The sequence below is a fragment of the Nitrincola sp. genome (genome assembly GCF_048264025.1).
Lineage (GTDB): Bacteria > Pseudomonadota > Gammaproteobacteria > Pseudomonadales > Balneatricaceae > Nitrincola.
In genome coordinates this window covers 1-56823 of record NZ_JBLXDN010000008.1, presented here as the reverse complement: position 1 = coordinate 56823, position 56823 = coordinate 1, and the positions used below count along the sequence as shown (strand labels likewise).

The window sequence follows — 56823 nt, the reverse complement described above, 5'->3', positions numbered from 1 at the left end:
TCTTTCGGACATGATGCGGGTGATGCGTTGCTGAAGCAGGTGGCAGATCGCATTCTGGGGCAAGTTCGAGACAGTGATATTGTCAGCCGCCTGGGAGGTGACGAATTCACTTTGCTGATCTCGCCGGTGGACAATGATATTGCTCTGGCAAGCATCGCCGAAAATCTGATCGAAACCCTGAGTAAGCCTTTTCAGTTGGAGGATGTTGAAGTCAGTATTGGCTGTAGCGTAGGAGTGGTCAGTTATCCCCGTGACGGTGAGAACTTAGATCAGCTGATGCGGCATGCTGATGCCGCTATGTACCATGCCAAGGCGCTGGGACGGGGCTGCTATGCGTTCTTTGATGTCGACCTGGATCAGCGCAATCACCGGCTGATGCAAATCAAACATGGGTTGCGACATGCGCTGAGCCGTAATGAAATGAGTCTGGTATATCAGCCGGAAATACATCTGGATACACAAGATGTTTTTGGTTATGAAGTGCTGATGCGCTGGAACAGTGAAGAATTAGGCGTGGTACCCCCTGCTGAGTTTATTCCGGTAGCCGAAGAGTCAGATATTATTGCTGATCTGACCAGTTGGATGATGCTGCAAGCCTGTCGGGATCTGCTGCCGCGCTTGGATGAAAAGGTTCAAATTGGTGTAAATATCTCGCCAAGGCAGTTTGGAGGAGACCGCTGGTTGACGCTGATACGTCAGTGTATCGATCAGGAGGGCCTGAGGCCCTCTCAGCTGTGCGTTGAGATCACCGAGGGGGCATTGATCAGGGATATGGAACAGGCCGTGGTGCAGCTTTCTGAGCTGCGCAAGCTGGGTATCAGAGTGGCGATAGATGATTTCGGTACCGGCTATTCATCATTGAGTTATCTGAAACGCTTGCCGATCGACTTTTTAAAGATCGATCGGACCTTTGTTGCTGATATTGAAACTGATCAGGATGATCAGGCTATTATTTGTGCCATTATCAATATGGCCCAGAGTCTCGGTATCGGTCTGATCGCCGAAGGCGTGGAGACTCAGGAACAGCTTGAATTCCTCAAATCGCAAGGTTGCGACATAGCACAGGGGTACTTTTTCGCCCGCCCTCTACCGGTAGAGGAAATTAAGTGTTGACATAATTTGCTGAGACGGTAGAATCTGCGCCCATCCTTTGGAGGGATGGCTGAGTGGTCGAAAGCACCGGTCTTGAAAACCGACGAGTCGCGAGGCTCCCAGGGTTCGAATCCCTGTCCCTCCGCCAAAGGATGAATGAAAATGCAAGGGTTGTTCCCTGATAGCTCAGTTGGTAGAGCAGTAGACTGTTAATCTATTGGTCGCTGGTTCGAGTCCAGCTCGGGGAGCCATATAACCCAGGCACATGAGCGGGTCGTTAGCTCAGTTGGTAGAGCAGTTGGCTTTTAACCAATTGGTCACAGGTTCGAATCCTGTACGACCCACCACTCATACCTGCCGCAGTTGGGTCGTTAGCTCAGTTGGTAGAGCAGTTGGCTTTTAACCAATTGGTCACAGGTTCGAATCCTGTACGACCCACCATTTTTTATCTCCTGATTTTTTACAATTCCCATTTACTTGAGCTGATTGCTGTATTGCCGCAGCCAGAACCTATTTATTTGTTTCAGTATCCGGTTCGTAGCGGATCTCATTGATATACCAGCAACAGCTACCGGCTGGCGTTTCCACTAGGGCTTCATCGTCTACCGACTTTTTCAGCAGGGCTCGGGCCATGGGTGAGTCTATGGAGATATAGTCCTTGCGCTCGAAAATTTCATCATAGCCGACAATGCGAAATTGGCGGATTTCACCCGCATCATTCTCAATGCTGACCCAGGCACCAAAAAAAACCTTACCCTCCTGTTCCGGTGCATAGTCGACAATGCGGATGTCTTCTAGTGTTTTCAGTAAGTAGCGCACGCGGCGGTCAATTTCACGCAGGCGTTTCTTGTTGTACTGATAGTCGGCATTTTCTGAGCGATCACCCAGGCTCGCCGCCCAAGTTACTTTACGGGTAACTTCCGGGCGTTCTTCACGCCATAACTGATCCAGTTCCTGTTTTAGTTTCAGGTAGCCAGTGCGGGTGATAAGTTTACTTCTCATCTAATCTATCCGGTCAGTGGAGGGCATCAGGTGGCCAGGCAATTGCGGCCATTATGCTTGGCCCGATAAAGTTTTTTGTCAGCATCACGGATCAGTGCATCAGCATTGTGGGTGCCGGCATTGGCGCAACTTACACCGATACTGATAGTCAGGTAGGTTGATGGACTGCCCGGGTTGGCGATGTACAGCTGCTCCACGGCTTCAAGTGCGCGAAAGGCTATCTCCACCCCTTCGTCACTTGAAGCGCCTGTCAGCAGCACGGCTAGCTCCTCTCCGCCGTATCGGTAAATACGGTCTTCCTGTCGAAGTACGTCTTTGATCGCAGTGACTACGCGTTGCAGTGCTTTATCGCCTTCAGCATGGCCAAGGGTGTCATTATAGGGCTTGAAATAATCGATATCACACATCAGCATGACAAAGCTGTAATCTTCAGAAGCCATACGTTCGAAATGCAAACTCAGGTCGGCATCCAGTGCACGCCGATTCAGTGCCCCGGTTAATGGATCGTGTAACGCCTGCTTTTTCCAGCGCAGTTTATCGCGTAAGTTTTGATTAAAAGCCGTACGTTGTTGCTCGTGCAGCCACCAAAAGCCGATACCCATTAAATACAACACAGCGGCTCCACCGAGCAGCATGCGCTGGTGAAAATTGATGCGCTGGGCTACTTCCATGGCAACAGCAGATCGGGTATCCCACTGGCCTTGTTCTATTTCTGTCGCACATTGAAGCACAGGTAGCAGTTCGGTAAGTGATTCTTGTGCTGTCGGGGGCTGTGCTGCTTCAATGCGTTCAATAAACCGGTCAAGCCTTTCAAGACTGGGTTCGGTGCAGGCATAGTGCTCTTTATATACGGCAATATTGATAAAACCCCAGGCTATATCCAGATTAGACAACGCGTTGGTGAGTGAGTCATCTTTCTCAGTGATGACGCTCAGGTCTGACAGGGCCGCCTGTAAGTGGTGGCGGCTGCGGCTAGCGAGTTGTTGTCCCATCAGGGTGCCTGAGTCACCAAAATATCGCTGCATTTCTGGATAAAACCAGCGGGTTTCATAGGTGATCCAGGCCAAAATTACACTGAAACTTAACAGGCTGAGCCAGAGCCAGCGAGTCCGCAGGCGCAGTAGTTTCCCTATCACTCCAGAACCTCAATAGTTGTAATCATCCAGACCCAGTCATTAAAATTACGCAGATTCTCTGGGTTGCGATTACCGAGGCTCTTTTCAACCAGCTTAATCGGGCCGTGGTCTCGCAGTCGCAGTTCATGTCCATTCTCATGGGTGACGAGCAGCCAGTTGCCAGAGTTCCATTGCGAAATGTGTGTTTCGTAGTCATCACTGGCAATAAATTTAAGTCGGCTGGCCTGACTGTGATCCGTGGCAAAATGCTCGATGAAATCGATCAGGTCGACGCCGCGGACGGGGATGCTTACGCGCTGAAATGGGTCGTAAATTTCCAGTTCATTGCCAGCCATCGCACGCAGTTCGTTTGCGCTGATTTGCAATTCTCCGGAGGGGGTTACCAGTGTTACTGTGGCTTCATCAGCAAGCAGGCTGGAGCACCAGATAACCAGTAGCAAAAAAATGGAGTACTTTCTGAGTTGCATGAGAAAATTGCTCCGCATCGTGTTCATTTGGTGTGCCAGTGTTGTCGTTGTTAATTAGGCCCATTTCAGTGTGAACAAGAAATGAACAACAGATTATTCTAGCAGATAGTGGGTTATAAAACAGACTCCGGTTAGTCAGGCTGTTGTTCAAATCGGTGTTAAAGTATTTTGCTTTCAGGCCGATAACGGATGCAATGCCATGGAGACACGCATGCAAAATGATCGGATAACGAGTGAGGTTTTTCTTAACCGGGTAGAAGGTTATACAGCGAACCTTCCCCAGGCTGTGCGCTCACCTAATAGTGCACAGTTTGGCATGCTGTTGAGTCTGATTGCATCCAGTCATGAACGTTATTCTTCAGATGCCAGCGCAACTGCGGGAGCTGACGGTGGTTTTCAGTTGCCAAGCAAACCCGTCTATCCAGAGCCAGATAGCCTGTTTAACCGGGACCTTGTTGGGCGCTTGAATCATTCAGTGACAGCACAGGAACCCGGAGAGTTTGCTTATCTGGTCAGCCATCTGAATGTTAAAACCTTGATGCCGTTAAATAGCCCGATTAGAAATGATCGCTTTGCGCAAATATCTCTGGCTTCCTTAGGTGGGCACATGCTGGAGCAGATCAGTGCTGCCAGAGAAGGTTTTCAGGCGGTAGCCTGAGTCACAAGACTCAGTCTGTAACCCATTGCATTTTAACTTCCTTACCTTCCTCAACTTGCCACCACTCATCCGGATCATCGCCTTCCTGCCAACCTGAAGCGATACAGCGTACCTGCGCGTTAAGTACGGCCGAGGCTTCACGGGCACACTCCAGATCCACCTTCCAGGGTGTGGTGCTGGATTGGAACCAGACGCTGATCCAGGCTTTGCCCAGTGCTTTTTCATGTACGGAAATAGCAAACTTGTGGCCCTGATGGCTGGCGCTGAATTGATGCAGCATACCCTTGCTACCGGTTGCCTTAACCTTATCCAGGCGTTCGGATAGCCACTGGATTACCTCATCCAATTTGCAGTTTTTTATGTAAATTTCAATATCAGGATGGTTCGTCATCATCAGAGTCCAGAAAACGCAATATTCGTAAAACACTCAGGCTTAGATAGCCAATGGCGGCAAGGATAATGCCACCGCCGAGTAACACTAAACCAAACAATGCCACTAACTCAGCTATTAATGAGCCGGGCAACAGAAACTGGGCTGTACCTATGGTTAGCAGCCCTAACATGAATATACCAAATCCGCTTAATAGCAGCATGAAGTTTTCACGTGGCTGATCAGCGCGCTTGCGCAGATACTGGCGCAGTGAGTGTATTGATGGCTTCATAGCTTGAACGGGATCATCGTTTTTTATACAGGCTCAGGCGTATATCCGCCTGAAGGTCCAGTTGCTCGATTTTCAGCAGGGCTTCACGGCGTTCATGGCTCAGGCGTTGTCCATGAGGCGTCATCATCAGCAGATCAGATAAGTGTGCAGTATCGCTGATATGAAAACGAAAACGCAAGGTCTCCCTATCCAGCGGCTCAAATAGCGTACCTAGCTGGGCATCAGGGTTCAGGTCCGAGTCACGTACATCCGTGTAGATCAGCTCGCGTAATTCACGTAGATGATCCGGACCTGGCCAGACCACCAGAAACAAGCCATTTTTACGCAATACCTGGGCGGTGGGTTCGGGCAACAGCCGAGCAAAGATCAATGTGGCCAGATCCACTGATTCAGGTTGCAACGGGATATCAGCCCCTGTGGCGACCAGCCAGGTGATGCGTTTGTCTCGTTTACACGCCTGGCGAATGGCCGCTTTGGAAATATCCAGGCCGATCAAACTGGCGTGTCGGTCAGCCTGTGCAAAGCTATGACACAGTCTATCGGTGTAATACCCTTCGCCACAGCCTAAATCCAGTATAACCGCGTTATCTGCTGGATGAGTTGCACGCAGTACCAGCGCGGACACCGCATCGGCAATGGGCTGATAGCTGTGTTGATCCAGAAAGCGTTGGCGGGCTAGCACCATGGCTTCATTGTCACCGGGTGCTTTGGAGCGCTTGCGCTGCGGTAACAGCAGATTCCAGTAACCCTGCCGTGCCCGGTCAAAACTGTGCCCGTTAACGCAACGGAGTTGGCGGACAGGACTAGGGTTATCAGCGCCCGGTTGCAGCGGATCACTGCAGACCGGGCAGCGTAATACTGAGATCATGCGGTTAATAGCCGGATCATAATTTGTTCATAGATGGCTGACAGGGTGTTCAGATCGTCGATGCTGACGCGCTCATCGATTTGATGAATGGTGGCATTCACTGGACCTAGCTCCAGCACTTGAGCACCTGTGGGTGCAATGAATCGGCCATCTGACGTACCACCCGCGGTGGAGAGTTCGCTCTCCAACCCAGTGATCTGACGTATGGCATCGCGGCTGGCATCCACCAGACTGCCTGCCGCTGTCAGGAAGGGGTGGCCCGAAAGCGTCCAGTCGATCTGCCAATCCAGCTGGTGTCGATCCAATAGCGCTGCAATACGCGCTTTAATGGCATCGGCCGTTATTTCAGTGGAAAAGCGCAGGTTAAAAGCAACCTCCAACTCACCTGGCACCACGTTGGTAGCACCGGTACCCGCATGAATATTGGAGATCTGAAAGCTGGTGGGTGGGAAAAACTCATTGCCGTCGTCCCAGACCAGTTGCGACAGCTCGGCCAGTGCAGGAGCGGCCAGGTGTACTGGATTGCGAACCAGGTGCGGGTAGGCAACGTGGCCTTGAACCCCTTTGATCGTCAGGGTGCCACTGATGGAGCCCCGGCGTCCGTTCTTGATGACGTCTCCTACCTGTTGTGAGCTGGAGGGCTCACCGACCACGCACCAGGTGATTTTTTCCTGACGGGCTTCAAGGGTGTCGATTACCCGGGTGGTGCCATTGACGAAGGGGCCTTCCTCATCACTGGTGATCAGCAGGGCGATGGATCCCTGATGGTCAGGGTGGCTGTCTATAAAGCGTTCCAGCGCGGTAATGAAGGCGGCAATACCACCTTTCATATCCGCCGCACCCCGGCCCCAGAGATAGCCCTCTGACTCAGTGGGTTCAAAAGGCGGGAAGCGCCATTTTTCTGCAGGCCCTGAAGGAACTACATCGGTATGACCGGCAAAACAAAACAGCGGTCCATCGGTGCCACGGCGCGCCCAGAGGTTGGTAACCTCTGCAAAGGGCATGGATTCGATACTGAACCCTAAGGCCTCAAGGCGACTGATCAAATAAGCCTGGCAGCCAGCATCATCAGGTGTGACTGAAGGGCGGCTGATCAGCTCTTTGGCCAGGGTTAACGTGGCAGATCCGTGTGACATAAGGTTGGCCTGTTATCAGTTATGCTGGTGTAATTCAGCGTTGAGTTCAATGGCTGACTGGTTGGTTTTTACTTCAATCTGCCCGGTTTGTGAGTTGCGGCGGAATAGCAGATCAGGCTTACCTGCCAGTTCAGCGGCTTTGACTACAGCAACCGTTTGGTTCGTATCATCCAGCAGGGTCACTTTGGAGCTGCCGGTAACATACAGGCCCGCTTCGACCGTGCAACGATCACCCAGCGGTAGTCCCAGGCCAGCATTGGCACCGATCAGGCAGTTTTCACCTACGGAAATCACCAGATTGTTACCCCCGGATAGGGTTCCCATGGTTGAGCAGCCGCCACCCAGGTCGGAGCCGTTACCGACTACTACACCGGCTGAAATCCGACCTTCAACCATACTGACACCCAGGGTGCCCGCATTAAAATTGATGAAGCCTTCATGCATCACCGTGGTGCCTTCACCGACGTAGGCACCCAGGCGGATACGGGCGGCATCACCGATACGTATACCATCCGGTACGGTATAGTTGGCCATTTTCGGGAATTTATCGACACTGTAGACTTCCAGAATACGACCCTGAGCGCGGGCGGACAGTTGGCGTTTTGCCAGTTCATTCTGGGCAATAGCACCTTCTGATGTCCAGGCGACATTGGGTAGCAGACCGAACATGCCGGTCAGATCCAGACTGTGGGGTTTGGCCAGGCGCTGCGATAGCAGGCTGAGCTTCAGATAGACTTCGGCGGTCGTTTCCGGTTTGCTGTCAGTTTCGAGGATACACAGCACCAGTGGCTGGTGCGTGCCTTCTAATATCTCTGTCAATTCCGCTTGATCTTCAGCGTCTACAGACAGAAACGCCACTTCCAGTGCTTTGAGCTGCTCTTCATTGATCTCTATCGTCTGGTTGCCACCCTGGTAGCCAACCTTGTCGGCTATGGCTTGAACCAGAGTATCAGCCGCATTTACCAGCGGTGCGTAGTAGTAGACTTCCAACCATTGTCCAGCGGCCGACTTGGTGCCGACACCTAAACCAAATGCAAAATTACTCATGGGATACTCCGTTAATTAATGCGCTATATTCAGTTTCATTAAAGCCGACATGGCAAATATTGTCGCCTTCCAGTAAGGGGCGTTTGATCAGTGCCGGGTACTCGAGTAGTAGAGCCTTTAATCCCGGGATATCTAAACCCGCCTTGCGCTCTTCGGGGAGCTGGCGCCAGGTGGTGCCTCGCTTGTTCAGCAGTTTGTCCATGCCGATACAGTCAGTCCAGCGGCTGATCTGTTCCGCGGTCAGCCCCTCTTTTCTGAAATCGTGAAAGCGGTAATCGACCGGGTGTGCATCAAGCCACTTGCGGGCTTTACGCACGGTGTCACAGTTACTGATGCCATACAGTGTCAACATAAGTCGCTCCCTATTTAGAGTGATTCTACATAACGGCGAATACGTGTAGCCGCTTCAACACACTCATCTACCGTGGCCACTAATGCCATGCGTACATAGTTAGCTCCCGGCAATACACCATCTACTTCTCTGGATAAGTAGCGCCCAGGCAATACTGTCAGGTTCTGAGATTGCAGTAAGCCACGGGTGAAGCTTTCATCATCAATGGGGGTGGGAGCCCAGAGATAAAAGCTGGCTGGTGGCTGTGTTACATCCATTACCGGTGCCAGAATGTCGATGACGGCGGTGAATTTTTCACGGTAGAGATTACGGTTGTCGATCACATGGGCTTCATCCTGCCAGGCGGCTGTTGACGCGATCTGATGCTGAATCGGCATGGAGCAACCATGGTAGGTGCGATATTTCAGGAAGGGTCCGATCAGTGCAGCGTCACCGGCTATAAAGCCTGAACGCATACCCGGCAGATTGGAACGTTTAGACAGGCTATGGAATACCACACAGTTGCGGTAATCATCACGGCCTATTTCGGCGCAGACTTCAAGTAGACCGATGGGTGGATGCGCCTCATCCAGATAGATCTCGGAATAGCATTCATCACTGGCCAGTACGAAATCATACTGGTCGGCCAGGGCAATCAGCTTTTTCAGTGTGGCCGCGTCGTGTACAGCCCCGGTTGGATTGCCCGGTGAGCAGATAAACAATAACTGGCAGTTTTCCCAGACGGCGGCCGGTACCGCATCGTAATCAGGAATAAAACCATTTTCACGGGTGCAATTGAGGTACCAGGGTTTGGCACCGGCAAGATACGCGGCCCCTTCATAAATCTGATAAAAGGGGTTAGGGGAGACGACCAGAGCCTCCGCGCTGGGGTTTATCAGCGCCTGGGTGAAAGCGAAAATGGCTTCGCGCGTGCCATTAACCGGCAGAATGTGCTGCTCAGGATCGAGGCTTTGCGCCTTCAGACCGAAGCGTTGTGTGGCCCAGTCGGCAATGGCCTGGCGCAGACTGAGTAGCCCTTTGGTCGTCGGATAGTTGGATAAGCCGGCAAGATTATTACGCACGGCATCCATCACCAGCGCGGGTGCCGGATGCTTGGGCTCACCAATTCCCAGTGAAATAGCTTCAAGGCTGGGTTCAGGTTGAATGTCGCGAGTTAACTCAGCGAGCTTTTCAAATGGGTAGGGGTGCAGCTTATTAAGATTGCTGTTCATGTGGGTGTCCTGTGTTAACCCCTGCTATCATCAGGGTTTGGGTCTGCCGGATAGGCGCAGCAGTATACCGAATGCGGCTAGTTCATCCAAATAGCCTGGACTCAATCATGTTCAGCAAGCACAGCCGGATCCAGTAGTTTTTCGAGTTCTGCACGGCTGATATCAGTCATTTCTACTGCTACATCAATGACCTTGCGATTGCTTGCGTAAGCCGCTTTAGCAATTTCAGCCGCCAGTTCATAACCGATTACCGGATTCAATGCGGTGACCAGTATTGGATTACGTACCAGCGCTTCCTCTATATGGCGCTCGTTGACACTGAAACCGGCAATGGCTTTGTCCGCCAGTGCCAAAGCGGCGTTGGCCAGCAGTTCCTGGCTTTGTAACAGGTTATAGGCAATCAGCGGCAGCATGGTATTGAGCTGGAAGTTACCGCGCTGAGCACAGAAGGTGATACTGGCGTCATTGCCGTTGATCTGGGCCACCGCCATGATAACGGCTTCCGGAATAACCGGGTTCACCTTGCCAGGCATGATCGATGAACCTGGCTGCAGTGCCGGTAAAGCAATTTCGCCCAGTCCGGAAAAGGGCCCTGAATTCATCCAACGCAGATCTTCGGCAATTTTTAGTAAAGCGGTTGCACACGCCTTGATTTGACCAGAGAGAGCCTGCGCTGTGTCCTGGCAGGCCTGCGCGGCAAAATGACTGTCTGGTGGAGTCAAGCGGTAGGTTGTTCGATTACTCAGGTGGGTACAAAAGCGTCTGGAAAATCCCCGTGGTGCATTCAGTCCACTGCCGATAGCGGTGCCCCCCTGGGGTAATTTCATCAGATCAGAACGCATCGATTCTAAACGCTGTTCAGCCTGACGTATCTGGCTGCCCCAGGCACGGACTTCATCTTCCATGCGCATGGGGACGGCATCCATCAGATGGGTGCGGCCGGTTTTGATAATCTCGGAGACTTCCACCGCTTTGCGACTGCAACGGGTGCGCAGGTGTTCCAGAGCTGGCAGCAGGGTCTTATCCAACTGTATCAGTGCACTTAAATGAATTGCTGAGGGAATCACATCATTGGAGCTCTGACTCAGGTTGATGTGGTCATTGGGGTGCAGTGTCAGACCCGCATCCTGTTGCACCAGTGAGGCCAATACCTCATTCATATTCATGTTGGTGCTGGTACCGGAGCCTGTCTGAAACACATCTACCGGAAAGTGTTTGCGGTAATGCCCTTTCTGTATTTTTTCACAGGCCTTGATGATGGCGAGTGCCTCTTCTTTAGACAATACACCCAGTTCAGCATTGGTTTGTGCAGCTGCGGCTTTGATTTGTGCCAGTGCCGAGATAAATGCCACAGGCATTCTCAGTGGGCTAAAGGTAAAATTTTCAACCGCTCTTTGTGTTTGAGCGCCGTAAAGTGCATCTTCGGGGACTTGAACTTCACCCATACTGTCTTTTTCAGTTCGGTAGGCTTTCATGCTTGGCGTTCCTGTGAAGAGTGTCTCTGTGTTGTGTCCGGATGATTTTGATTTGCCGGATCACCTTTGCTCTCAAGTATACTAAGCATAGCCGGAACCACCAGTAAAATCAGTACGCTGCCATAGGCCAGGCCAAATACGATCGAGGTTGCCATGGGAATCAAAAACTGCGCTTGCACTGAGGTTTCGAATAATATTGGCGCCAATCCGGCAATGGTTGTCAGGGTGGTCAGCAATACCGCACGAAGGCGTTGGCAAGCCGCTTCTTCAATAGCCTGGTAAACGGCAATACCCTGTTCACGCAGTTTTTTGTAAAAGCTGACGAGTACGATGGTGTCATTGATAACGATGCCTGACAAGCCAAACAGGCCAAAAAGCGACAGCACTGTCAGGCTTTGAGCGGTGATGAAATGCCCAAGTATCGCGCCGGTCAAGCCCAGCGGGATGGTTAACATGACGATCACCGGCCAGCTATAAGAGGCAAAGACCCAAGCCAGAATAATATAGATTAAAGCCAAACCCAACATGAGCCCTGTACGCATATCAGCCAGTGTTTCCTGCTGGTCACGGCTTTTACCTTCAAAACTGGCTTCGACACCATGCTGCATCAGCAGATCCGGTAAAATGCGTGTATTCAGGTCGGCGAGTATGTCGTTGGCATTGGCACGTTGCTCGTCCAGGTCAGCAGATACATTCAAGGCGAGTTGACCATTGATCCGCTGCACCGAATCCAGACCCTGACGCGCTGTCAGATCCACCAGATTACCTAGCAGGCTGGTTGATCCATCTGGCAGAATGATTGGCAATTGCTCGATGGCTGCCAACTGATTTCGACTTGCATCGGCTAGTGATACCCGGACTTCGATTTCATCCTGCCCTTCGTAGAAAGACTGGATCCTGAGGCCATCAAAAGCCACCCTTAGCTGGCGTCCGAGCGTTTCCAGCTGCAGCCCTGCTGCATGTCCCTGAGCATTGAGCGAGTAGATCAACTGTGAGGTACCAAAGGGCAGATCATCATCAATGTTGGATAAGCCCGGATAGGCTCGCAAGGCATCTTGAACCGCCAGTGAGGCCTGTTTGAGTCGATCGGTATTTGTTCCAGTGAGTTTGATCTCGATGGGCTTGCCAGGTGGTCCCCCTTGACTGATGTTGATGCTGAATTTTTCAATACCCGCTGGTAGCTGTATCGCTTGACGCCATTGCTGAATAAACGCTTGATTACTGATGTTGCGGTCATCTGCTGTGGTTAACTCAACATGCAGCGAGGCATATTCATCCCCGAGAAAATTCCCGCGACCCGTGCGTGGGAAATAGGCTATACCCTGTTGTTGCAAGCTGAGTTTCAGCACTTTCTCATCCAGATCGCTATCGGTTTGTCGCAGTGTTGTGTCCAACTGTTGTAAAAAAGTATTAATACGTGCGGTGTCTGTCCCTGCAGCGAACTGTACATTGGCGGTGAGAATGTCCTGTTCAACACTGGGAAAGAAATTAAACTTTAATTGTCCGCCTGCCAGTAAACCGGCACTGAGAATTAACAAGCCAGCGGCGCTGGCCAGTACGACCCAAGGGTAGCGTACGGCAAACCTGACACGCTGACGAAATACCTGGTTTTTGAACTGATCAAAGGCTTTGTCGAGTCGGATACGCAAGGCGGAGGGCTTGAGGTCTGCAGCACGGTGCAGGCTGTGATGCAGGTGTCCTGGCAGAATGAGAAAACACTCAATCAAAGACGCAATAATGACGCAGATGACCACCAGCGGAATATCGATGAGGATATTACCGATTATGCCACCGACCATGAGCAGGGGTAAAAAGGCGGCGATAGTGGTCAAGGAAGACGCAATGACCGGTGCCTGCATGCGGTGTGCTCCGCCAATAGCCGCCTGAAGCCCCGGCTCGCCTTGTTGCAAATGTGTCAAGGTATCCTCACCTACAACGATGGCGTCATCTACAATAATGCCCAAGGCCATGATCAATGCAAATAGTGACATCATGTTGATGGAACCACCAATTCCGTAGAGGATACCCAGGGTGGCCAGGAAAGACACAGGAATACCAACCATCACCCAAAACGCGACCCGGGCATTCAGAAACAGAAACAAGATCATTACCAGCAGCAGTAAGCCGGTCAAACCATTTTTAATCAATAAACCTATGCGATCACTGATCAACTGCCAGCGTTCATTAAAGACCACCAACTCAACGCCGTCCGGCAGACGCCCTCGTGTGGTTTCCAGCCAGTTGTTTAATATGCGCGCCGCCTGCAGACTATCTTCAGACTCGGTGCGCTTCAGGCTGAATCGAATCGCCGGTTGGCCTTCATAGCTGAGCAGTACCTGGCCATCGCGGATGCGTCGCTTAACCTGGGCAATATCATCAATACGAATCAGCTGTCCTGGCGGGGTGTTGTTAAGCGGTAGCTGACGAAAGCCTTCTACATCTCGTTGTTGACTCAGACTGCGCAGCTGTCTGGCACCCTCATCGCGTGCCGCTGTGCCAGCGGGCAAATCGATGCTGCTCAGACGTATATCAGCCGCCAGCTCAGTCAAAGTCATACCCAGTTTATGCAGCTCAGCGGGTTGCACCAGTATGGCAATTTCTTCTTCTGCCAGCCCGGTGAAATCGATCTTGCGAATGCCCAGATCAAGCAGTTCCTGTTCAAGCTGGCGAGTCAGGGTGCGCAGCTCATCTAGGCTGGCTTGTGAACTGGTCAGGATAACATCGGCAATCTCTTCATAACGTAGTGTTTTTTGCACCAGTGGCTCTTCTATATCAGTTGGCAGTCGGCTGCGAACACTGTCCAGCCGCTGTTTCACCTCACTGAGGGCATAGTCCACATCACTGCCATCATCCAGTTCGATACGGATAGAGGCCGATCCTAACCGCGCTGTGGCAAAAATCTGGTGAATATTATCAACACTGCGCAACTCATCTTCTATGGGAACCAGAACAGAGGTGGCAATATCCTCAGCGCTGGCACCGCTCCAGATGACTTGCAGGGTGATAGTATCGAGAGAAAAACTGGGAAAAAACTGGGTGTTGAGTTTATTGAGTCCATAAATACCTGACAGGATCATCAGTGCCATCAGCAGGTTGGCTGCTACTCTGTGACCGGCAAACACGCGGATCAGTTGCTTTAATGGACCTTCGTGAATACTCATGGAGTGTTGCTTCCAGCGTTTGTAACCTGCCTGACAGGCAGGCCGCTGATGGCATTGGGTAGCTGGGTGGTCAGTACCCAGTCGCCTGGTTGTAGTGCTTCGCTGTGTATCAGTATTTCGCTGTCTTGCTGGGTACCCGGACGTGATCCCAATCGGACTATATGGACAGCTTCAAGCTGGTCATTAACCAGGCGGTAGACACGATCATTGCCATACAGTGCCTGAGGTGGCAGGGCCACCACCTGGCTCACCGAAGGGAGTTGCAGTGTGAGCGTCACCTGACGGCCAGGCTCCGGCAGCCACGGGGCGTCTTGAAAACGAAAATAGGCTTCAATGCCGATGCGGCTGTTGTGGCTGTCGGCTGCTAAGCGATCGAGATACAGGGTGAATTCCTGGCCGTCTACCTGAGTGCGTGCCAGGATAGTTTGCTCTTGGGTTTCCAGTTGCTGCCGAAAACGGGTCAGGCTAGAGGATGGCAGCAAGGCTTTTACTTCCAGGTTGCTCAGGTCATACAGGCTCAGTATCGGCTCCCCGGGCCGCAGGCGTTCACCTACACTGGCCAGTCTCTCTGCCACACGCCCAGTGAAGGGGGCGCGGATCTCCGTGCGGCTCAGGTCCTGCTCAGCCTGGTCCTTCAGTGCTTCACTGCGCGCTAGCTCGGCTTCAGTCTGGCGTAAACGATTCGGGTGGTCAGCCAGTGCCATGCGTCGGGAGTTGACTGCGAGTGCTTGTTGCTGAAGAGCCGTTCGAGCTGTGTCTAACTGTTCTTGACTGCTCAGATTGCGTTGACTCAGGTCTTCTAACCTACGCAGTTTGCGTTGTTGGATCTGCAGCAGCTCCTCATCCAGTTCGAGAGCCTGACGATCGGCATCATTACGGACATGTTCGGCGTCAATGCGGGCTTGAGCGGCCTCGTAATCAGCTTGACGCTGACGAAGTTGTAATAACAGATCCGTCTTGTCGAGGCTGGCGAGTAAGGTATTTTCACTGACACGCTGACCTTCATTAACAGTTAATTCGACCAGCTCTGCAGTCACTGCACTGGTTAGTGTCGCAAGCCCGTGACTGGTTATTTGTCCAAATATTTCTGTTTCAGCCTGAGCTGTAATCCATTCCACCTGTTGTGCCTGAACATTCCAGCGCTGTATCTCTGGTGTGATAAACGGGGTTTCTGCTCTATTCATCTTAAGCCCATAAAAACCGACCATAGCGAGAGCAATAATAGATAGTGGCAATATCCAGATAAAACGATGTGTTGCACGAGGTGGCTGAGAAGACGAAGCCATGGCCGTGTAAATCCTTTGTATAAGTGATAGCTGATATGGTGACAGGCTGTGGTCATGTGGGCAAGTGCTATAAAAAAATGCAGTTGATTTGGTTTTTACATCCAGCTTGCTGGATAATGAAGCCTAATTACTTTTAAGGCGAATGGATCATGAGTGTATTGATTGACTGGCCATCGAGTCATTTATGTCTGACAGAGCTGGAAAGACAAGCGGCAAGTAGTGCCGTTGAGTCGGCATTTGCATCGGCGCTTGAAAACCTTCGAGTGGATATTGGCTTTCGCGATATGGTCGAACAGTTGTACGTGCCTATGGGAGCCTGGGTTGCCCAGCAGCAGAGTGACAAGAATAAACCACTGGTGGTTGGTATCAACGGCGCACAGGGCGCGGGTAAATCAACCCTGTTTAATCTGCTGGAGGTCACTCTGAGCGAGGGCTTTGGCTTGCGGGTGGTGGGATTTTCCATCGATGATTTGTATAAAACCCGTGCTAAGCGCTCGGAACTGGCTGAGCAGGTACACCCACTGTTACAAACTCGCGGCGTGCCGGGTACGCATGATGTTGAGCTAGGCATCGAAATTCTCGAGTCGCTGCTACACGCGAATGATACCACTGTGACACGTATCCCCGTATTTGATAAATCCATTGATGATCGCTGTCCTGACTATGTCTGGCAGGAATGGATTGGCCGTGCCGATATCATTGTGCTTGAGGGGTGGTGTGTAGGGGCTAAACCACAACCGGATGAGGCCTTGTCTGAACCAGTTAATCAGTTAGAGCGTGACGAAGATGCTCAGGGAGTCTGGCGACGCTATGCTAATGAGCAGCTTAAGTCCCGCTATGCTGAGCTTTTTTCGCGGCTTGATCTGTTGATTATGTTGCAGGTACCCAGTATGCAAGCCGTGTTTGAGTGGCGTTCGTTACAGGAGAAAAAACTGGCGGAGCGGGTGCAATACGTTCACGATCAGCAGCAGCCGACAGATCATCTGCGCATTATGAATGAGCGGCAGATAGTGCGCTTTATCCAGCATTACGAACGTCTGACGCGTGCCATGCTGGAACAGATGCCGTTAGTGGCTGATCTGGTGTTGAAACTCAATCAAAATCATAAAATTGAACAGATTGTGATTAATCGCACCAATGTTGATTAAATCGGAAAAAGTGCTGATGTGGCAATACTGAACACGGCCTTGTTAATGCCGCGGTTAGTCTTGTCCGAAATAACGCGGGCCATCATATCCTGATGGGCGATCAGTTTGCCAAATAAGCGCTCAAAACTGAGGTTGTATATTCCATCCTCACTTAGCCCATTGGTGAGGATAAATGGCTCGCCCCTGGCATTCAGGCGATTGCTCAGTCGCCAGACAATAATTTCCACGTTACGTGCGCTGTCATAGAGACGTTGTTGATCGAGGTCATCAAGCAGGAAAAACTCGTCTTTAAAATTGTAAGCGCCGTGGAACATGCCTGTCAGTCCGACCATCAGCGCAAAGACTCGATCCCCTTCGAAGTCGGGATCAAATACCAGCGGTATAGCATCAATACCGTAGCGATTGTAAAGTTCAGGATGGCTATATATCCGTGGTGAATCAAAAAGCTGTTTTTCGCGCATTGCCAGTGAGGTGCCTGCAGGCCCCTTAAGAAGTTCGCGAGGGTTGCGTTGGTAGAGTTTTACCGTCAATTCGCGCAACAAGCTGGTTATTTCTTCTACATGTGCATCAGCGACTAGATCAATATCAGATTTGACCAGATTTTTCAGTTGAAATGGCCGATCATTTGGCTGGTGGCCAGCACAGCTTGCCAAAAGTGTCAGTATCAACATCAGAATCACAACGTGCAGTATTCGCAAACCTTGTTCCTTTCACTGGTGAAAATCTAATCATCTAAACAAACCCTGAGGTCGATCATATATCCCCAGTGTCGTTTTTAGCTATAGTATCCCCAGTATAACAACCGGAGAAACCCAATGAGTCAAGATACATCAGACCTCAGGTCACTGAGGCGTGAATATGAGGTCGGGGACCTGAATCGGGATGACTTGAATACCGATCCAGTGCAGCAATTTGCCATTTGGTTTGAGCAGGCGTTGGCAGAGTATGCTGATGAAGCCACCGCGATGACCTTGGCTACGGCTGATGCAGAGGGTATGCCATCTGCCCGTATTGTTTTATTAAAACAGTATGATAGCAAAGGTTTTACCTGGTTTACGGATTACCGTAGCGAAAAAGGTCAGCAGTTAGCGATTAATCCTCAGGCTGAGCTTTTGTTTTACTGGCCCGCGCAGTCTCGCCAGATCAGAGTGCGTGGACAAGTTCAGAAATTGTCGGCTATCGAGGGTCAGGCCTATTTCAGTCAACGACCAGCCGGCAGCCGGCTCAGTGCCGCCGTATCTTGTCAAAGTCAGCCGATAGCATCTCGTGAGCTATTGGAGGCGGCTATTGAGGAGCTTAAACAGCAGCATCCTGATGGCAATGTTGCCTGCCCGCCAACCTGGGGTGGTTATCTACTCAAGCCGCAACGTTTTGAGTTCTGGCAAGGACGCCCCAGTCGCCTGCATGACCGTTTCAGTTATCGGCTTCAAGATGATGGCAGCTGGGTAATAGAGCGCCTGCAGCCCTGATTTTTCTCTTTATGCTGTAACCAAGGTTTCCTGTAGTTCTATCTAGAGTTCTATCTAGCAGCTCAGGAAACCTTTTCCCGCCATTGCAACTCCCCTATCTGCACATTTAGCCAATCGAACCCTATGCGCTTTGCTACGGCCGCTGCGCCGTCCAGGCTTTTGAACTCGCGTTCTGTATTTGATCGTTGCAGGTTCAGCGTGATGATTTCCTGATCACGAGTCACGAACTTTAGCGTCCAGCCGCGAGACATGGAAATCGGTATCGCCTGGCAGGATTCAAATACTCCAGCTTTGAAAAGCAATCTTATTTCCTTCTCTTGCATGATCATATCCTCTTTAAGATCTATCGTTAAGCTGTTAATGAATAGTATATATCCATTAATGATATATCGCAAATTATTTTAGAATAAATTACAGATGTAAGTAATTGAAAAACAACAATAAAAATTGTTTTTATGGGTTTTTTTATTAATGAGGTTTCGTTTCGCTTAAGTAATTGAAATATAAGTATTAATTTGCGCTAATCTGGAGTGGTTTTTTAGTCTTTTTGGCTATATAAATTCGTTTTAGAGTAATCAAAAATATATTTTGATTATTTAAAAATATTTAATTGATTTTTCGGAAATCCATAAGGAGTAATTGGTTGGCGTGAGGGGGCAGTGAGTTGGGGCGGTGCTGATTGAGCCACAAAGGGGATAGTTCGAGCGGTAAGAAAGGGAAGGTTGGGCAATAAAGTCGGGTAGGGTAAGCCAGGGCTATTTGTTGGGAAATGCCCTGGCGAGTCTATTTATCAATCGGCTTGTTTAGCGTTCAGGCGCATTTTAAGTGCCTGTTCGATAGCATCGAGTTTTTTCTGGGTTGCGACAACGCCTGCATCGGAATCATCAAGTTCTGGTGAGAATTTGATCATATCCAACACTTCAACCATGAAGGCTTCCTCATTCATTTTGATAACTTCGTCAGCAGTCCAGCGGTTAAAGCGATTAGCCATGTGAATCTCCTTTTTAATTTAACGGCGATCTACTTAGAGTTTAGTGGGAAGGTGGTCAGGATTACCAGCACAGAAACGCAAATACTACCTCGCTGAGATAGATGCCCTTGCGACCGGAAGAAAAGTTGAGCTGGGTCAATATTCCATAATAAATAAGCGGGTAATCTAGTCGCAGTTAACCGTTAAGAGGTGATGACATGTTCGGAATAGATATCCACAGTATGGAAGTGCTGATCCCTAGTATGATCGGTATCATAGGTATTACGGCTGTAATGGTTTGGGCCGGCATAAAAATGCGCGCCCTGATGAACGAAGACCAAAAGAAGTAAAGCTGCCGACAAGAGTCGAGTAAACAGCTGTCGAGTGAGTTGCTTGTTTATCAGAACCAGTGCCCGGTAAAAAACCTGCTGACTTAAAGCCAGCAGGTTTTTTTATGTACAGGATGTACGGGCAGAAAATTGCTCCTGCATTTTCTGCATACGCGCCATCCTTGGCGCTATATGCCGCGGACTCTAAGGGTTTATACGGGCAAGCTGTTCCTGTCTTTTCTGTATACTCGCCGTCCCTGGCGCGATATGCATTGGTCCGGATTAGATTGCAGCAATGGTGCTGTGCTGTTCTTCCAGACGGGCGTAGGCTGATTGCATTTCTGCCAGCTTGGCGCGCTCTTTCTCGACTACGTCAGCCGGTGCCTTGCTGACAAAACCCTGGTTGGACAGCTTGCCATCCAGTCGGCTGATTTCCTTGTTGAGTTTTTCCAGCTCTTTACTCAGACGGCTCAGCTCGGCCTCTTTGTCAATGATGCCGGCCATGGGCACCAGTATTTCCATCTGGCCGACCAGGGCTGTGGCTGACATAGGTGCTTCCTGCTGGCTATCCAGTAGTTCAATCTGCTCCAATTTAGCCAGTTTGGTCAGTAGCGGCCGCGTTGCTTCGAGGCGACGTTGATCTTCAGTTGAGGCATTACCCAGCCATACTGGAATCGCTTTGCCGGGAGACAGGTTCATTTCACCGCGAATGTTACGAATAGCCAGCATCACTGCTTTCAGCCATTCGATGTCGGCACTGGCCTGGGCGTCAATTTTGTGGTCTTCGGCAAGCGGGTAGGCTTGCAGCATAATCGTGTCGCCCTGTTTTCCGGCAAGCGGTGCAACGCGTTGCCAGATCTCTTCGGTAATATAGGGCATCAGCGGGTGAGCTAAACGCAAAATAGCTTCCAGTACTCTGACCAGGGTGCGGCGCGTACCGCGTAAGCGTTCAGCAGGGGCGGCTTCATCCCAAAGCACTGGCTTGGACAGTTCCAGATACCAGTCGCAGTATTCATTCCAGACAAATTCATACAGGGTGCTGGCGACCAGGTCGAAGCGGTATTCGGCAAAGTGTTTGGCAATTTGCGCTTCGGTTTCCTGCAGGCGAGAAATGATCCAGCGATCCGGCAGGGTGAGTTCCACTGTTTCTCCCTGGATGCCGCAGTCCTGTTCTTCGGTATTCATCAGCACATAACGAGCCGCGTTCCAGAGTTTGTTACAGAAGTTGCGATAACCTTCCATGCGCTGCATATCAAACTTGATATCGCGGCCGGTTGAGGCCAGTGACAAAAAGGTGAAGCGCAGTGCATCCGTACCATAAGCCGCAATACCTTCCGGAAAGTGTTTGCGGGTCTGGTCTTCGATTTTTTTAGCCAGCTGTGGCTGCATCATGTTACCGGTGCGTTTGGCCACCAGGGTTTCCAGGTCGATGCCATCGATCAAATCCAGCGGGTCGAGTACGTTACCTTTGGACTTGGACATTTTTTGTCCATCCTGATCACGCACCAGGCCATGCACATAGACCTGTTTGAAGGGGACTTCGCCGGTGAACTTGAGGGTGAACATGATCATTCTGGCAACCCAGAAGAAGATGATATCAAAACCGGTTACCAGGGCACTGCTGGGATGGAAGGTGTTCAGTTCCGGGGTGTTCTCCGGCCAGCCCAGAGTACCAAAGGTCCAGAGTCCTGAGGAGAACCAGGTATCCAGCACATCATCGTCCTGTTTCAGTGGCAGGTCATGGCTGAGTTGGTATTTGTCCCGTGCTTCGGCTTCGTTACGTGCGACATAGACATTGCCGCAGTCGTCATACCAGGCCGGAATGCGGTGACCCCACCAGAGTTGGCGAGAAATGCACCAGTCCTGCAGGTCACGCATCCAGGCAAAATACATGTTTTCATACTGTTTGGGGACGAATTCAATGTCGCCATTTTCCACCGCGGCAATGGCCGGTTTTGCCAGCTCTTCAACGGCCACAAACCACTGGTCGGTGAGCAGGGGCTCAATGACGACACCTGAGCGATCGCCATAGGGCACTTTCAGGGCATGCGCATCAATTTTTTCCAGCAGATCGGCAGATTCAAATTCGCTGATAATCAGTTTGCGCGCATCAAAGCGGTCCAGTCCCTGATACTGTTCCGGCAGACGATCATCCAGTTCGGTATTTTCACTGCTGTCAGTGTTGAAGACCTCGGCCCGCTGCAATACCGCACCGTTGTGATCGAAGATGTTGATCATGGATAGCTGATGGCGTTTGCCGACTTCGTAGTCGTTAAAGTCATGTGCCGGAGTGATCTTCACACAACCACTGCCAAACTCGGCATCGACATAATCATCGGCAATGATTGGTATGCGGCGACCGACTAAGGGTAATTCGACATACTGACCAATCAGGGAGGTGTAGCGTTTGTCGTTCGGGTTCACCGCAACCGCCGTATCACCGAGCATGGTTTCGGGTCGTGTGGTGGCTACAATAAGGTAGTCTTTACCATCGCTGGTTTTAGCACCGTCGGCAAGCGGGTAGCGGAAATGCCACAGGTGACCACTTTGATCCTTGTTTTCCACTTCCAGATCAGAGATGGCGGTGTGCAGTTTGCAGTCCCAGTTGACCAGGCGCTTACCACGATAAATCAGCTTGTCATCATATAGGCGTACAAAGACTTCCTGCACCGCTTTGTAAAAACCCTCATCCATGGTGAAGCGCTCACGGCTCCAATCCAAAGACGCACCCATACGACGCAGCTGGCGAGTAATCGTACCGCCGGATTCTTCTTTCCATTCCCAGATCTTGTCGATAAACGCCTCGCGACCCAGATCGTGGCGGGTTTTACCTTCTTCGGCCGCAACTTTGCGCTCAACCAACATCTGAGTGGCAATACCCGCGTGGTCTGTACCTGCTTGCCAGAGGGTGTTTTTACCCAGCATGCGCTGATGGCGGATCAGGCTGTCCATGATGGTGTCCTGGAAAGCATGCCCCATGTGTAAACTGCCGGTGACATTAGGTGGCGGGATCATGATGCTGTAGGCATCACCCTGACCTGAGGGTTTAAAATAACCACTCTGTTCCCACTTGTCGTACCAGGTGTTCTCAATTTCATGTGGCTGATAGGTTTTATCCATGCTCATCTCAGTAGTTAACATTCGGGGCTGGGAGGAAGGCGTAAGGTTATAACGCAGTACTTCCGCAAAAATGCGTCATTATAACGGCTGTAGCAGACAGGTTGTAGGCTTGTCGCTTAGATAGTTGGGAGTTGCCAGGAATGAAAAAATAATGCTGCCTATCTAGCACAGATGTAAAGCTCTCTGCTAACCTGTTATAAGATCTGAATAAAAATAACTAATTTCTACTATCCGGAGAGTCGATATGATCTCGCCACCTGCTAAAAGTCTGGGGCTGTCTTTCGGTAAAAAACTCACGCTGATGATTTTGGGTATTGTCTTAATGGCGGTACTCATCGTTGCGGGTGTGATTTTCAGTCAGTATTACCGTTCCCATACACAAATGATTATTAATCAACTGGATGGTCAGGGCCAACGTTACGCGCAATCATTTACCGACTGGTTGGAAGCACGTCAGCAAGAAATGCTCTATCTAGCAAGCCTGGATCCCTTGGCCAATGCCGATGAAGCCGCCGTGAATCACCTGCTGACGCAAATTGCCGATGCCCAGGGCGTATATGACACGCTGTTTCTTGTTAGTCCCGAAGGCAGGGGGCTCGCTGGGGTTGCTTTTGAAAGTGGCCGAGCCAGGGCTATGCCGTTTAGTGAAGCGCAGGCGTTCAATGTTCCGGATCGCTCCTGGTTTCAACAAGCGATCAGTGGAAAAGATGTGTTTTCGCAGCCGGTGATCTCCCGAGCAACTGGTAATCAGGTGAGTACAGTGGCTTCTCCCGTATATCAGGGTGATCGTATCGTTGGTGTTATGCGCGGAGCCGTGACACTGAGTACTTTGATAGAGCGAATTCGTGCGTTGAATGATGATCCCAATACCGATATTTTCCTCATCAGCAGTGACGGCATGGCGCTGACGCCAACCCGTTCAGTGAGTAACCCAGAACAGGCGATTACCTCGGACGCTGCGAAGGCTATCGCGGCGATGGAGTCGGGTTCAGGGCGTTATGATAATGCGGCTGGGGTGCCTGTGGTGGGTAGTTATATACCCATACCCTTGCTGGGTTGGGGATTGGTGCTGGAGCAGACTGAGAAAAATGCTATGGCGCCCGTGTATAGAACCATTTGGACTCTGTTGTTGATATTGGCGGCGATTCTGATTCTGGCGCTGCTGACGGGAATGGCAATTGTTCGGAGTGTCACCCGTACTCTCGGAGGCGACCCAGCCTATGCGGCGGCTGTAGTCGGCGATGTGGCTGATGGCGATTTAACCCGTGAAGTGGAAGTGTCAAAAGGGGCTGGCGCCAGTCTGCTGGGTTCCATTGAACAGATGCGGGTGAAATTGCGTGGCACGATTGAGCGGATTAAAGTGAACTCGGAAACTCTGGCCTCGGCAGCAACCGAGCTGAGTCAGATTAGTCAGCAAACAGACTCAGGTGTTCGTCAGCAGTCAACTCAGCTTGAGAATGCCGCCACGGCAATAAATGAAATGTCGGCTACGGTTGAAGAAGTCGCTCGCAATGCGCAAATGGCAGCTGATCATACGATTGAAGCCAGTAATCGGGCTGAGGCCGGAAGCCAGGTCGTGGCATCAGCGGCTTCATCAATGCAGGCCTTATCTAAAGATATATCTGATGCCGCTGAAGTGATTCGTGAGCTGAAAAATGACAGCGACCTGATCGGTCAGGTGTTGCAGGTTATTCGAGATGTGGCCAATCAGACCAACCTGCTGGCACTAAATGCCTCTATCGAAGCGGCGCGGGCCGGTGATAGTGGGCGTGGGTTTGCTGTCGTGGCTGATGAAGTGAGAAATCTTGCTCGCCGTACAGAAGAATCCACCAATGAGATACAGCAGGTGATTGATCAGTTGCAAGGTCGTTCAGAAAGCGCCGTTAAGGCGATCTCTCAGAGTGTGGAAAAAACCCATGCTACTCTGGAGCTTGCTGACCATGCCAATACCGCTTTGAATGATATTTTGAATGTGGTCAGTTCTGCTCACGACATGATTCAGCATATAGCCACAGCGACGGAAGAGCAGTCTGCGGTGGCTAAAGAGATTAATCAAAACATCCATCTGATTAAGGATGTTGCCGATCAGTCTGCTACTCATGTGGGAGAGTCGACCGAGGCGACAAACTCCCTGTCGATGCTGGCGGAGCAGCTTCGAGAGGAGATGAACCGGTTTCGGGTGTAATACTACTTGCGCATATCCGTTCGGTGCATCTCGTACCCTAGCTCACGGCAGCGGCTGTAGTTCTGGCGTGAACTTGTTAGCAGTTCTGGAGCCTGAACCACCACGTCGGCAATGCGTTCAAACTCAAAGGCCAATTCAGGCAGCAAGCCGGCGGCATTGAGAAACAGCTGTCGGTGTTCCGGTAGTTGATCGCCATGACCTAGGCTGATGGGGGCTGTTGGTGTGTTGCCGATCAGGTGATGAGGCAGGAAACTGTCATCCCGAAAGGACCAGAGCAGTCGATCAAGGCTTTCAGCTTTTGCCTGATGGTCGGTGTGTATATAGACCATCAGCCCTTGTTGCAGGGCTTTCTGGCAAACCCGACAGATGAAGACAGCACGGCTGTCTTCATCGGCTTGAGGCAAAATATAGAAATCAGCACGTCGGGACATCAGTGATGTGCTTCCTCGTTAACCTCAACAGCTTCGGCCTGATCAATCAAATACTGGCAGAGTAAGGATACACAACGGCCCGTGGAGCCTTTTTCTTTACCGTTGCTGTTCCAGGCAACCCCGGCGATATCCAGGTGAGCCCAAGGATAGGCTTTGGCGAAGCGTGACAGGAAGCAGGCCGCCGTAATGGTGCCAGCTGAGCGGCCGCCGATGTTAGCTATATCCGCAAAGTTGGAATCCAGCAGTTCCTGATACTCATCCCAAAGCGGCAATGGCCAGGCGCGGTCAGCGGCAAAGTCACCGGCTTGCTGCAGGGCGCCAGCCAGTTCTTCATTGTTGGACAGCAGGCCTGTGGCATGGTGGCCTAGTGCAATAATGCAGGCACCCGTCAGGGTGGCTACGTCTATGACGCTGGCCGGCTTAAAGCGTTCTGCATAGGTCAGTGCATCGCAAAGTACCAGTCGGCCTTCGGCATCGGTATTCAGAATTTCTACTGTCTGGCCTGACATGGTGGTAACAACATCACCGGGTTTGGTGGCTTGACTACCTGGCATATTCTCGGCGGCGGCGACAATCACGACGAGGTTAATCGGCAGTTGCATTTCTGCCGCCGCTTCGATGGTACCCAGAACGCTGGCGGCACCACACATATCAAACTTCATTTCATCCATGCCTGCGCCTGGTTTCAGGCTGATACCACCGGTATCGAAGGTAATGCCCTTGCCAACCAGAACGTGAGGGGCATCAGTGTCTTTGCCACCCTGGTATTCGATGACAATCAGTTTGGATGGCTGGGCACTGCCGCGACCGACTGAAAGCAGACTATGCATCCCCAGCTTTTCCATCTTCTCTTCATTAAGAATTTTAACTTTCAGGCTGTCAAATTCTTCGCCCAATGCTTTGGCTTTTTCGGCTAAATAAGTAGGCGTGCAAATATTGCCGGGCAGGTTGCCCAGTTCACGAGCGCTACTGATACCGTTAGCGATGGCAACACCATCCAGTAATGCACTCTCGCCTAATTCGGCGTCTTCATCGTGGAGATGAATAACATACTGCTCCAGCGATACCGGGTCGGCTTTTTTGCTCTTGGTGCTGTCGTATTGATAAAAGTCGGCCGAGGTCCATTCGGTGAACAGGCGAGTCTGACGATAGGTGTCAGGGTGATCGCTGGCCAGGCCATCGAGTGCGATAGCGACAGATTTCAGTTTCAGTTTGCCCAGCGTCTGGTTGATGCCTTTGACCAGTTTGCGGTAATGGCGATCTTTGCGCTCATCGGCTTTGCCTAAACCTGCGACCAGCACCCGTGCAGCAGTGATGCCAGTCAGGTTGTGCAGCATCAACAGTTCACCTGCTTTACCCGTCAGGTCACCGCTATTAATCAAAGCTTGAATAGCACCACCTGTACATTGATCAATCAGTGTGGCTGTCGGCGTCAGGACGCCCTCTGCTTCGATGCCGATTACCAGACAGTCAGTGGAGAGAGTTTCTGGGGTGTCGCTGATAATTTCAAAAAACATGTTGGCTCCAGAGAAGACATTCAAAAGCGATTGATAGATAATGCCACTATAAACTATTTCCATCGTTCGAAACCATGTTCGCGACCAGGATTCTGCGTTGATCATATTCCGTTACATCACCCGTGAGGTGTTAGTCAGTACGCTTGCTGTGACTGCCGTGCTGATGCTTATCATCACCAGCGCTCGCTTAATTAAATACCTGTCTGATGCTGCAGCAGGCAAATTAGAGGCGGGGGCCGTCTTTCTTGTGCTGCTTTATCACATGCCGGGGTTTCTTGAATTGCTCTTGCCTCTGGGGCTGTTTCTGGGCATTTTACTGGCGTTGGGTCGCTTGTGCCTCGATAGTGAAATGGTGGTATTACAGGCTACGGGCTTCAGTGGTAATCGCTTGTTGAGCTATGTGTTTGGCTCTGCATTGGTTGTTTCCTTACTGGTACTGCTTTTGAGTGCCTGGGTAGCGCCACTTGGATTGAATAAAGCTGATCAGTTGCTGGCCGCCCAGGATGCGCGCAGTGAACTTGATTTGGTGACACCAGGACGTTTTTTGTCCCAGTCATCGGGTCAGGTTACTTACGCCGAAGCGATGGTGGGTGAGCAGTTGAAGCAGGTGTTTATCTCCCAGCGTGGCGAAGATGGACGCCCTAATATTCTGATCGCGGAGTCGGCTGAACGACGTTTGTTGCCAGAAGCACGTCAGCGCTTTTTGGTGCTGTTGAACGGTTATCGCTTTGATGGTCGACCTGGTGAAGCGGATATGAGCCGTATTCGCTACAGTGAATACGGGGTGCAACTGGATGAGCCCGAGTTGGCCGATGAGATCAGGGAAGTGGATGCAAAGCCCACCTCTATGCTACTGGCATCCTCGGAGCAGCGAGACCTGGCGGCCTTACACTGGCGTTTTTCGCTGCCGGTTTTAGTGCTGGTAGTAACCCTGTTAGCCGTGCCACTCAGTTACACTAATCCACGCCAGGGGCGCTTTGCCAAACTGATTCCATCGGTCCTTCTGTATTTGGGCTATATGGCTTTGCTTACCACGGCTCGTTCGCAGGTTGAATCAGGAGGGTCGCCCGCCGTCCTCTGGCTTGTGCATCTGGTGTTTGTGTTTGTGGCAGCAAACTTCCTCTATTTAGGGCGTTACTGGCGCCAGCTGTTCGGCTACCTTGTGCCGCTAAAACGCTTGATACCTGGGAGAAAAGCGCTATGAAGGTGCTGGATCAGTATATTTTCAAGCTGGTTGCACAGTCAGTACTGGCGGTGCTTTTAGTTGTTCTTGGGTTAGATCTGCTGATCGCTTTCCTCGATCAGATGGATAACATGAATGAGCACTACACCCTGGCGGGTGCATTTCACTATGTGGCTTGGACTTCACCGAGACGTCTGTATGAGTATATTCCCTTGGGAACCTTGGTTGGGGTGATGATTGGTTTGGGAATGTTGGCTTCTCAAAGTGAGCTGACAGTGATGCGGGCGGCTGGCATTTCCACTGGTCGTATTCTGCTGACGGTATTCAAGCCTGTGATGCTGATGGCCGCGGTGGGGTTGCTGTTGGGACAGTTTATTGCGCCAATCACAGAGCAACGTGCTCAGAGTGTTCGTGCTGTGGCGATGGCAGGTGGAGGCTCTTATTCAGATGATGGTGTCTGGCATAAAGAGGGCAATACCTTTATTTTCATCAATGCGGTAGAAAGCGGGGAAATTATACACGGCGTTACGCGCTATGAGTTTGCGGCTGACCTGCAACTCCAGCGTAGCAGTTTTGCTCAGCGTGGCACCTATGAAGAGGGCGCCTGGAATCTGAGTAATGTTAGTGAAACTCGCCTTCATGATGCACATACTGAAACCGCGACCTTGGCGCAAGAGCGTTGGCAAAGCGGTTTGACCCCTGATTTGTTGTCAATCGTGGTGGTCGAACCAGTCGATCTGTCTATTACCGGGCTTTGGGACTATGCCCGTTATTTGCAGGGGCAGGGTGTAAATGCTGATGTTTATTTTCTGGCGTTCTGGGCCAAACTGTTACAGCCTTTGTCGATTGCCGCTCTGGTGTTGGCAGGGATTTCTTTTGTGTTCGGGCCGTTAAGAAGTGTGCCTATAGGGCAGCGAATTGTGTCGGGCGTGATTCTGGGGCTGGTATTCAAGTTTGCCCAGGATCTGCTGGGCCCTGCCAGCAGTGTCTATGGTTTTCCACCATTATTAGCCACGCTGTTACCTACTTTGTTATGTGGACTAGGTGGTTGGTATCTGCTTCGACGAGCCGGTTAATTGCGTCTCAGTCATCCTTCCTGGGTACTTTAGGCAGTTGTACTATGCAGGTTTCAGACAGTTTGTCATGCCAGGCGAGTTTTTCATCGCTGAATAAAATCCATAAATATCCCAGTCCAAGTGGGATAATAGAGATGATTGCCAGCATGAAGCGTATTAGTGCGCGGTTCCAGCTAAGGCGGTAGCCATCCAGTGTCTGCACTCTTAAACGCCAGGCCTGCATGCCCAGCGTCTGTCCAAGGCGGGTCCAGAAAAAACCAAAGAACAGAAAAGTAATGCAAAATAGCACGGTTTTGAGCATCGGCCCTTCCACAGCTTCGCCATCATTTAGCGCGACGGCCACAAAACCGGTAACCACCCAGATTGCTAAAATCAGCATGAAGTCGTATAGCATGGCCATAAGACGTTTAATTAAAGAAGCTGGGCGGGTCTCTGGGTAGTCAGTGCGGAAGGTACGTTGAACCGGGCTGTTCATGGAGTATTTTCCTGATTACTTTGAGGGCTGTTTGACATGCGACCTTGCCGTTGGTCTGCAAGGTCGCTGTCAGAGGATTATTGATTGATGTAACGAGCTTTGTAGCGTTCAGCCAGTTGTTTCGCCGTTTCTATTTCATCACTGTCCAGTTTGAGCAGCAAGCGTTCAGCAATAGGGCGGGCGGTTTGGTCACCTAGTTCGGCGGCATTTTGTAACCAGGCATAAGCGATGATATCGCTGCTGTAGCTGGTGTCACTGCCATGGTCGGTCGCATAAAGCGTTCCCAGGAAGAACAGTGAGTTGGTATAGCCTCGGTCAGCCGCTTGACGATACCAGTCTTCTGCCACTTCATAGTCCTGCTCTACTCCCGTGCCAAAGTTGTAGCTACGGCCTAGGTTGTGCCAGGCGGAAACCTCACCCTGGTCGGCCGCAAGCTGATACCAATTGAAGGCGGCCAGTTTGTCGCGTTCAACACCCTGGCCAAACTCAAACATTTCTCCAATTCGGTTTTGTGCTTCGCTGTTTCCGGCTTCAGCCAAGGGTAATAATTGGTTGTACTCTACGGCAAACGCTTTGTTCTGCAATGCGCGTAAGCTGGTAACACTCTCCATGTGGCCCTGGTTGGCACCGATACGGTAGAGGCGAGCAGCCTCTTCTTCATCGGCATCAACACCCCAGCCATTTTCATACATCTGTCCTAGCAGGTTGTTGGCATCCAGGTCGCCATCTCTGGCTATAAGCTGGAGTTGCTCAAGAGCCACTGCGTAGTTCTGAGATTCAATGGCGCTTCTGGCATCCTGAAGTGTGGCCGCACTGACGGACCCCATGTGCAGAGTCAGCATAAGTCCTGCCACTGCAATGAAAGTTGATTTTTTCATTCAAAGTAAACCTTTCGTCTTTACCGGGATAAATAGCAAATAGCCTTAACCACCGGGATAAGGCCTTCTCAGAAGCAGCAAATGCCTGCCGGATTAATGGCAGGATGGAACAGTTTTTCTAGTTGTCGCGAATATTAGCAAAAAAATAGACAGTCAGCACTCCAGATGCTTGATCAGTGTCAGTCTTTTCGTTCTGTGCTCAGCAGTTCTATCATATAACCATCAGGATCCCGCACAAACGCGAGAATGCTGTTGCCGTGTTTCATTGGACCAGCTTCCCTGACAACTTCACCACCTTTGCTTTTGATATGATCACAGGCGGCATACACATCATCCACTTCTATGGCAATGTGGCCATAGCCTTCTCCCAGATTATACCCATCTGTGTCCCAATTATGTGTTAACTCCAGCGCAGTATTGCTGCTTTCATCGCCGTAGCCAACAAATGCCAGGGTGAAACGACCTTCAGGGTAGTCTTTCTGACGCAATAGCTGCATGCCAAGAATATCGGTGTAAAATTGCAGAGATTTATCCAGATTTCCGACACGTAACATGGTATGTAATAGGCGCATGGTTAACTCCTGCTGCGGATAATTCAATGTAAACTGGGATCATGGAACTTGTTATGGGTTCCTGATCAGCATGAAAAAAAGTTGGAATAGCGTTAAACTGTAACACAGAGTGAAAGCATTTTTTTGCTAAGGAGAATAACTATGTTTCAGGATATGACAAAACAGATGACTGAGTCGATGGAGCCTTTTAAAGATCTGGTGAATATTCAGACCCGAATGCTGGAAGATCTGACACGCCATCAGCTGGAATGTACCAAAGCCTGTCTTGAGGCCACTATGCAGCAGACGTCTGAGTTGCAGAAGTGTAAAACCCCGGTTGATTTGATCGAACTGCAACAGGCGTATGCCAAAGAGCTGGAGCAAACTCTGCGTGCCGCTAATGATCAGAATATGAAAGCGCTGAGTGATGCACGCCGTTCCATGGAAAAGCTGGCGCGCAGTTCTGTTAATAAGGCGACTGATACCCTGTGATGCAGACGACAGAAGCACCGATTGGAATTTTTTATGCCAGCACCACCGGTAATACTGAACTGGTGGCAGAAAAGATAGTCATTATGCTTGCTGGTCGTGCACATTTGCATGATATTGCATCTGAAGGACTGGCGGCTATGCCAGCATACAAGCAGATGATCATGGGTATTCCCACCTGGGATTTTGGTGAGCTCCAGGAGGATTGGGCCGTGCTCTGGGATGCACTGGGGCAGATGGATCTCAACGGGGTTCAGGTGGCGCTGTTTGGTCTGGGTGACCAGATAGGTTATGGCGAGTGGTTCCAGGATGCCATGGGAGCACTTCACGACCTGTTGCGTGATTCCGGCGCTCAGATGCTCGGTTATTGGCCAGTGGATGGCTATGATTTCGAGGCGTCAAAAGCCTTGACTGAAGACGGACTGCAATTTGTAGGTTTGGCATTGGATGAAGATGGCCAGTCAGGGCAGACGGACGAGCGGCTGGAAAAATGGTTGGCTGAGGTTTGCATCGCTTTTCAAGCAGGCTAAACTGAATTGTGTATATTAGTTCATTCTTATGCTGTAACTTTACAACCTATAATCTGTTAATGAAAAAAGGATTGAATCATGAAGAAACTAACACTGACCTGTCTGACCGCTTCAATATTGTTTGCCACGGGAGTTACACTGGCTGATGCTGAAAAATCCATTGAGTATCGCCAATCGGTTTTTAAGGTGGTGAAATGGCACATGGATACCTTGGGTGGCATGGCGAAAGGCGAATTGGCATTTGATGCGGATGCCGCGCTGCATCATGCTCGTCAGGTGAATGCCATGAGTCATATGGCCAAAGAAGGCTTTGCTGAAGGTACAGAAGGTGGTGATGCCAAAGCTGATATTTGGTCTAACTGGGATCAGTTCAGCGGTGGTATGGAAAAATTTCAGCAGGTTAGTGCTGAGTTGGTTGTTGCCGCAGAAGTTGGAACGCTCGAAGCGCTGCGTCCAGCGGTGGGAGAGATGGGCAAAACCTGCAAGGGCTGTCACGACAATTTCCGTGACTGAGGTTCAACTCGCTTGATTTCTGGAGCAGCTTTGGCTGCTCCAGTTGTTTACCCTCCCCCTTGTTTAAACTCTGCTCAGTAGATTCAATCAATCCCCGATATCAGTTAGAATAGCTCTCTTTTTTGCCAATGCCGGAGTTCTAGGTTCTAAAATGGAAATCAATCCGATTCTTAATAGTCTTAAAGACTTTACTGAGCGAACCGCTACGTTGAAACGCTATCTTGACTACGATGGCAAGCGTGAGCGTCTTGAAGAGGTGGAGCGCGAACTTGAGAATCCGAATATATGGAATAATCCGGAGAATGCTCAACAGTTAGGCCGTGAGCGCAACAACCTCAGCACCACAGTGACAACCCTGGATGAACTGGTTTCCGGCATCAGCGATGCGCGTGATTTGCTTGACCTGGCCGTTGAAGAAGATGACCAGGACACCGTGACCGAAGTTGAAGCTGAAGTCAGCGCGTTGGGTAAGAAGCTTGATGATCTGGAATTTCGTCGGATGTTTTCCGGTGAAGCGGATGCAAACAATGCGTTCGTGGATATCCAATCCGGATCGGGTGGCACTGAAGCCCAGGACTGGGCCAACATCATGCTGCGTATGTATCTGCGCTGGGGTGAAGACAAAGGCTTCAAAACAGAGTTAATTGAAGTGTCCGACGGTGATGTGGCTGGTATCAAAAGCGCCACCATCCGCTTTGAGGGCGAGTATGCCTTCGGTTGGTTGCGTACCGAAACTGGCGTGCACCGTTTGGTACGTAAGTCACCCTTTGATTCAGGTGGCCGACGCCATACCTCCTTCGCTTCAGTGTTTGTGTCTCCGGAAATCGATGACAATATCGACATCGAGATCAACCCGGCGGATCTGCGCGTCGATGTCTACCGTGCCTCTGGGGCGGGTGGTCAGCATGTTAACCGTACAGAGTCTGCCGTGCGTATTACCCATGAGCCCTCCGGTATCGTGGTGCAAAGTCAATCGGCCCGTTCGCAGCATCAGAACCGTGATGTGTGTATGAAACAGCTGCGTTCAAAGCTGTATGAAATGGAAATGCTGAAACGTAATGCCGCTGCTCAGGAATTGGAAGATTCCAAAGCGGACATTGGCTGGGGAAGCCAAATACGTTCCTATGTGCTGGATGATCAGCGTATCAAAGATCTGCGCACCCATGTACAAACGTCCAACTGTGATCGTGTGCTAGATGGTGACCTGGATCAGTTCATCGTAGCAAGCCTGAAAGCTGGCCTCTGATTAATCGAAAACTTACAGATTAGGGTAATAACTTCATGTCCGAAGTGAATCAACCGCAAGATGAAAACCGCCTGATTGCCGAGCGTCGTGAAAAACTGCGCCAATTACGCGAGCAGGGCAGTGCGTTTCCAAATACCTTCAGACGTGACAGCTATGCCGCTGATCTGCAGGCCGCACATGGTGATAAAACCAAGGAAACGCTGGAAGCCGAGGGTAATCTGGTGGCGGTCGCTGGACGTGTCATGCTGAATCGTGGCGCGTTTATGGTGCTTCAGGATATGAGTGGCCGGATTCAGCTGTATGTAAATAAAGACGCACGTCCTTTTGCCAAGTCCCTGGACCTGGGCGATATTATCGGTGTGCGAGGTGTGCTGCATAAATCAGGCAAAGGCGATCTCTATGTGGATATGGCTGAAAATCAGTTACTGACCAAAAGCCTGCGCCCCTTGCCGGAAAAGCATAAGGGTTTGCAAGATACCGAAATGCGCTACCGTCAGCGCTATGTTGATTTGATCACCAATGAACAGTCACGTCGGGTATTCGAAGTGCGTTCAAAGATCGTTTCCGGCATACGTCAGTACCTGTCGGCACGTCGTTTCATTGAAGCGGAAACGCCGATGCTGCACAGCATTCCCGGCGGCGCCACAGCACGTCCGTTTGTCACTCACCACAATGCGCTGGATCTACAAATGTACCTGCGTATTGCTCCGGAGCTCTACCTGAAGCGCCTGGTCGTTGGCGGGTTTGAGCGAGTTTTCGAGATCAACCGCAACTTCCGTAATGAGGGCCTGTCTACCCGGCATAATCCGGAATTCACCATGATCGAATTCTATCAGGCCTATGCGGACTACCATGATCTGATGGACCTGACCGAAGATATGCTGCGTACTTTGGCGAAAGACATTCTCGGTACCACCACCCTGACCAACACCATCCGTAATGAGGACGGTGAAGTGCTGGAAGCCTTTGAATATGACTTGAGCCAGCCGTTCCGTCGTATCAGTGTGTTTGATTCCATTTTGCACTACAACCCGGATATCAAGCCTGAGGCCTTGGCTGATGAGCATGCGGCCCGCCAGATTGCTGAGCGTTTGCATATCAATCTGATGGACAACTGGGGACTGGGTCGTATCCAGATGGAAATATTCGATAAAACTGTCGAACATCATCTGGATCAGCCCACCTTCATCACTGAATACCCGACTGAGGTCAGTCCACTGGCACGCTTAAGTGATCATGATGCGCATGTCACAGACCGTTTCGAGTTCTTTGTCGGTGGCCGTGAGCTGGCCAATGGTTTCTCGGAGCTTAACGATGCCGAAGACCAGGCTGAGCGTTTTCGCCGCCAGGTGGCAGAAAAGGATGCCGGAGATGATGAAGCCATGCATTACGATGCTGACTATATCAATGCGCTGGAATACGGCCTGCCACCTACAGCGGGTGAGGGCATCGGCATAGACCGTCTGGTGATGCTGTTTACGGATTCACCCTCTATCCGTGATGTTGTATTGTTTCCAGCCATGCGGCCGCGCGGTTAGGTCATGGCACTGGAGCAAGCGCCAGGCTGGAAGCCCTATCTGGATGCGGAGTTTCACAAGCCTTATATGCAGGCGTTGAAGCAGTTTCTGCGGGCGGAGAAAGATCAGCATAAGGTGATTTTTCCGCCGTCATCCGACTGGTTTCATGCTCTGGAGGCCACGCCACCAGAGCGGGTGAGGGTGGTGATTCTGGGGCAGGATCCTTACCATCAGCCGGGGCAGGCGCATGGCTTGTGTTTCTCGGTTAAGCCTGGCGTACGTGTTCCGCCATCGCTACAGAATATTTACAAAGAATTACAGGCTGACCTGGGGATTAACCCCCCTGGGCATGGTTTTTTGGACACTTGGGCATCTCAGGGTGTGTTGCTGCTCAATGCTGTGCTGACGGTAGAGCAGGGGCAAGCTAATGCACATCAGGGGCGGGGTTGGGAAACCTTCACCGACAAGGTGATTGAAGTCGTCAATCAGCAGTGTGATCAGGTGGTGTTTATGCTCTGGGGCAGTTATGCCCAGAAAAAAGGTGCCGGGATAGATCAGCAGCGTCATCTGGTTCTGAAGGCGCCCCACCCATCACCGCTTTCGGCCCATCGCGGGTTTTTGGGCTGCCGCCATTTCAGTCAGGCCAATCAATGGCTGATTGAGCAGGGGCGCACGCCGATCAATTGGCAGTTGCCCGCTCAGGTTTGATTGTTGTTACTATCAGCGCTTACTTTCAAATAGCCTGGCATCCAGGCTGTAAGGGAGTTCCAGTAGTTGCAGTGGGTTTTGATCCGGCAGCATGATAGTGTCAGTCTCGGCGCGTGCTTTCAGAATCACCGCCAGTAACTCAAATTCACCGGCTCGTCCGGTTTCAGCCGCCAGTACCACCTGACCTATGCCATCTTTATCTTCACAGTGCAGCGGCGTACCCGGTAGGGGTAGGCTGTTACTCTGCACTCGGGCGCGATACATAGGGCGCTTCAATTGGCCGCGATGCTGCAATCGTGTAATGATCTCCTGCCCGGTATAACAGCCTTTGCGAAAACTGATCCCTTCAAACTCCTGCAGGTTGGTCATCTGTGGAATAAAGGCTTCGGAAGTTTCCTGTCGCAGATCGGGAATGCCTGCCTGAATGTCGCTCAGTAACCATTGCTGTAGTGGCATTATGGCTGCCGTCTGTTGGAGTTTGGCTAGCAAGGGTTCCAGTGCTGTAGCTTCGGCCCAGAGCTCATAGCGCTGCTCACCTACACAAACACAGCTGATCTGCTTGAGCCTGAGGGCCTGCCCGGGCTGCGTGGGTAAGCTGTCCTCAGACAGGTCAAGCACCTGGCTCAGCCGACTAGCTGCGGCTTTTCCCTGTATGCCCAGCCCGACCAGGTCGTTATCGATTTCAGCAGTGGCCTTGGAAAAAATAATGTATTTTTTTAACTGTGCCAGGGCTTTTTCACTCAGATCCTGACTGCCTCTGAGCCAGAAAATGCTCTCCTCTGGCTGGATCACCCGGAACAGACTCATCATGTGGCCCTTGATATTGCAGTGCGAACCGAGTCGAGTCATCCCTGTACTAATATCACGCAGGTCGCAACTGAGTTGTCCCTGCAAAAAGCTGAAAGCATCTTTGCCCTCGACCCTAATTACCTGCTGGTGTAACAAGGGTGTAAACAGGCAGTCACTGGACGGATCGGAAAATGGTCCGACAATAGCATTCTCTTCAATGCTAAGCTGAGCGGGTAGAGTCAGTGTGTGCCATAAGCTGTGCATAGACAGATTCATCCTGTGAGACAAAAAACGTTAGGACTTCTATTGTAGACAAGGAAGCGGCAGGATTCATCCGCTTCCTGGTGGGGTTATTCGGCTGTGCTTTGGTTATTGATACGGCCGATTGCACTACCCAATGTGACTGGGCTACCAGCCGTGAGGGTGCTCTGCCATTCAATGGCATCCTGGCCGAACAGTAAGATCACAGTAGAGCCCAGTTTGAAGCGGCCCATCTCGTCACCTTTGCTCAGACTGATGCTGTCATCGTAGCGCTTACCCAGTACCAATGGTGATTTTTGTATGGGAGCTACCTGACCCTGCCAGACGACTTCGATACCGGCAACAATCATTGCTCCGACAAGCACCATGGCCATCGGGCCGACTTCCGTGTCAAACAGTGCCACCAGACGTTCATTGCGGGCAAACAGCTGGTCTACCTGCTCGGCGGTGACTTGATTGACTGACCAGAGGTCTCCGGGGATATAAATAGTTTCACGCAGTACACCGCTCAGTGGCATATGTACCCGGTGATAATCGCGTGGAGACAGATAAATGGTGGCAAAGCTGCCATTGATAAACTCAGCTGCCCGAGACTCATCACCGCCAAGGAGTGTCGTCAGGGAGTAGCTGCGTCCTTTGGCCTGAAACAGGCGACCATACTCAATGGGGCCTGCTTGACTGACGGCACCGTCAGCTGGCGACACCAGCGTATCCTGATCCTTGTCGATGGGGCGTGCATCCGCTTTCAGTGCGCGGGTAAAAAAGGCATTGAAGTTGGCATAGGCCAGTGGATCAGTTTCCTGCGCGTCGAGCATATCGACACGGTAACGCTTATGAAACCAGCTGATAAACAGATTTTTTATCCACACTACTCGGCAATCGGCCAGCTTGCCGACAGCGCGTGATAACAAGTGCTGGGGGATCAGAGTTTGCAGTAGAATAAAAAGACGATCTTTCACGGCTATTCCTGTGGTAGTTGTTTCAGTGCCTGTGCGGCGGATGAACCTAAATAACGAAACCGCTCAAAGTAAAACTCGGCCATGGGTGGCGCTTGTTCTCCCTGATCCGCGTAGATAATTGCCAAGGGGCCTGATGGGCCAAACAGTGACATTATCAGCCAGTCATGACTGGGTAAGCAGCTTTCAAAATCAGCCGGTAACATCGGCATGAGACGGTTATAGGTTCGATAATTGTACCAGAGGCAAGTGGGTTTATCGCACAGCCGTTTGAACAGGCTGGGGATTTCCAGGTTGTTAGTGTAGCGTGTCAGTGGGTGTTGATTATCGAAACCTTTGCTAATCAGTGGTTTAAGTTGGTGTTGGTTGATCTGCATCATGCTGACACGTGACATACCCAGGCCTTCATGGAGACCCTGTAACAGCATTTTTAGCACCTGATCAGCTTTACGAAAGTTGCTGTCTGGTTGCCGAAGTGTCGCCGTGAGGTTGTCGTACAGTGCTTGGTCCAGAAATTTTGCGGGTGCTGGTGTGGTCGGTAGGTCTGATGCCGGTATTGGTTCAGCCGAGGGGGCGTCTGTCTGACCTAGACTGCTGACAGCCGGTACGGTCTCTTGCAGTTGTTGACGCTCTGCTTTACGCAGTATTCCGGGCGTCGGCTGAGCAGACGGAATAAAGAGTAGCTCGCTGGCGGGGGATAATACCCCAGGCAGGTGATATTGCCTGGCCGACTCGGCACAGGTGCTATGTAGACGCGCCAGAGTATCGTTTTGATCCAGTCTTAGATAGTCGCCGATTATCTCGTAGAGGCGTCGCGCTTTGGGTGTATTCCAGCCACGCGTGGCCGTTAAGGCGAGCCAGTTGGCCAGCTTGACGGCGAAAAATGGCTGTTGCAAAAAGTGATTGACCTCACGCAGATCCTTGCCATCCAGGCGTGGATCCCCCATAGCTTTAAGGTGTAGTTTGTTGAGTAGACTTGATGAAGGTGAGGTGTCGTGGCTTAGTGCCTCAACCGTCAGCTCCGGCAATTTCCACTGCTGCGCCAGACGATACCCCAGCTCCTGGAGTGTGCAACCGAACACGTCATATTCTGCCAGTGCTACATCGACACCCTCATCAATCACTTTGCGTTGGTAGGCTTCTTTATGTAGCGGTGTATAGAGCCAGGCACACCAGTGTATAAAGCCGTAAAGCAGTGCGGCCAGTCGGACCTCTTCGGTGTTGCTGGCATTTTTTCTATCCTGCCAGTCGGCGGCTTGGGTAGAGGCATGATGGCTATCGGCTACAGCCCGCATAAACAGGGTATGGACTGTGCTGGCGGGGTTAAGCCGGAAACTGGTCACTTGGCTGAGTAACTGGGTTATTCGGTCAAAGCCGAGTGTCTGTACCGCATGATCTATTCCAGCTATCTTGCCTTCCTTGTCGCTGAGTAGTGCTTGCGCCGCCCGGGTAACATGCAAGCAAAGCACTGGATCAGTGCGGATGATGGGCGCCAGTGTCAACAGATTACTGGACGCCTGGTCGAGAGCCTTGTTCAGTCGAGCGGCCGTGCTGGCTCGGACAGGTAGCGACTTGTCCTGAAAAAAATCGAGCCATTCATCCAGGCCGACGGGTGAAGTTGGGTTGCGAGACATGGCAGTTCCGGTAAGGCTGACCTTAAAAATTCAGTCTACAGGGTTTCTTGCATGGAGTTAAGAATCATGCGGTAGCTTTTAAAACGCTGCTCGGTGATTTGGCCCGTTTCTACAGCGGCTATAAGTGCGCATCCGGGTTCTTGCAGGTGTTTACAGTCGCGAAAACGGCAGTGGCCGATAAAGGGTCTGAATTCGATAAAACCCTCCAGTACTTCATCTTCGTGCATATGCCATAGGCCAAACTCACGAATACCTGGAGAGTCAATCAGATCACCACCGTCTGGCATATGAAACAGCCGAGCGGTTGTGGTGGTGTGCTTACCCTTGCCACTTTGCTCCGAGAGGCCGCCGACTTTCAGATCGATACCGGGTAGCAAGACATTGATCAGCGACGATTTGCCGACACCTGATTGGCCGACAAATACGCTGATGCGGCTATTCAGCAGGGCTTTTAATTCAGTCAGTCCTGACTGCTCGGTAGTGGATGCTTCGAGTATGCGATAGCCGATCTGGCGGTATAGTGCCAGCATGGGATCTAACCAGACCTTGTTTTCTGCGGAGATTAAATCAGTTTTATTCAGCAGTAGAACCGGTTCAATTTCCGAGCGCTCGCAGGCAATCAGGTAGCGGTCAATCAGGTTAGCATGGGCTCTGGGTTCTGGTGCCAGGGTGATGACGATCTGGTCTATGTTGGCCGCGACGGGTTTCAGCTCACCATGATTGTTCGGTCGTTGTAGCTGATTATGGCGTGGCAGCACAGCAACCACTACGCCGCCATCCGGAGAGCGGCGCCAGATTACCCGATCCCCGGTAACCAGTTGTCCGAGATGGGTACGTAAATGACAGCGTACGATAGCCCCCTGAGTATCACCTTCCAGAGCCTCAACATCGACCTGTTTGCCGAAGTGGGAAATGATCAACCCGTTTTGTTCAGTGCCCAGTTCTCCGCCACTAAGCTGTTCTTCAATCTGGGTTTCCTTGCGGTTGGCACGGTCGGTGCGTTCCTGCTGGATCTTACTGATGCGCCAGGATTGGCGACGGGTGACTTTACGTTTGCTCATGCGTAGATATGCTTTCCTGAGGGCCGGGTTTTGGACTACGTTCTTTGTAGAAGATAAGGTAATCTATAGTGAAACTTTAATACAGTCTTATAACTGGAGAATAGCGGATGCCGCGACAGAATGCCTTGCTGTGGATAGATCTGGAAATGACCGGGCTGGATCCGGAAAAAGACCGGATCATTGAAATGGCTGCAATTGTCACCGATGCCGATTTGAACTCGCTGGCGGAAAGCCCTGTAATTACGGTGCACCAGCCCGATAGCTTGTTGACGCAAATGGATGAGTGGTGCACCCGTCAGCACGGCCAGTCGGGCCTGACAGCGCGGGTGCGCGAATGTCGTGTCACCGAAGCCGAAGCTGAGCAGCAGATGCTGGCATTCGTGCGTCAGTATACTGATAAGGGCGTATCACCCATGTGTGGTAACAGCATCGGTCAGGATCGGCGTTTTCTGGTGAAATACATGCCAGAGCTGGAGGCGCACTTTCACTATCGCAATATCGATGTTAGCAGTATCAAAGAGCTGGCAAAGCGCTGGAAACCGTCGATCATGGACGGGATTAAAAAGAAAGGCGCTCACCTGGCGTTGGATGATATTCGTGATTCTATTGAAGAGATGCGTTATTACCGCCGCCATCTGTTTCGCCTTTGAGTTGAGACAGCGCCCAGTGGATATGTTCGGCGAGCATGGCCGAACAGTCAGATTGCAAACGTCGATTTAGAGCCGCTTCCACCTTGCTCCCTCCACGGCTATTACCCAGCGCAACCGCCAGGTTGCGCTGCCAGCCCTCAAACCCGGTTCGGCGGATAGCAGAACCTTCGGTGCGCTTGAGAAACGTAGCTTCGTCCCATTCAAACAGGCTTAACAGGCCAATGTCATCCAGTTGATGCCTGGGTTTAAAGTCGCTTTCTTGTGAGTGTTTGGCAAAGCGGTTCCAGGGGCATATCAACTGACAGTCGTCACAACCAAAAATCCGATTGCCCATTTTTGCCCGTAGCTCCACCGGTATCGACCCTTTGAGCTCAATCGTCAGGTAGGAAATACAACGGCGTGCATCCAGCACATATGGGCTGGGAAAGGCCTGGGTTGGGCAGATATCCAGGCAGGCGCGACAACTACCGCAGTGGCTGTTGGTTTCCGGAGCATCAATGGGTAAAGGCAGGTTGATAAAAAGTTCGCCCAGAAAAAACCACGAACCAGCCTGACGGTTAAGCAGTAGTGTGTGCTTGCCTATCCAGCCCAGTCCGGCGTTGCGTGCAATCGGGCGTTCCAGTACCGGGGCACTGTCAACAAACGGGCGAAAGGCGGTATCTTGCTGTAACGCGGCGTCAATGCGTTGGCCCAGTTGCTGTATGCGCTTGCGCATCAGTTTGTGATAATCCCTGCCCAGGGTATAGCGGGCGATATAGGCTTTATCCGGATTGTTGAGGATACGCAGGGTTTCAGTCTCAGGGGGTAAGTAATCCATGCGCAGGCTGATAATACGCTGGGTACCAGGAACCAGTTGTGATGCGTCCAGGCGTTTGGGCTGGTGCTGTTCCAGCCAGCGCATTTCGCCATGCATGCCCTGATCCAGCCATTCTGTCAGGCTGTCCGCTTCGGCTGACAGATCTGTGCCGGTGATGGCACATTGCTGAAACCCCAGTTCACCGGCCCAGTGTTTGATCTTGTTAGCCAGCTCGGCGAGTGACAGGGTGTCGGGTAGGGGCTGATTTTGCTTGCTCTGTTCGCTATGCATGCCAGAATAACAGTTCTAGATTAAGGAGAACGCCGCATGATCACTCGAACCACACTGCCTTCGACATTATACACAGCTGAGCAGTCACGTGCGCTGGATCGGCAGGCAACCGAAGTTTTCGGTATTCCTGGCTTTCGCTTGATGCAGCGAGCCGGGCATGCTGTGTTTGCGGTGATACAACAGCAGTGGCCAGAACTGAAGCGCCTGACGCTGCTCTGTGGCACGGGCAATAACGGTGGCGATGGGCTGATTGTAGCTGGGCTGGCGCAGCAGCAAGGACTCGAGGTACAGGTGCTGACCTTTGGTGATTTACCTTATGCAGATCAGCTGCGGGGTGAGGCACTGGAAGCCTGGCGCTGGGCGGCAGCCGTGGGTGTGGCCACTCAGCCTTGGTCGGCACAGCTGGAGCTGAATGGTGAGGTGATTGTGGATGCGATGCTCGGTACCGGCGTCAGAGGTGAAGTGAGAGGGTGTGTGCGTGACGCCATCATCAAGTTAAATCATCAAAGTCGCCCGGTGGTTGCTGTGGATATTCCTTCAGGCTTGTGCAGCGATACCGGTCAGGTGTTGGGTGTGGCGGTCAAAGCGGCTATCACCCTGACCTTTATTGGCGTCAAACAGGGACTGCTGACCCATGAAGGGGTGAATTACTGCGGCAGTTTACGCTTTGATAGCTTGCGCGTGCCGGATGAACTCTATGAGCGCGTGCCTGTCAGTGCATTTCGAACCGATCAGGATGATCTGCAAGAGCTGTTGCCTGCACGTCAGCGCTCAGCTCATAAGGGCTGCTTTGGTCATCTGCTGGTTGTGGGTGGCGGTCTGGGATTGGGTGGTGCTGCACTCATGGCAGCTCAGAGTGCAGCGCGCAGCGGGAGTGGTTTGGTGTCTCTGGCCACGCGTCATGAGCATGTTGTGGCGGCTTTGACTCGCCTGCCGGAAGTCATGGCATTGGCTGTCGGTTCAGGCCAGGAGGTTGTGCCTATGCTGGAACAAGCCAGTGTTGTGGTTGCAGGTCCGGGTTTGGGGAATAGTGCCTGGGCGGATCAGTTGATGCAGCAGGTACTGAACTCGGCGAAACCTCAAGTGCTGGATGCTGATGCGCTGAATTATCTAGTAACAGCTACGGATCGTTACAGTCATCGGCGTGTGATTACTCCACATCCTGGTGAAGCGGCGCGTCTGCTGGGGTGTTCCGTGAGTGAGGTACAGCAGGATCGCTTTGCTGCAGTCAAGGCGTTGCAGTTACGCTTTGGCGGTACTGTGGTGCTTAAGGGGGCTGGTTCGCTCACCTTCGATGGTGATGTAATCCATCTTTGCAGTGCTGGTAATCCGGGGATGGCCAGTGGTGGCATGGGAGATGTATTGTCAGGCATAATCGGCGCATTAATGGCGCAGGGGTTGAAGCCGATTGATGCCGCACGCTTGGGAGTGTATGCCCATGCGGTGGCAGCTGATCGGTGTGTAGCCGGATCAGGAGAGCGAGGTTTGCTGGCAACTGATCTGATCCTCGAAGTGCGTCGGGTTTTGAATGGTTTGGGGGAACAGGTAATTGATAGAAAGTGTTGATCTGGCCGATGACGCGGCAACCATCCGGTTTGGCGCCTGGCTTGCTGAGGCCGTAGGTTCAGAAGGCGCGGTGGTTTTTTTACACGGTAATCTTGGCATGGGTAAAACTACACTGTGCCGGGGGGTGATGCAGTCGCTGGGACATCAGGGTGCGGTTAAAAGTCCGACCTACACGCTGGTTGAACCTTATGAATTGCCTGATATGACAGTTTATCATTTTGATCTGTATAGGCTTTCAGACCCAGAAGAGCTGGAGTATTTTGGTATTCGTGATTATTTCGCTGAGCAGGCTCTTTGTCTGATCGAGTGGCCGGAAAAGGGACTGGGTTGGTTGCCTATAGCGGACCTGGAGCTGACCTTGAGTGAAAATTTACCCGGTAGACGTATAAAGTGGTCAAAAAACACTCAAAAAGGGTGTATGATTGCCGATAGAATAGTAAAGAAATTGAATGGGTAAGCGCGTACTGTGAAAGTAAATGCTCGCAGTTCCCTGATAGGGCTGCTGTTATTGTTGATGAGCCTGTTACCGGTATTGGTGTTTGCCAATGCTGAGGTGAAGGGTGTGCGCTCCTGGTTGGCGCCGGATAACACACGCCTGGTGTTTGATCTCAGCGGACCGGTTGAGCATCGCTTGTTTGCCCTGCAAAACCCGGATCGGATTGTTATCGATGTCAGCAATACCCACCTGCAGACTGATCTGAATCAACTGTCTTTGGATGATAGCCCGATTGCGGGTATTCGTCACAGCAACTCTGAAGGTACCTTGCGGATTGTCCTGGACATGAAAGACCAGGTGCGCCCCAAAAGTTTTGATCTGCCACCCAATGATCAGTATGGGCATCGTCTGGTAGTGGATCTTGAGAGCTTGGGCGTTGCTACCGCAGCGGGGGCTGCCGCTGCCGCCGTGCCGGCTGTCAGCGCCACACCGCCTGCGAACGGTCAGGGGCAGTTGCGTGACATAGTCATTGCCATAGATGCCGGCCATGGTGGCGAAGACCCTGGTGCTGTGGGACCTAATGGTACTCGGGAAAAAGACATCGTTTTAGCTATAGCGCTTGCATTAAAACGCGTGGTAGATGCTGAGCAAGGCTACAAAGCCGTCATGATCCGGGATGGGGATTATTTCGTTAGCCTGCGTAATCGTGCCCTCAGGGCGCGTCAAGCCAATGCGGATCTGTTTATCTCAATCCATGCGGATGGCTGGAAAACGCCTAGTGCCCGTGGTGCATCCGTATGGGTTCTATCAGAACGTGGTGCCAGTAGTGAAATGGGTCGCTGGTTAGCCAGTCGTGAAAACAGTTCGGATTTGATCGGGGGTGTCGGCAGCGTCAGTCTGGAGGACAAGGATGAGGTTCTAGCCAGTGTGCTGCTGGATATGTCCATGACCGCCAGTCGTACGGGCAGTCGCGAAGTTGCCGGTATTATTCATAGTAATTTGGGACAGTTTGCCCGTATGCACAAATCAGCTGTGGAAATGGCTAATTTTTCTGTGCTGCGTTCACCCGATGTGCCTTCGATTCTAATCGAGACCGGTTTCATAACCAATCCGCAGGAAGAAGCTCAACTGCGTACCTCAGCTTATCAGCAGCGTATGGCGCAGGCTATTTTTCAGGGTGTGAATAATTATTTCTGGCAAAAGCCACCGGATATGACCTGGGTTGCCTGGCATAAACGACAGGGGGGAACTGCTCTTGCTGGCGTTGATCGTACCCATCGTGTACAGCCTGGTGATACACTGTCTGTTATTGCCGTACGTAATGGTGTGTCTGTAACCGCGTTGCGTGAGGCAAATCAGATCAATGGTGATCGTATTCGAATAGGTCAAGTGTTAAGGATACCTGCGGGTTGATGCAAAAAGAACCATCACAACCATCTTCAATACATCTGCTGACTCCACAACTTGCTAACCAGATTGCCGCGGGTGAAGTCGTTGAGCGTCCGGCATCTGTGGTCAAAGAACTGCTGGAAAATAGCCTCGATGCGGGTGCTCGATCTGTTACGCTTGAGGTTGAGCAGGGCGGTGTACGTTTAATTCGTTTACGTGATGATGGCTCAGGAGTTAGCAAAGATGATTTGCCCCTGGCTTTAAGTCGTCATGCCACGTCCAAAATTACCGTGTTGGAAGATCTTGAGGCTGTTATGAGCCTGGGGTTCCGGGGTGAGGCGCTGGCCAGTATCAGCTCGGTGTCACGCTTGACGCTAACGTCACGACCTCGGCATCAGCAACAGGCCTGGTCTGTGACGGCTGAAGGGCGTGATATGGAGCCGGAGATGGCGCCTGCCGCGCACCCTCATGGCAGTACTGTGGAAGTGCGCGACCTGTTCTTTAATACTCCAGCACGGCGCAAGTTTCTGCGCACTGAAAAGACTGAATTCAATCATCTGGAAGAGGTGGTCAGGCGGCTGGCGCTAAGTCGCTTCGATGTCAGTTTTACCCTGACGCATAATGCCCGGACTCTATATCAGCTACGTCCGGCTATCTCGGAGTTGGAGCGTGAGCGCCGCTTGTCGCAGTTACTGGGCCAGCCTTTTATTGAACATGCTCTGGTTGTGGATATGCAGGCTGAAGCCTCCGGGTTGCGTTTATATGGCTGGATTACGCAGCCAACACACTCGCGCAGCCAGGCCGATCAGCAGTACTTTTTTGTTAATGGCCGGATTATCAAAGACAAGGTGGTCAGTCACGCGGTGCGTCAGGCCTACCAGGATGTGCTTTATAATGGTCGTCATCCGGCATTTGTGTTGTACTTAGAACTGGATCCAGCGTTGGTTGATGTTAATGTGCATCCGACCAAGCATGAGGTCAGATTCCGTGAAAGTCGCCTGGTGCATGATTTTATCTATCGCTCCCTGCACCGTGTGATTGCGCAGATGACACCGGCGTCGGTGCTTGAGCAGGCGGCTCCCATGCCGCATCAGGTTGATATGGCCACTTCGGCTGTGCCTGCTAATGTCCCTGAACAGACGTTTTCACAAAACCGTTTTTACCTGCCACCTCAGGCCACCTCAGCGCCATCAGCTTCAGCCGTGCAGCGACAGATCGCCCAGTATGGGCAGCTCTATCCAAGTGATAGTGGTGCGGTGGTTGCCAGTATAAATGAAGCCATGCCAGCCGATGCTGTAGATGGTACACCGCCGCTAGGTTTCGCACTCGCACAGTTGCATGGGGTGTACATTCTTTCCCAGAGTACAACCGGTCTGATTCTGGTTGATATGCATGCGGCACATGAACGCATTGTTTATGAGCGGATGAAACAGGCGTTGACTGATGAGCGCTTGAGGAGTCAGCCCTTGCTGGTGCCGGTGAGTCTCTCGGTCAGTCGGCGTGAAGCGGATCTGGCGGAAGAGCAGTTAGATCTGTTTGCACGTTTAGGCTTCGGTTTACAGCGTCTGGGTGATGAAACACTGGTTATTCGTGAGGTTCCTGTGTACCTGGCTAAAGCGGATGTACAGCAACTGGTCAGGGATGTACTGGCCGATCTGTTTGAGCTGGGTGACAGTCGTCGGATAGAAAATCATATTAATGAATTGCTGGGTACCATGGCTTGTCATGGAGCTGTCCGTGCTAATCGACAGCTGACGCAGGCTGAAATGAATGCCTTATTGCGCGACATGGAACAGACTGAGCGCAGTGGTCAGTGTAACCATGGGCGCCCGACCTGGGTGCCTTTAAGTATGACTGAGTTGGATAAGTTGTTTCTGCGTGGACAATAACATGAAGCCGCTGGTAGTTTGTCTAATGGGGCCTACGGCCTCGGGGAAGACTGATCTGGCTATGCGCCTGGCGGACCACCTGGCGGTTGAATTGATTAGCGTTGATTCAGCGCTGATCTACCGGGGTATGGATATAGGTACGGCAAAGCCTGATATGGCTACCCTGCAGCGCTATCCCCATCACTTGGTGAATATTCGTGATCCGGCTGAAAGCTATTCGGCGGCTGAGTTTCGTGAAGATGCGTTACAATCGATCGATCAAGCGCTGTCTGCTGGGCGAACCCCGTTATTGGTAGGGGGGACAATGATGTACTTTAATGCTTTGCTGAAAGGCCTGGCGACGCTGCCTGCATCTGATCCAAACGTCCGGGCTGAGCTGGAGAGTCGCATTGCGGAGCTGGGCATTGAAGCGGTGCATCGTGAGTTACTTGCTGTAGATTCAGTCGCTGCTGCACGTTTGCATCCGACCGATACCCAGCGGGTGCAGCGGGCGATGGAGGTCTACCTGCTCACGGGTAAAACTCTGACGCAGCATTGGCAAGAACAGCAACAACCAGAACTGCCCTTTAGAGTATTGTCTTTGGCGCTGCTGCCAAGTGATCGTGCTGCGCTGCATCAACGTATCGCTATACGCTTTGAACAAATGCTGGCAGACGGATTTGAAGCCGAAGTGACTGACCTGTTTAAGCGTGGCGATCTGCATGAAGGGATGCCTTCGATCCGTTGCGTTGGTTATCGGCAGATGTGGCAGTATCTGGATGGACGCATGGACTATGACAGCATGCGTGAGAAGGCCGTGGTAGCGACACGTCAGTTGGCTAAAAGGCAGTATACCTGGCTCAGAGGTTGGCCGGAATTACAGGTCTTGTCAGAAGAAAAACACGATATGCTCAGAGATAGCTTGAAGTTGATAGAGGGTAACGTTATATAATGCTATGGTTTTGTGCATTGCAGGTCTTGTGAGGTTGGTATAAGGTCTGCCATTGCTTAAAAGTATAATTACACTAATTTTTATGACTGAATGTTTTCAGTGAAGGAGTAAACAATGTCAAAAGGGCAGTCATTACAAGACCCTTATCTAAATGTGTTGCGCAAGGAGCGGGTCCCTGTATCGATATTTTTAGTTAACGGTATCAAGCTTCAGGGTCAGATCGAATCCTTTGATCAGTTCGTTATTTTGCTGAAAAATACAGTCAGTCAGATGGTCTACAAACATGCCATCTCAACTGTCGTTCCTTCCCGTCCGGTGAAATTACCGCAGCCGGAAGATAAGCCTGAAGAGTGAGTGATCTGATTGTTTTTTGAGCGTCCGGAGTCCGGAGAGCGCGCCATATTGGTGCATATTGATCTGGCCTCAGAGTCTGAGGCTGAAGATCCGAAAGAACTTGAAGAGCTTGCTCTTTCAGCGGGTGCTGATCCCATTTGTTTCATGAATGGCAGCCGCTCTGATCCAAGTCCACGCTTTTTCCTTGGCAAGGGGAAGGTTGAGGAGTTGGCTGAGCTGGTGCGATTACACGAAGCCGATCTGGTGATCTTTAACCATGCGTTGAGTCCTGCTCAAGAGCGTAATCTTGAGCGTGAAATCAAGTGCCGGGTACTTGACCGTACCGGTCTGATTCTGGATATCTTTGCTCAGCGTGCGCGTACCCATGAGGGTAAGTTGCAGGTTGAGCTGGCACAGCTGGAACATATGTCGACACGTCTGGTGCGCGGTTGGACTCACCTTGAACGTCAGAAGGGCGGGATAGGGCTACGAGGTCCGGGTGAAACGCAGCTGGAGACTGATCGGCGGTTGTTGCGTGCGCGCATTAAAGCGATTCTTAAGCGACTGGATAAAGTCAGACGTCAGCGTGATCAGGGTCGTCGTGCGCGTGTCAGAGCGGAAATTGCGACAGTCTCTTTGGTCGGTTACACCAATGCCGGCAAATCAACCCTGTTCAATCGATTAACAGCGGCGAGCGTTTATGTCGCTGATCAGTTGTTTGCAACCCTGGATCCTACCCTGCGTAAAGTGCAGTTGCCAGATGCGGGTCCTATCATTTTGGCGGATACTGTCGGGTTTATTCGACACTTACCGCATAAGCTTGTGGAAGCATTTCGTGCTACCCTTCAGGAAACAGCTGAGGCTGATCTGTTGTTGCATGTTATCGATTGCCATGATGATGAACGTCAGGCGCATATCGCACAGGTTAACGATGTGTTGGCTGAAATTGGGGCTGACTCGCGTCCGGTGCTGTTGGTGTATAACAAAATAGACTTGCTGGATGACTTCCCTGCACGGATAGATCGTGATGAGGATGGCAAACCAGTACGGGTCTGGTTGTCTGCACAGACAGGTGAGGGTGCTGAACTGCTGTTGCAGGCAGTGAATGAACGTCTATCCGGGTTGATGTTTGAAGATGTTTTGCAATTAAGTCCATCAGAAGGTCAGCTACGCTCTTTGCTTTACACAAAAGATGCGGTGCTGAATGAGCGGATTGACGCGGATGGCCGTATTAGTTTGCAGGTGCGGATACAATTGAAGGATTTTCGTCAGTTGTTGAGCCGCCTGGATATTCCGGCGGAACGATACCTGGCGGCGATGGTCGATAATGAATAGCGGTTGCATCCCTGTGGTGCGACTCATAAAATTTCATTTTTAATTAAGTTGTTTTAAAGCGGAGAAAACTATGGCCTGGAATGAGCCTGGCGGAAATGGTAAGAACCATGACCCCTGGAGCGGCGGCGGTGACAAAAATCCCGGCGGTGGTAAGCGTAATGGTGGTAATAATGACCAGGGGCCTCCTGATCTGGATGAAGCGCTGCAAAAATTGCAGGACCGTTTAAACGGGCTCTTTGGTGGCAAGAAAGGTGGATCCGGCGGAACAGGCAGTTCCGGTGGTGGTAAAGGCGGCAGTTTTACCCTTGTCGGAATCGTGGCCGTTTTGGCGCTGGTTGTTTGGGCCGGTATGGGCTTTTATACCGTGGATCAGCAGGAGCGTGGTGTTGTATTGCGCCTGGGTAAATTCCACAGTGTGGTAAACCCTGGTCTGCAATGGAACCCACCGCTCATTGATGAGGTGAATAAAGTCAATGTGACCCGGGTACGTATCCATGATCACCGTGCTTTGATGTTGACTGAAGATGAAAATATCGTTGATGTTGATATCAGCGTGCAGTACGTCGCTGAAAATCCGGAATTCTTTACCCTAAAAGTTAGAAGTCCTGAAGACAGTCTTGGGCAAGCTTCTGAAGCAGCCTTGCGTCAGGTTGTCGGTGGTTCTGATATGAACTCCATCCTGACTGAAGGGCGTCAGGTGATGGCGATCTCTGTTCAGGAACGCTTGCAGCGTCATATGGATAATTACGAAACAGGTATTCGTATCTCTGGCGTCAACGTCCGTAATGCCCAGGCACCAAGCCAGGTTCAGGATGCCTTTGATGACGTAATCAAGGCGCGTGAGGACGAACAGCGTTCCAAAAACGAAGCTGAAGCCTATGCTAACAGCGTAGTTCCAGAAGCACGCGGTAATGCTCAGCGTATGTTTGAAGAAGCCAGTGCTTATCGTGAAGAGGTGGTTGCCAGAGCCAACGGTGAGTCGCAGCGTTTCCTGGCGCTCTTGACTGAATATCGTCAAGCACCAGATGTTACCCGTGAACGTCTCTATATCGATATGATGCAGAATGTGCTGACCAATACGCCGAAAGTACTCATGGATGTTGAGAGTGGTAGCAATAATGTTATGTTCCTGCCGCTGGACAAGTTGATGGAACAGCAGCGCGGAACGTCGGGCGCTTCAACCCGAAGCAGTAGTGCCGAGATGAATCTGCGTCAACTGAATGATCAGGTTACTGAACAGGCGCGAAATCGTCAGGCCGGCAGTCTGAGGGAGGGTCGATAAGATGAAATCCAATTCAGTAATAGTGCTGGTTGTAGCGCTGATCGCAGTTTGGCTGGTATCTGAGTCAGTTTATATTGTTAAGGAAACCGAGCGTGCAGTGAAGCTGCGTTTTGGTGAAATTGTAGAGCCTGATATTGAATCAGGCCTGCATTTCAAGATTCCATTTGTGAACACTGTGCGCAAGTTTGAAGCGCGTCTGATCACAATGGATTCCAGACCTCAGGCCTTCCTGACGCTGGAAGCCAAGCGTTTGATTGTTGACTCATACATTAAATGGCGCGTTGCCAATGTAGAGAAATACTACACCGCTACGTCTGGTGATGAAAATCGAGCTAACAGCCTGCTGTCCAGCCGTATCGAGACTAACCTGCGTAACCAGTTTGGTGAGCGTACCCTGAATCAGGTTGTATCTGGTGAGCGTGAAGAACTGATGGATCAGGTCAATCAGGCCTTGAGTCTGGTTGCACAGGACGAGCTGGGTATCGAGATCGTTGATATTCGTATCAAGCGTATCGACCTGCCTACTGAAGTGTCTGCGTCGGTTTATGACCGGATGCGTTCTGAGCGTCTGCGTCTGGCTCGTGAGCTACGTGCTCGCGGTATGGAGCTGGCCGAAGGTATTCGAGCCGACGCGGATCGTCAGCGTACTGTTATTACCGCTAACGCATTCAGTGCCGCTGAAATCGTTCGTGGTGAAGGTGATGCGCAAGCAGCCAATATATATTCCAACGCCTTCAGTCAGGATGCAGAGTTCTACGCTTTCATGCGTAGTCTGAATGCCTACCGTGAATCCTTCCAGGGTGGTGGCGATGTGATGGTGCTTGAGCCGAAGAGTGATTTCTTCCGTTATTTGCAGAACCCAATGGGTCAGTAAGTACCGAAACAAGTACCTTGGCGTATGACTAAAGCAGGTGCCAATGGCACCTGCTTTCATGTTAGAATTCGTTAACCGGGTCAGAGCCCGGTTTTTTTATGTACAGGATGTGCGGTATGCTGCGGGTGCAGGGATGTGCAGGAGTGGCGATGACAAGAGGATTGATGCATGGCACTGGCAGATAGATGGTTACTGCCTGAAGGTATAAAAGAACTGTTGCCTCCTCAGGCCCGCCAGGCGGAACTGATGCGCAGACGTATACTGGATTTATATAACAGCTGGGGCTATGAATTAGTGATGCCACCATTGGTTGAGCATCTGGAATCCCTGTTAACGGGTACCGGTCGTGATCTGGATTTGATTACGTTCAAGTTGACTGATCGTCAGAGTGGTCATGCGCTGGGCATTCGTGCTGATATTACTCCCCAGGTCGCACGTATAGATGCGCACAGACTGCGCACTGAAGGTGCCAGTCGCTTGTGCTATTGTGGCTCGGTAATTCACACCCATGCCGCGCATATGCTTGCCAGTCGTAATCCGCTGCAGGCCGGTGCAGAGCTCTATGGTCATGCGGGTATTGAAAGCGATGCGGAGATCATTGCCTTGATGCTGGAAACACTTCACGCCGCAGGTATCAGTGATGTACTGACGCTGGATCTTGGCCATGTGGGTCTGTTTCGGGCCTTGGTGCGTGAGGCTGATCTGGATCAGGAACAGAAAGACCAGTTTATTGACTTGCTGCAGCGCAAGGCCATGCCTGAAATCGCTGTATTTATCGAATCACTGCCGGTCAGTGAAGCGCTGCGTAAGCAGTTGTCGGCTCTGCCGAGTTTGCATGGTACTGTCGATGTGCTGGCAAAGGCGCGTGACTGTTTCAGTCAGCCTGAAGCACGCCAGGCCATTGATTACCTGGCGCAGTTAGCAGCGCTGATCCAGCAGCGCTATCCGGCGGTACGGTGCTATTTTGATCTGGCTGAGTTGCGTGGATACCACTACCATACAGGTGTGGTGTTCGCGGCCTATACGCCCAGCTTTGGACAGTCGCTTGCCAAGGGCGGGCGCTACGATGAAATAGGTGAAGATTTTGGACGCGCGCGTCCGGCAACTGGCTTTAGTACCGATTTGAGTACGCTGATCGAACTGGCCGGTGTGCCTGCAGAAGCTGAAAAAGCGATACTTGCACCAGCAGAAAATGCTGATCCTGTGTTGCAGGATGCGATTCGCACATTACGACAACAGGGCTATCGTGTCATTCAGATGCTGGATGGCCTGCCTGTACCGGCATCTTGTGATCGTCGGTTGGAACACCAGGGTGGAGAGTGGCAGATCAAGCCGCTCTGATTTATTAACACTTTTTATGAGTACATGAGACAGCAATGGGTAGAAACGTCGTTGTTCTGGGCACCCAGTGGGGTGATGAAGGAAAAGGTAAAATCGTTGATCTTTTAACTGAAAAGATTGCAGCGGTAGTACGTTTCCAAGGCGGCCACAATGCTGGCCATACGTTAGTAATCGATGGAAAGAAAACCGTACTCCATTTGATACCTTCCGGGATTCTCAGGGAAAATGTACTCTGCCTGATCGGTAATGGCGTGGTGCTTTCTCCAGAGGCGCTGTTAAAGGAAATCGCCGAGCTGGAAGTGACCGGTATCCCGGTCAGTCAGCGTTTGCGTTTAAGTCCCGCTTGCCCTTTGATTCTGCCGTCTCATGTGGCTCTGGATCAGGCGCGGGAACTGGCGCGCGGTGAATCTAAAATTGGTACCACCGGTCGTGGTATTGGTCCAGCTTATGAAGACAAAGTGGCTCGCCGTGGTTTGCGTCTGGGCGATATCCGCGATGCTGATCTGTTTGCTGAAAAGTTGCGCGAGTTGCTTAAGTTCCACAACTTCATGTTGCAGCAGTATTATGGTGTTGAGCCGGTCAGCTTTGATGCTGTGTTGGCTGAATGCATGGAAATGTCTAAGAAACTGCTGCCGATGATTGCCGATGTGACCACTATTCTGCATGACTTGCGTCGTCAGGGTGCCAGTATCATGTTCGAAGGTGCACAGGGATCTTTGCTGGATATCGACCACGGTACTTATCCTTATGTGACTTCGTCAAATACCACCGCAGGTGGAACCTCCACCGGTAGTGGTTTTGGTCCGCTTTACCTTGATTATATTCTCGGTATTACTAAAGCCTATACCACGCGTGTGGGTGGCGGTCCTTTCCCGACAGAGCTGTCTTGTGCCATTGGCAAGCAGTTAGCTGAGAAAGGCCATGAGTTCGGTGCGACCACTGGGCGTGCGCGTCGTTGTGGCTGGTTCGATGCCGTAGCACTGAAACATGCTATTGAGATCAACTCGGTTTCTGGTTTGTGTCTGACCAAGTTGGATGTGCTGGATGGTCTGGAGCAGATAGGTATTTGCACCGGTTATGAAGATGCACAGGGTCAGCCAGTGTATTCACTTAGCGGTAGCGAAGATTACGAAGCTATTACACCCGTGTATGAGATGATGCCTGGCTGGAGTGAGTCAACAGTGGGTGCAAAAACCCTTGAAGACTTGCCTGAAAATGCGCGTGCGTATATTCGTCGGTTGGAAGTACTGGTAGGTGCACCGGTTGATATCATTTCAACTGGCCCTGATCGTAATGAGACGATAGTGTTACGCGATCCGTTTAACTGATGGATCGATTTAGCAACCGGCTACCTGTGCATTCACACAGGTAGCCGGTTGTTTGAATTTATACTACTGTCTGAATCGTTTTGATCAGCAGTTTGAACATTTTCGGATTGGCAGCCACCAGGTTGCCAGTTTGGCGATGAGCATTACCACCCTTGTAATCACCCACTAAACCACCCGCTTCCTGAATCAGCAGTATCCCTGCATCCATATCAGTTTCACTCAGATCGGCTTGAAAGAAGCCATCCAGTCGTCCTGCGGCGGTATAAGCCATATTCAATAGCGCTGAGCCACTGTTAAACAGATTAGCACCGGCTGTGGAGAGGTGATTTAACAGGCGCTGATGTTCGGCAAACGCTTGATCACGGTTTGTGGCAGAGACAAATCCACTGCCTAGCAGTGCCTGGTGTAGATTTTTGTTAGTGCTGACGCGTAAACGGCGTCCGTTAAGCTGTGCTCCATTACCACGGCTGGCGGTAAATTCTTCGCCGGTTACCGGGTTGATGACCACACAGTGTTCAATGCGGCCATTGATACGCCCAGTCAGGGTGAGTGCATAAACGGGCAGGGCATTGGAGAAATTGAGCAGGTTGTCTACTGGACTGATATGCCAGTCGCATACCACCGGACCTTCACCTGCGGCTTTGTAGTTGCCACTGAAATCACCCTTCACCGTGTGGTGTGGGTAAGCTTTCTGAATGGACTGAGCAATGCTCCGCTCAACCTGAGAGCAGGTTTCGCTAATGAATTCAGCCGCGCCGGACTGTTCGGATTTGATCAGATCAAGGCGTTCTGCCGCGCGGGCAATCTGTTCTCCGCCAAGGCGGGCAGCACGAAGTGCGATATTTACTATCGGTTGCATCAGGTTAAGCGTCCAGTTTTGTTCAAGAGCAAAGCGCCATTATACTGAAGTGGCGGTTGCTTATCTATTCATGTGGGGTTTTTTCACGCTCTGGGTACTGGTGCCACCTGATGGTTCTGGTTCGATGTGTTGATCAGTTTTTCATCGCTGGACAATTTGATGTTGTTGGTGGAGTATACTGAGTAAATATAAGGAGATAGGAAGAATCTGTTTAGTGTCGTATTTACCGATTCCGACTATTGCACTGTTGTTCAGAAAAATATGCAGGCTTCGTTATGCTTAATGGAGGAGTGTATGCCTACAATCTCTATGTTCTATGGCATTATTATTCGGATGTATTATGCTCCGAAAGAGCATCCGCCGCCGCATTTTCATGTTTATTACAGCGAATATAAGGCAACTATTGATATTCGAACATGTGAGGTTATTGATAGCGATCTACCTAAAAAACAAACAAAGCTCGTTTTGGCATGGGCTGAACTTCATCAAGAAGAGCTTATGGCTGATTGGAACCTGGTAATGAATGGTGAAGAGCCGTTTAAAATTCAGCCGCTACAGTAAGGGGGTTAATCATGCATCCATCAGTGACAAGCGTCACCCCGCTTGAGAATTATCTTCTGTCAGTCGAATTCGCAAACGGAGAGCAGGGCATATTGGATATGAAGCCCTACTTGGATTTTGGTGTTTTTAAAAGACTTAAAGAGCGAAGCTCATTCAATCAGGTTCGCGTGTCTTTCGACACTATAGAGTGGAGTGTTGGAGTCGATCTCGATCCGGCATTCGTCTATAGCAAATGTCAGCGTTCAACCGCTCAACAAGATGTTGCTGAAGCTTAACCACGCAGCTGCACTTTGATCGTAAGCGTCCATTCCAAGACGTCCTAGAGCCAGCCTATTTTTAAATTTACAGTAGCCTCAGACTTTAAAAAACGAGG

The 56823-nt window shown here is 51.2% G+C and carries 55 protein-coding genes and 4 tRNA genes (1 of these 59 only partly in view); 31 read left to right on the top strand and 28 right to left on the bottom strand.

Annotated elements, in window-relative coordinates:
• The 5 genes from ACN0R1_RS08110 to ACN0R1_RS08090 form a co-directional block, all read left to right on the top strand.
• Positions 1-1113: the 3' portion of an EAL domain-containing protein gene (locus ACN0R1_RS08110; protein ID WP_417581704.1), read on the top strand. The gene continues 1671 nt to the left of window position 1, outside the view; the window shows 1113 of its 2784 coding nt (coding positions 1672-2784); its start codon lies beyond the left edge, outside the window; the stop codon is at positions 1111-1113.
• Positions 1114-1152: 39 nt separating this feature from the next.
• Positions 1153-1240 (top strand) — tRNA-Ser (locus ACN0R1_RS08105).
• A 27-nt stretch (positions 1241-1267) separates the two neighbouring features.
• A tRNA-Asn gene (locus ACN0R1_RS08100) sits at positions 1268-1343 on the top strand.
• Positions 1344-1363: 20 nt separating this feature from the next.
• A tRNA-Lys gene (locus ACN0R1_RS08095) sits at positions 1364-1439 on the top strand.
• 18 nt (positions 1440-1457) lie between these two features.
• Positions 1458-1533, top strand: a tRNA-Lys gene (locus ACN0R1_RS08090).
• A 69-nt stretch (positions 1534-1602) separates the two neighbouring features.
• On the opposite strand, the gene greB is transcribed toward ACN0R1_RS08090, so the two are convergent.
• From greB to ACN0R1_RS08075, 3 genes are read right to left on the bottom strand one after another with little or no spacing between them, the layout of a single operon-like run.
• Positions 1603-2094 carry a transcription elongation factor GreB gene (gene greB / locus ACN0R1_RS08085; protein WP_417581702.1) on the bottom strand — a complete coding sequence of 164 codons (492 nt, stop codon included), beginning with the start codon at positions 2092-2094 and terminating at the stop codon, positions 1603-1605.
• Positions 2095-2120: 26 nt separating this feature from the next.
• A complete protein-coding gene (locus tag ACN0R1_RS08080) occupies positions 2121-3230 on the bottom strand; it encodes a diguanylate cyclase (protein WP_417581700.1) in 1110 nt (369 codons plus the stop codon).
• Positions 3227-3697, bottom strand: coding sequence for a hypothetical protein (locus tag ACN0R1_RS08075; protein WP_417581698.1), 471 nt, complete (start codon positions 3695-3697; stop codon positions 3227-3229). The genes ACN0R1_RS08080 and ACN0R1_RS08075 overlap by 4 nt, the downstream gene beginning before the upstream one ends.
• 211 nt (positions 3698-3908) lie before the next feature.
• Between ACN0R1_RS08075 and ACN0R1_RS08070 the strand changes: the two genes are divergently transcribed.
• Positions 3909-4355 (top strand): hypothetical protein, encoded by a 447-nt coding sequence (locus ACN0R1_RS08070; protein WP_417581696.1) that lies wholly within the window; start codon positions 3909-3911, stop codon positions 4353-4355.
• A 10-nt stretch (positions 4356-4365) separates the two neighbouring features.
• On the opposite strand, the gene ACN0R1_RS08065 is transcribed toward ACN0R1_RS08070, so the two are convergent.
• From ACN0R1_RS08065 to ACN0R1_RS08020, 10 genes are all read right to left on the bottom strand, one after another.
• The gene (locus tag ACN0R1_RS08065) at positions 4366-4746 is read right to left on the bottom strand and encodes a hypothetical protein (protein WP_417581694.1); all 381 of its coding nucleotides are present in this window, start codon (positions 4744-4746) and stop codon (positions 4366-4368) included.
• A complete protein-coding gene (locus ACN0R1_RS08060; protein ID WP_417581692.1) occupies positions 4730-5017 on the bottom strand; it encodes a hypothetical protein in 288 nt (95 codons plus the stop codon). Before ACN0R1_RS08060 ends, ACN0R1_RS08065 begins: the two co-directional genes overlap by 17 nt.
• A gap of 13 nt (positions 5018-5030) precedes the next feature.
• A complete protein-coding gene (locus ACN0R1_RS08055) occupies positions 5031-5885 on the bottom strand; it encodes a putative RNA methyltransferase (protein ID WP_417581690.1) in 855 nt (284 codons plus the stop codon).
• On the bottom strand, positions 5882-7021 hold the full coding sequence (gene dapE / locus ACN0R1_RS08050) for a succinyl-diaminopimelate desuccinylase (protein ID WP_417581688.1): 1140 nt from the start codon (positions 7019-7021) through the stop codon (positions 5882-5884). Before dapE ends, ACN0R1_RS08055 begins: the two co-directional genes overlap by 4 nt.
• A 15-nt stretch (positions 7022-7036) precedes the next feature.
• Positions 7037-8068 carry a 2,3,4,5-tetrahydropyridine-2,6-dicarboxylate N-succinyltransferase gene (gene dapD, locus ACN0R1_RS08045; protein ID WP_417581686.1) on the bottom strand — a complete coding sequence of 344 codons (1032 nt, stop codon included), beginning with the start codon at positions 8066-8068 and terminating at the stop codon, positions 7037-7039.
• Complete coding sequence (locus ACN0R1_RS08040) at positions 8061-8420, bottom strand: ArsC family reductase (RefSeq protein WP_417581684.1); 360 nt, start codon at positions 8418-8420, stop codon at positions 8061-8063. Before ACN0R1_RS08040 ends, dapD begins: the two co-directional genes overlap by 8 nt.
• Positions 8421-8434: 14 nt before the next feature.
• On the bottom strand, positions 8435-9631 hold the full coding sequence (gene dapC, locus ACN0R1_RS08035; protein WP_417581682.1) for a succinyldiaminopimelate transaminase: 1197 nt from the start codon (positions 9629-9631) through the stop codon (positions 8435-8437).
• A gap of 101 nt (positions 9632-9732) precedes the next feature.
• Positions 9733-11106, bottom strand: a complete 1374-nt coding sequence (locus tag ACN0R1_RS08030; protein ID WP_417581680.1) for a class II fumarate hydratase — start codon at positions 11104-11106, stop codon at positions 9733-9735.
• Positions 11103-14267, bottom strand: coding sequence for an efflux RND transporter permease subunit (locus ACN0R1_RS08025; protein ID WP_417581678.1), 3165 nt, complete (start codon positions 14265-14267; stop codon positions 11103-11105). The genes ACN0R1_RS08030 and ACN0R1_RS08025 overlap by 4 nt, the downstream gene beginning before the upstream one ends.
• Positions 14264-15553 (bottom strand): efflux RND transporter periplasmic adaptor subunit, encoded by a 1290-nt coding sequence (locus ACN0R1_RS08020; protein WP_417581676.1) that lies wholly within the window; start codon positions 15551-15553, stop codon positions 14264-14266. The genes ACN0R1_RS08025 and ACN0R1_RS08020 overlap by 4 nt, the downstream gene beginning before the upstream one ends.
• 149 nt (positions 15554-15702) lie before the next feature.
• Here ACN0R1_RS08020 and ACN0R1_RS08015 point away from each other — a divergent pair, with 149 nt between their 5' ends.
• Complete coding sequence (locus ACN0R1_RS08015) at positions 15703-16701, top strand: hypothetical protein (RefSeq protein WP_417581674.1); 999 nt, start codon at positions 15703-15705, stop codon at positions 16699-16701.
• On the opposite strand, the gene ACN0R1_RS08010 is transcribed toward ACN0R1_RS08015, so the two are convergent.
• Complete coding sequence (locus ACN0R1_RS08010; RefSeq protein ID WP_417581672.1) at positions 16698-17399, bottom strand: hypothetical protein; 702 nt, start codon at positions 17397-17399, stop codon at positions 16698-16700. The two genes, ACN0R1_RS08015 and ACN0R1_RS08010, sit on opposite strands and share 4 nt — an antisense overlap.
• Before the next feature lie 117 nt (positions 17400-17516).
• Here ACN0R1_RS08010 and pdxH point away from each other — a divergent pair, with 117 nt between their 5' ends.
• Positions 17517-18170, top strand: coding sequence for a pyridoxamine 5'-phosphate oxidase (pdxH, locus tag ACN0R1_RS08005; RefSeq protein WP_417581670.1), 654 nt, complete (start codon positions 17517-17519; stop codon positions 18168-18170).
• Positions 18171-18232: 62 nt separating this feature from the next.
• Here the strand turns inward: pdxH and ACN0R1_RS08000 are convergent, their stop codons facing one another.
• The 3 genes from ACN0R1_RS08000 to ACN0R1_RS07990 all read right to left on the bottom strand — a co-directional run bounded on the left by ACN0R1_RS08000 (position 18233) and on the right by ACN0R1_RS07990 (position 22589).
• Positions 18233-18493, bottom strand: a complete 261-nt coding sequence (locus ACN0R1_RS08000; protein WP_417581668.1) for a hypothetical protein — start codon at positions 18491-18493, stop codon at positions 18233-18235.
• A gap of 467 nt (positions 18494-18960) precedes the next feature.
• Complete coding sequence (locus ACN0R1_RS07995; protein WP_417581666.1) at positions 18961-19161, bottom strand: hypothetical protein; 201 nt, start codon at positions 19159-19161, stop codon at positions 18961-18963.
• 590 nt (positions 19162-19751) lie between these two features.
• A complete protein-coding gene (locus ACN0R1_RS07990) occupies positions 19752-22589 on the bottom strand; it encodes a valine--tRNA ligase (protein ID WP_417581664.1) in 2838 nt (945 codons plus the stop codon).
• A gap of 244 nt (positions 22590-22833) precedes the next feature.
• Between ACN0R1_RS07990 and ACN0R1_RS07985 the strand changes: the two genes are divergently transcribed.
• Positions 22834-24774: a methyl-accepting chemotaxis protein gene (locus ACN0R1_RS07985; RefSeq protein ID WP_417581662.1), complete on the top strand. Its 1941-nt coding sequence runs from the start codon at positions 22834-22836 to the stop codon at positions 24772-24774.
• Positions 24775-24776: 2 nt separating this feature from the next.
• Here the strand turns inward: ACN0R1_RS07985 and ACN0R1_RS07980 are convergent, their stop codons facing one another.
• Positions 24777-25205, bottom strand: a complete 429-nt coding sequence (locus ACN0R1_RS07980; protein WP_417581660.1) for a DNA polymerase III subunit chi — start codon at positions 25203-25205, stop codon at positions 24777-24779.
• Positions 25205-26722 (bottom strand): leucyl aminopeptidase, encoded by a 1518-nt coding sequence (locus tag ACN0R1_RS07975; RefSeq protein ID WP_417581658.1) that lies wholly within the window; start codon positions 26720-26722, stop codon positions 25205-25207. The genes ACN0R1_RS07980 and ACN0R1_RS07975 overlap by 1 nt, the downstream gene beginning before the upstream one ends.
• A gap of 97 nt (positions 26723-26819) precedes the next feature.
• Between ACN0R1_RS07975 and lptF the strand changes: the two genes are divergently transcribed.
• Both lptF and lptG read left to right on the top strand, forming a co-directional pair.
• On the top strand, positions 26820-27926 hold the full coding sequence (lptF, locus tag ACN0R1_RS07970) for an LPS export ABC transporter permease LptF (protein WP_417581656.1): 1107 nt from the start codon (positions 26820-26822) through the stop codon (positions 27924-27926).
• Positions 27923-28981, top strand: a complete 1059-nt coding sequence (lptG, locus tag ACN0R1_RS07965; RefSeq protein ID WP_417581654.1) for an LPS export ABC transporter permease LptG — start codon at positions 27923-27925, stop codon at positions 28979-28981. Before lptF ends, lptG begins: the two co-directional genes overlap by 4 nt.
• Before the next feature lie 7 nt (positions 28982-28988).
• Here the strand turns inward: lptG and ACN0R1_RS07960 are convergent, their stop codons facing one another.
• The 3 genes from ACN0R1_RS07960 to gloA form a co-directional block, all read right to left on the bottom strand.
• On the bottom strand, positions 28989-29456 hold the full coding sequence (locus ACN0R1_RS07960) for an RDD family protein (RefSeq protein ID WP_417581652.1): 468 nt from the start codon (positions 29454-29456) through the stop codon (positions 28989-28991).
• 77 nt (positions 29457-29533) lie between these two features.
• Positions 29534-30334: a tetratricopeptide repeat protein gene (locus tag ACN0R1_RS07955; RefSeq protein WP_417581650.1), complete on the bottom strand. Its 801-nt coding sequence runs from the start codon at positions 30332-30334 to the stop codon at positions 29534-29536.
• 179 nt (positions 30335-30513) lie between these two features.
• Complete coding sequence (gene gloA / locus ACN0R1_RS07950) at positions 30514-30906, bottom strand: lactoylglutathione lyase (protein WP_417581648.1); 393 nt, start codon at positions 30904-30906, stop codon at positions 30514-30516.
• Positions 30907-31047: 141 nt separating this feature from the next.
• Between gloA and ACN0R1_RS07945 the strand changes: the two genes are divergently transcribed.
• The 6 genes from ACN0R1_RS07945 (at position 31048) to ung (ending at position 35888) form a co-directional block, all read left to right on the top strand.
• Entirely contained in the window at positions 31048-31377 is a 330-nt protein-coding gene (locus tag ACN0R1_RS07945) for a phasin family protein (RefSeq protein WP_417581646.1), read from the top strand.
• Positions 31377-31904 (top strand): flavodoxin FldB, encoded by a 528-nt coding sequence (gene fldB / locus ACN0R1_RS07940; RefSeq protein WP_417581644.1) that lies wholly within the window; start codon positions 31377-31379, stop codon positions 31902-31904. The genes ACN0R1_RS07945 and fldB overlap by 1 nt, the downstream gene beginning before the upstream one ends.
• Before the next feature lie 78 nt (positions 31905-31982).
• Complete coding sequence (locus ACN0R1_RS07935; RefSeq protein WP_417581642.1) at positions 31983-32417, top strand: c-type cytochrome; 435 nt, start codon at positions 31983-31985, stop codon at positions 32415-32417.
• Positions 32418-32568: 151 nt separating this feature from the next.
• A complete protein-coding gene (gene prfB, locus ACN0R1_RS07930; RefSeq protein WP_417581640.1) occupies positions 32569-33663 on the top strand; it encodes a peptide chain release factor 2 in 1095 nt (364 codons plus the stop codon).
• 35 nt (positions 33664-33698) lie between these two features.
• On the top strand, positions 33699-35201 hold the full coding sequence (lysS, locus tag ACN0R1_RS07925) for a lysine--tRNA ligase (RefSeq protein ID WP_417581638.1): 1503 nt from the start codon (positions 33699-33701) through the stop codon (positions 35199-35201).
• Between the two features lie 3 nt (positions 35202-35204).
• Positions 35205-35888 carry a uracil-DNA glycosylase gene (ung, locus tag ACN0R1_RS07920; RefSeq protein ID WP_417581636.1) on the top strand — a complete coding sequence of 228 codons (684 nt, stop codon included), beginning with the start codon at positions 35205-35207 and terminating at the stop codon, positions 35886-35888.
• 12 nt (positions 35889-35900) lie between these two features.
• Here ung and ACN0R1_RS07915 read toward each other — a convergent pair whose 3' ends face one another.
• The 4 genes from ACN0R1_RS07915 to rsgA form a co-directional block, all read right to left on the bottom strand.
• Complete coding sequence (locus ACN0R1_RS07915; RefSeq protein WP_417581634.1) at positions 35901-36941, bottom strand: YgfZ/GcvT domain-containing protein; 1041 nt, start codon at positions 36939-36941, stop codon at positions 35901-35903.
• 86 nt (positions 36942-37027) lie between these two features.
• The gene (asd, locus tag ACN0R1_RS07910; protein ID WP_417581632.1) at positions 37028-37897 is read right to left on the bottom strand and encodes an archaetidylserine decarboxylase; all 870 of its coding nucleotides are present in this window, start codon (positions 37895-37897) and stop codon (positions 37028-37030) included.
• A 2-nt stretch (positions 37898-37899) separates the two neighbouring features.
• Positions 37900-39528: an HDOD domain-containing protein gene (locus tag ACN0R1_RS07905; protein WP_417581630.1), complete on the bottom strand. Its 1629-nt coding sequence runs from the start codon at positions 39526-39528 to the stop codon at positions 37900-37902.
• 35 nt (positions 39529-39563) lie between these two features.
• Positions 39564-40589, bottom strand: a complete 1026-nt coding sequence (gene rsgA, locus ACN0R1_RS07900; RefSeq protein WP_417581628.1) for a small ribosomal subunit biogenesis GTPase RsgA — start codon at positions 40587-40589, stop codon at positions 39564-39566.
• 107 nt (positions 40590-40696) lie between these two features.
• Between rsgA and orn the strand changes: the two genes are divergently transcribed.
• On the top strand, positions 40697-41239 hold the full coding sequence (orn, locus tag ACN0R1_RS07895) for an oligoribonuclease (protein WP_417581626.1): 543 nt from the start codon (positions 40697-40699) through the stop codon (positions 41237-41239).
• Here the strand turns inward: orn and queG are convergent.
• On the bottom strand, positions 41193-42326 hold the full coding sequence (gene queG / locus ACN0R1_RS07890; RefSeq protein WP_417581624.1) for a tRNA epoxyqueuosine(34) reductase QueG: 1134 nt from the start codon (positions 42324-42326) through the stop codon (positions 41193-41195). The two genes, orn and queG, sit on opposite strands and share 47 nt — an antisense overlap.
• Positions 42327-42362: 36 nt before the next feature.
• On the opposite strand from queG, the gene ACN0R1_RS07885 reads away from it, so the two are divergent.
• The 11 genes from ACN0R1_RS07885 (at position 42363) to ACN0R1_RS07835 (ending at position 55030) form a co-directional block, all read left to right on the top strand.
• On the top strand, positions 42363-43892 hold the full coding sequence (locus tag ACN0R1_RS07885) for an NAD(P)H-hydrate dehydratase (protein WP_417581622.1): 1530 nt from the start codon (positions 42363-42365) through the stop codon (positions 43890-43892).
• The gene (gene tsaE, locus ACN0R1_RS07880) at positions 43876-44349 is read left to right on the top strand and encodes a tRNA (adenosine(37)-N6)-threonylcarbamoyltransferase complex ATPase subunit type 1 TsaE (RefSeq protein ID WP_417581620.1); all 474 of its coding nucleotides are present in this window, start codon (positions 43876-43878) and stop codon (positions 44347-44349) included. Before ACN0R1_RS07885 ends, tsaE begins: the two co-directional genes overlap by 17 nt.
• 9 nt (positions 44350-44358) lie before the next feature.
• Entirely contained in the window at positions 44359-45741 is a 1383-nt protein-coding gene (locus ACN0R1_RS07875; protein ID WP_417581618.1) for an N-acetylmuramoyl-L-alanine amidase, read from the top strand.
• Entirely contained in the window at positions 45741-47606 is a 1866-nt protein-coding gene (gene mutL / locus ACN0R1_RS07870) for a DNA mismatch repair endonuclease MutL (protein ID WP_417581616.1), read from the top strand. The genes ACN0R1_RS07875 and mutL overlap by 1 nt, the downstream gene beginning before the upstream one ends.
• Before the next feature lies 1 nt (position 47607).
• On the top strand, positions 47608-48537 hold the full coding sequence (miaA, locus tag ACN0R1_RS07865; RefSeq protein ID WP_417581614.1) for a tRNA (adenosine(37)-N6)-dimethylallyltransferase MiaA: 930 nt from the start codon (positions 47608-47610) through the stop codon (positions 48535-48537).
• A 114-nt stretch (positions 48538-48651) separates the two neighbouring features.
• Positions 48652-48891, top strand: a complete 240-nt coding sequence (hfq, locus tag ACN0R1_RS07860; RefSeq protein ID WP_036519535.1) for an RNA chaperone Hfq — start codon at positions 48652-48654, stop codon at positions 48889-48891.
• Positions 48892-48900: 9 nt separating this feature from the next.
• Positions 48901-50205 (top strand): ribosome rescue GTPase HflX, encoded by a 1305-nt coding sequence (gene hflX / locus ACN0R1_RS07855; protein WP_417581612.1) that lies wholly within the window; start codon positions 48901-48903, stop codon positions 50203-50205.
• A gap of 70 nt (positions 50206-50275) precedes the next feature.
• Complete coding sequence (gene hflK, locus ACN0R1_RS07850) at positions 50276-51487, top strand: FtsH protease activity modulator HflK (RefSeq protein WP_417581611.1); 1212 nt, start codon at positions 50276-50278, stop codon at positions 51485-51487.
• 1 nt (position 51488) lies between these two features.
• Positions 51489-52361: a protease modulator HflC gene (hflC, locus tag ACN0R1_RS07845; RefSeq protein WP_417581610.1), complete on the top strand. Its 873-nt coding sequence runs from the start codon at positions 51489-51491 to the stop codon at positions 52359-52361.
• Between the two features lie 168 nt (positions 52362-52529).
• A complete protein-coding gene (locus tag ACN0R1_RS07840) occupies positions 52530-53702 on the top strand; it encodes an ATP phosphoribosyltransferase regulatory subunit (RefSeq protein WP_417581608.1) in 1173 nt (390 codons plus the stop codon).
• A gap of 35 nt (positions 53703-53737) precedes the next feature.
• Entirely contained in the window at positions 53738-55030 is a 1293-nt protein-coding gene (locus tag ACN0R1_RS07835; protein ID WP_417581606.1) for an adenylosuccinate synthase, read from the top strand.
• Between the two features lie 58 nt (positions 55031-55088).
• Here ACN0R1_RS07835 and ACN0R1_RS07830 read toward each other — a convergent pair whose 3' ends face one another.
• Positions 55089-55889 carry an inositol monophosphatase family protein gene (locus ACN0R1_RS07830; RefSeq protein ID WP_417581604.1) on the bottom strand — a complete coding sequence of 267 codons (801 nt, stop codon included), beginning with the start codon at positions 55887-55889 and terminating at the stop codon, positions 55089-55091.
• A 294-nt stretch (positions 55890-56183) separates the two neighbouring features.
• On the opposite strand from ACN0R1_RS07830, the gene ACN0R1_RS07825 reads away from it, so the two are divergent.
• Both ACN0R1_RS07825 and ACN0R1_RS07820 read left to right on the top strand, forming a co-directional pair.
• Positions 56184-56450 carry a DUF4160 domain-containing protein gene (locus ACN0R1_RS07825; protein ID WP_417581602.1) on the top strand — a complete coding sequence of 89 codons (267 nt, stop codon included), beginning with the start codon at positions 56184-56186 and terminating at the stop codon, positions 56448-56450.
• Positions 56451-56461: 11 nt separating this feature from the next.
• Complete coding sequence (locus tag ACN0R1_RS07820) at positions 56462-56725, top strand: DUF2442 domain-containing protein (RefSeq protein ID WP_417581600.1); 264 nt, start codon at positions 56462-56464, stop codon at positions 56723-56725.
• Positions 56726-56823 lie beyond the last annotated feature (98 nt).

Excerpts from the sequence above, each read along its gene's own strand:
- greB (WP_417581702.1), bottom strand. The coding sequence starts at position 2,094 with ATGAGAAGTAAACTTATCACCCGCACTGGCTACCTGAAACTAAAACAG.
- ACN0R1_RS08075 (WP_417581698.1), bottom strand. The coding sequence starts at position 3,697 with ATGCAACTCAGAAAGTACTCCATTTTTTTGCTACTGGTTATCTGGTGC.
- ACN0R1_RS08070 (WP_417581696.1), top strand. The coding sequence starts at position 3,909 with ATGCAAAATGATCGGATAACGAGTGAGGTTTTTCTTAACCGGGTAGAA.
- ACN0R1_RS08065 (WP_417581694.1), bottom strand. The coding sequence starts at position 4,746 with ATGACGAACCATCCTGATATTGAAATTTACATAAAAAACTGCAAATTG.
- ACN0R1_RS08060 (WP_417581692.1), bottom strand. The coding sequence starts at position 5,017 with ATGAAGCCATCAATACACTCACTGCGCCAGTATCTGCGCAAGCGCGCT.
- ACN0R1_RS08055 (WP_417581690.1), bottom strand. The coding sequence starts at position 5,885 with ATGATCTCAGTATTACGCTGCCCGGTCTGCAGTGATCCGCTGCAACCG.
- dapE (WP_417581688.1), bottom strand. The coding sequence starts at position 7,021 with ATGTCACACGGATCTGCCACGTTAACCCTGGCCAAAGAGCTGATCAGC.
- dapD (WP_417581686.1), bottom strand. The coding sequence starts at position 8,068 with ATGAGTAATTTTGCATTTGGTTTAGGTGTCGGCACCAAGTCGGCCGCT.
- ACN0R1_RS08040 (WP_417581684.1), bottom strand. The coding sequence starts at position 8,420 with ATGTTGACACTGTATGGCATCAGTAACTGTGACACCGTGCGTAAAGCC.
- dapC (WP_417581682.1), bottom strand. The coding sequence starts at position 9,631 with ATGAACAGCAATCTTAATAAGCTGCACCCCTACCCATTTGAAAAGCTC.
- ACN0R1_RS08030 (WP_417581680.1), bottom strand. The coding sequence starts at position 11,106 with ATGAAAGCCTACCGAACTGAAAAAGACAGTATGGGTGAAGTTCAAGTC.
- ACN0R1_RS08025 (WP_417581678.1), bottom strand. The coding sequence starts at position 14,267 with ATGAGTATTCACGAAGGTCCATTAAAGCAACTGATCCGCGTGTTTGCC.
- ACN0R1_RS08020 (WP_417581676.1), bottom strand. The coding sequence starts at position 15,553 with ATGGCTTCGTCTTCTCAGCCACCTCGTGCAACACATCGTTTTATCTGG.
- ACN0R1_RS08015 (WP_417581674.1), top strand. The coding sequence starts at position 15,703 with ATGAGTGTATTGATTGACTGGCCATCGAGTCATTTATGTCTGACAGAG.
- pdxH (WP_417581670.1), top strand. The coding sequence starts at position 17,517 with ATGAGTCAAGATACATCAGACCTCAGGTCACTGAGGCGTGAATATGAG.
- ACN0R1_RS08000 (WP_417581668.1), bottom strand. The coding sequence starts at position 18,493 with ATGCAAGAGAAGGAAATAAGATTGCTTTTCAAAGCTGGAGTATTTGAA.
- ACN0R1_RS07995 (WP_417581666.1), bottom strand. The coding sequence starts at position 19,161 with ATGGCTAATCGCTTTAACCGCTGGACTGCTGACGAAGTTATCAAAATG.
- ACN0R1_RS07990 (WP_417581664.1), bottom strand. The coding sequence starts at position 22,589 with ATGGATAAAACCTATCAGCCACATGAAATTGAGAACACCTGGTACGAC.
- ACN0R1_RS07985 (WP_417581662.1), top strand. The coding sequence starts at position 22,834 with ATGATCTCGCCACCTGCTAAAAGTCTGGGGCTGTCTTTCGGTAAAAAA.
- ACN0R1_RS07980 (WP_417581660.1), bottom strand. The coding sequence starts at position 25,205 with ATGTCCCGACGTGCTGATTTCTATATTTTGCCTCAAGCCGATGAAGAC.
- ACN0R1_RS07975 (WP_417581658.1), bottom strand. The coding sequence starts at position 26,722 with ATGTTTTTTGAAATTATCAGCGACACCCCAGAAACTCTCTCCACTGAC.
- lptG (WP_417581654.1), top strand. The coding sequence starts at position 27,923 with ATGAAGGTGCTGGATCAGTATATTTTCAAGCTGGTTGCACAGTCAGTA.
- ACN0R1_RS07960 (WP_417581652.1), bottom strand. The coding sequence starts at position 29,456 with ATGAACAGCCCGGTTCAACGTACCTTCCGCACTGACTACCCAGAGACC.
- ACN0R1_RS07955 (WP_417581650.1), bottom strand. The coding sequence starts at position 30,334 with ATGAAAAAATCAACTTTCATTGCAGTGGCAGGACTTATGCTGACTCTG.
- gloA (WP_417581648.1), bottom strand. The coding sequence starts at position 30,906 with ATGCGCCTATTACATACCATGTTACGTGTCGGAAATCTGGATAAATCT.
- ACN0R1_RS07945 (WP_417581646.1), top strand. The coding sequence starts at position 31,048 with ATGTTTCAGGATATGACAAAACAGATGACTGAGTCGATGGAGCCTTTT.
- fldB (WP_417581644.1), top strand. The coding sequence starts at position 31,377 with ATGCAGACGACAGAAGCACCGATTGGAATTTTTTATGCCAGCACCACC.
- ACN0R1_RS07935 (WP_417581642.1), top strand. The coding sequence starts at position 31,983 with ATGAAGAAACTAACACTGACCTGTCTGACCGCTTCAATATTGTTTGCC.
- prfB (WP_417581640.1), top strand. The coding sequence starts at position 32,569 with ATGGAAATCAATCCGATTCTTAATAGTCTTAAAGACTTTACTGAGCGA.
- lysS (WP_417581638.1), top strand. The coding sequence starts at position 33,699 with ATGTCCGAAGTGAATCAACCGCAAGATGAAAACCGCCTGATTGCCGAG.
- ung (WP_417581636.1), top strand. The coding sequence starts at position 35,205 with ATGGCACTGGAGCAAGCGCCAGGCTGGAAGCCCTATCTGGATGCGGAG.
- ACN0R1_RS07915 (WP_417581634.1), bottom strand. The coding sequence starts at position 36,941 with ATGCACAGCTTATGGCACACACTGACTCTACCCGCTCAGCTTAGCATT.
- ACN0R1_RS07905 (WP_417581630.1), bottom strand. The coding sequence starts at position 39,528 with ATGTCTCGCAACCCAACTTCACCCGTCGGCCTGGATGAATGGCTCGAT.
- rsgA (WP_417581628.1), bottom strand. The coding sequence starts at position 40,589 with ATGAGCAAACGTAAAGTCACCCGTCGCCAATCCTGGCGCATCAGTAAG.
- orn (WP_417581626.1), top strand. The coding sequence starts at position 40,697 with ATGCCGCGACAGAATGCCTTGCTGTGGATAGATCTGGAAATGACCGGG.
- queG (WP_417581624.1), bottom strand. The coding sequence starts at position 42,326 with ATGCATAGCGAACAGAGCAAGCAAAATCAGCCCCTACCCGACACCCTG.
- ACN0R1_RS07885 (WP_417581622.1), top strand. The coding sequence starts at position 42,363 with ATGATCACTCGAACCACACTGCCTTCGACATTATACACAGCTGAGCAG.
- mutL (WP_417581616.1), top strand. The coding sequence starts at position 45,741 with ATGCAAAAAGAACCATCACAACCATCTTCAATACATCTGCTGACTCCA.
- miaA (WP_417581614.1), top strand. The coding sequence starts at position 47,608 with ATGAAGCCGCTGGTAGTTTGTCTAATGGGGCCTACGGCCTCGGGGAAG.
- hfq (WP_036519535.1), top strand. The coding sequence starts at position 48,652 with ATGTCAAAAGGGCAGTCATTACAAGACCCTTATCTAAATGTGTTGCGC.
- hflK (WP_417581611.1), top strand. The coding sequence starts at position 50,276 with ATGGCCTGGAATGAGCCTGGCGGAAATGGTAAGAACCATGACCCCTGG.
- hflC (WP_417581610.1), top strand. The coding sequence starts at position 51,489 with ATGAAATCCAATTCAGTAATAGTGCTGGTTGTAGCGCTGATCGCAGTT.
- ACN0R1_RS07840 (WP_417581608.1), top strand. The coding sequence starts at position 52,530 with ATGGCACTGGCAGATAGATGGTTACTGCCTGAAGGTATAAAAGAACTG.
- ACN0R1_RS07835 (WP_417581606.1), top strand. The coding sequence starts at position 53,738 with ATGGGTAGAAACGTCGTTGTTCTGGGCACCCAGTGGGGTGATGAAGGA.
- ACN0R1_RS07830 (WP_417581604.1), bottom strand. The coding sequence starts at position 55,889 with ATGCAACCGATAGTAAATATCGCACTTCGTGCTGCCCGCCTTGGCGGA.
- ACN0R1_RS07825 (WP_417581602.1), top strand. The coding sequence starts at position 56,184 with ATGCCTACAATCTCTATGTTCTATGGCATTATTATTCGGATGTATTAT.
- ACN0R1_RS07820 (WP_417581600.1), top strand. The coding sequence starts at position 56,462 with ATGCATCCATCAGTGACAAGCGTCACCCCGCTTGAGAATTATCTTCTG.